The sequence below is a fragment of the Hymenobacter glacieicola genome (genome assembly GCF_014640315.1).
GTDB classification, from domain to species: Bacteria; Bacteroidota; Bacteroidia; order Cytophagales; family Hymenobacteraceae; genus Hymenobacter; species Hymenobacter glacieicola.
This window is the reverse complement of record NZ_BMGS01000001.1, coordinates 515,884-573,554: the sequence shown is the minus strand read 5'-3', so window position 1 is coordinate 573,554 and position 57,671 is coordinate 515,884. Positions and strand designations below refer to the sequence as shown.

The 57,671-nt window shown below is 60.1% G+C and carries 40 protein-coding genes and 1 tRNA gene (1 of these 41 running past the window's edge); 22 read left to right on the top strand and 19 right to left on the bottom strand.

Going from position 1 to position 57,671, the window contains the following annotated elements:
- The first annotated feature begins 92 nt into the window (after positions 1-92).
- The 3 genes from IEW18_RS02445 to IEW18_RS02435 all read left to right on the top strand — a co-directional run bounded on the left by IEW18_RS02445 (position 93) and on the right by IEW18_RS02435 (position 2,031).
- A complete protein-coding gene (locus tag IEW18_RS02445) occupies positions 93-1,028 on the top strand; it encodes a DUF2167 domain-containing protein (protein ID WP_229728566.1) in 936 nt (311 codons plus the stop codon).
- Between the two features lie 73 nt (positions 1,029-1,101).
- Positions 1,102-1,827 (top strand): TVP38/TMEM64 family protein, encoded by a 726-nt coding sequence (locus IEW18_RS02440; RefSeq protein ID WP_188556210.1) that lies wholly within the window; start codon positions 1,102-1,104, stop codon positions 1,825-1,827.
- Between the two features lie 130 nt (positions 1,828-1,957).
- Positions 1,958-2,031: transfer RNA gene (locus IEW18_RS02435), tRNA-Arg, on the top strand.
- A gap of 132 nt (positions 2,032-2,163) precedes the next feature.
- On the opposite strand, the gene IEW18_RS02430 is transcribed toward IEW18_RS02435, so the two are convergent.
- The 3 genes from IEW18_RS02430 to IEW18_RS02420 form a co-directional block, all read right to left on the bottom strand.
- Positions 2,164-3,195 carry a DUF1259 domain-containing protein gene (locus IEW18_RS02430; protein WP_188556209.1) on the bottom strand — a complete coding sequence of 344 codons (1,032 nt, stop codon included), beginning with the start codon at positions 3,193-3,195 and terminating at the stop codon, positions 2,164-2,166.
- 435 nt (positions 3,196-3,630) lie between these two features.
- Positions 3,631-5,151 (bottom strand): beta-helix domain-containing protein, encoded by a 1,521-nt coding sequence (locus IEW18_RS02425; RefSeq protein WP_188556208.1) that lies wholly within the window; start codon positions 5,149-5,151, stop codon positions 3,631-3,633.
- 48 nt (positions 5,152-5,199) lie between these two features.
- Entirely contained in the window at positions 5,200-8,055 is a 2,856-nt protein-coding gene (locus IEW18_RS02420; RefSeq protein WP_188556207.1) for a TonB-dependent receptor, read from the bottom strand.
- Between the two features lie 481 nt (positions 8,056-8,536).
- On the opposite strand from IEW18_RS02420, the gene IEW18_RS02415 reads away from it, so the two are divergent.
- The 3 genes from IEW18_RS02415 to IEW18_RS02405 all read left to right on the top strand — a co-directional run bounded on the left by IEW18_RS02415 (position 8,537) and on the right by IEW18_RS02405 (position 10,531).
- Complete coding sequence (locus IEW18_RS02415; protein ID WP_188556206.1) at positions 8,537-8,956, top strand: hypothetical protein; 420 nt, start codon at positions 8,537-8,539, stop codon at positions 8,954-8,956.
- Positions 8,957-9,090: 134 nt separating this feature from the next.
- Positions 9,091-10,104: an NAD(P)/FAD-dependent oxidoreductase gene (locus IEW18_RS02410; RefSeq protein WP_188556205.1), complete on the top strand. Its 1,014-nt coding sequence runs from the start codon at positions 9,091-9,093 to the stop codon at positions 10,102-10,104.
- A 100-nt stretch (positions 10,105-10,204) separates the two neighbouring features.
- Positions 10,205-10,531 carry a 2Fe-2S iron-sulfur cluster-binding protein gene (locus IEW18_RS02405; protein WP_188556204.1) on the top strand — a complete coding sequence of 109 codons (327 nt, stop codon included), beginning with the start codon at positions 10,205-10,207 and terminating at the stop codon, positions 10,529-10,531.
- A gap of 113 nt (positions 10,532-10,644) precedes the next feature.
- On the opposite strand, the gene IEW18_RS02400 is transcribed toward IEW18_RS02405, so the two are convergent.
- The 3 genes from IEW18_RS02400 to IEW18_RS02390 all read right to left on the bottom strand — a co-directional run bounded on the left by IEW18_RS02400 (position 10,645) and on the right by IEW18_RS02390 (position 18,343).
- Positions 10,645-11,109 (bottom strand): hypothetical protein, encoded by a 465-nt coding sequence (locus IEW18_RS02400; RefSeq protein ID WP_229728565.1) that lies wholly within the window; start codon positions 11,107-11,109, stop codon positions 10,645-10,647.
- Between the two features lie 105 nt (positions 11,110-11,214).
- Positions 11,215-17,550, bottom strand: a complete 6,336-nt coding sequence (locus IEW18_RS02395) for an alpha-2-macroglobulin family protein (protein ID WP_188556202.1) — start codon at positions 17,548-17,550, stop codon at positions 11,215-11,217.
- 211 nt (positions 17,551-17,761) lie between these two features.
- Positions 17,762-18,343, bottom strand: coding sequence for a DinB family protein (locus IEW18_RS02390; RefSeq protein ID WP_188556201.1), 582 nt, complete (start codon positions 18,341-18,343; stop codon positions 17,762-17,764).
- Between the two features lie 125 nt (positions 18,344-18,468).
- On the opposite strand from IEW18_RS02390, the gene IEW18_RS02385 reads away from it, so the two are divergent.
- The 3 genes from IEW18_RS02385 (at position 18,469) to IEW18_RS02375 (ending at position 21,833) form a co-directional block, all read left to right on the top strand.
- On the top strand, positions 18,469-19,443 hold the full coding sequence (locus IEW18_RS02385; protein WP_188556200.1) for a hypothetical protein: 975 nt from the start codon (positions 18,469-18,471) through the stop codon (positions 19,441-19,443).
- Between the two features lie 233 nt (positions 19,444-19,676).
- A complete protein-coding gene (locus IEW18_RS02380) occupies positions 19,677-20,582 on the top strand; it encodes a ComEA family DNA-binding protein (RefSeq protein WP_188556199.1) in 906 nt (301 codons plus the stop codon).
- Between the two features lie 384 nt (positions 20,583-20,966).
- Complete coding sequence (locus IEW18_RS02375; protein ID WP_188556198.1) at positions 20,967-21,833, top strand: hypothetical protein; 867 nt, start codon at positions 20,967-20,969, stop codon at positions 21,831-21,833.
- Between the two features lie 61 nt (positions 21,834-21,894).
- On the opposite strand, the gene IEW18_RS02370 is transcribed toward IEW18_RS02375, so the two are convergent.
- A complete protein-coding gene (locus IEW18_RS02370) occupies positions 21,895-22,842 on the bottom strand; it encodes a hypothetical protein (RefSeq protein ID WP_188556197.1) in 948 nt (315 codons plus the stop codon).
- A gap of 141 nt (positions 22,843-22,983) precedes the next feature.
- Between IEW18_RS02370 and IEW18_RS02365 the strand changes: the two genes are divergently transcribed.
- A complete protein-coding gene (locus IEW18_RS02365; protein WP_044003100.1) occupies positions 22,984-23,175 on the top strand; it encodes a cold-shock protein in 192 nt (63 codons plus the stop codon).
- Between the two features lie 95 nt (positions 23,176-23,270).
- Here the strand turns inward: IEW18_RS02365 and IEW18_RS02360 are convergent, their stop codons facing one another.
- Complete coding sequence (locus IEW18_RS02360) at positions 23,271-23,774, bottom strand: gliding motility lipoprotein GldH (protein WP_188556196.1); 504 nt, start codon at positions 23,772-23,774, stop codon at positions 23,271-23,273.
- Between the two features lie 11 nt (positions 23,775-23,785).
- Positions 23,786-25,267, bottom strand: coding sequence for a PSP1 domain-containing protein (locus IEW18_RS02355; RefSeq protein WP_188556195.1), 1,482 nt, complete (start codon positions 25,265-25,267; stop codon positions 23,786-23,788).
- Positions 25,268-25,794: 527 nt separating this feature from the next.
- Here IEW18_RS02355 and IEW18_RS02350 point away from each other — a divergent pair.
- Positions 25,795-26,598 (top strand): M57 family metalloprotease, encoded by an 804-nt coding sequence (locus IEW18_RS02350; protein ID WP_188556194.1) that lies wholly within the window; start codon positions 25,795-25,797, stop codon positions 26,596-26,598.
- A 370-nt stretch (positions 26,599-26,968) separates the two neighbouring features.
- Here IEW18_RS02350 and IEW18_RS02345 read toward each other — a convergent pair whose 3' ends face one another.
- From IEW18_RS02345 to rsfS, 7 genes are all read right to left on the bottom strand, one after another.
- Positions 26,969-29,596 carry a S8 family serine peptidase gene (locus tag IEW18_RS02345; RefSeq protein ID WP_188556193.1) on the bottom strand — a complete coding sequence of 876 codons (2,628 nt, stop codon included), beginning with the start codon at positions 29,594-29,596 and terminating at the stop codon, positions 26,969-26,971.
- 174 nt (positions 29,597-29,770) lie between these two features.
- Complete coding sequence (locus IEW18_RS02340) at positions 29,771-30,934, bottom strand: zinc-dependent alcohol dehydrogenase (protein WP_188556192.1); 1,164 nt, start codon at positions 30,932-30,934, stop codon at positions 29,771-29,773.
- Between the two features lie 193 nt (positions 30,935-31,127).
- Positions 31,128-31,982, bottom strand: coding sequence for a hypothetical protein (locus tag IEW18_RS02335; protein ID WP_188556191.1), 855 nt, complete (start codon positions 31,980-31,982; stop codon positions 31,128-31,130).
- A 64-nt stretch (positions 31,983-32,046) separates the two neighbouring features.
- Positions 32,047-32,832 (bottom strand): UDP-2,3-diacylglucosamine diphosphatase, encoded by a 786-nt coding sequence (locus tag IEW18_RS02330; RefSeq protein ID WP_188556190.1) that lies wholly within the window; start codon positions 32,830-32,832, stop codon positions 32,047-32,049.
- On the bottom strand, positions 32,807-33,469 hold the full coding sequence (locus IEW18_RS02325; RefSeq protein ID WP_188556189.1) for a LutC/YkgG family protein: 663 nt from the start codon (positions 33,467-33,469) through the stop codon (positions 32,807-32,809). Before IEW18_RS02325 ends, IEW18_RS02330 begins: the two co-directional genes overlap by 26 nt.
- A gap of 562 nt (positions 33,470-34,031) precedes the next feature.
- On the bottom strand, positions 34,032-36,149 hold the full coding sequence (gene ftsH / locus IEW18_RS02320) for an ATP-dependent zinc metalloprotease FtsH (protein ID WP_188556188.1): 2,118 nt from the start codon (positions 36,147-36,149) through the stop codon (positions 34,032-34,034).
- A gap of 99 nt (positions 36,150-36,248) precedes the next feature.
- On the bottom strand, positions 36,249-36,644 hold the full coding sequence (rsfS, locus tag IEW18_RS02315) for a ribosome silencing factor (protein ID WP_188556187.1): 396 nt from the start codon (positions 36,642-36,644) through the stop codon (positions 36,249-36,251).
- 42 nt (positions 36,645-36,686) lie between these two features.
- Between rsfS and IEW18_RS02310 the strand changes: the two genes are divergently transcribed.
- From IEW18_RS02310 to rlmB, 5 genes are all read left to right on the top strand, one after another.
- Complete coding sequence (locus IEW18_RS02310; protein ID WP_229728564.1) at positions 36,687-37,448, top strand: biotin--[acetyl-CoA-carboxylase] ligase; 762 nt, start codon at positions 36,687-36,689, stop codon at positions 37,446-37,448.
- A gap of 352 nt (positions 37,449-37,800) precedes the next feature.
- A complete protein-coding gene (locus IEW18_RS02305) occupies positions 37,801-38,241 on the top strand; it encodes a T9SS type A sorting domain-containing protein (protein WP_188556185.1) in 441 nt (146 codons plus the stop codon).
- 219 nt (positions 38,242-38,460) lie between these two features.
- Positions 38,461-41,451 (top strand): glycosyltransferase family 117 protein, encoded by a 2,991-nt coding sequence (locus IEW18_RS02300; RefSeq protein ID WP_188556184.1) that lies wholly within the window; start codon positions 38,461-38,463, stop codon positions 41,449-41,451.
- Between the two features lie 103 nt (positions 41,452-41,554).
- A complete protein-coding gene (locus IEW18_RS02295; protein WP_188556183.1) occupies positions 41,555-42,769 on the top strand; it encodes a GWxTD domain-containing protein in 1,215 nt (404 codons plus the stop codon).
- The gene (gene rlmB / locus IEW18_RS02290) at positions 42,733-43,731 is read left to right on the top strand and encodes a 23S rRNA (guanosine(2251)-2'-O)-methyltransferase RlmB (protein ID WP_308428036.1); all 999 of its coding nucleotides are present in this window, start codon (positions 42,733-42,735) and stop codon (positions 43,729-43,731) included. The genes IEW18_RS02295 and rlmB overlap by 37 nt, the downstream gene beginning before the upstream one ends.
- A gap of 160 nt (positions 43,732-43,891) precedes the next feature.
- Here rlmB and IEW18_RS02285 read toward each other — a convergent pair whose 3' ends face one another.
- Together IEW18_RS02285 and IEW18_RS02280 are read right to left on the bottom strand one after the other, a co-directional pair.
- The gene (locus IEW18_RS02285; protein ID WP_188556182.1) at positions 43,892-45,019 is read right to left on the bottom strand and encodes a mannose-1-phosphate guanylyltransferase; all 1,128 of its coding nucleotides are present in this window, start codon (positions 45,017-45,019) and stop codon (positions 43,892-43,894) included.
- 257 nt (positions 45,020-45,276) lie between these two features.
- Entirely contained in the window at positions 45,277-46,254 is a 978-nt protein-coding gene (locus IEW18_RS02280; RefSeq protein WP_373285688.1) for a KpsF/GutQ family sugar-phosphate isomerase, read from the bottom strand.
- Positions 46,255-46,428: 174 nt separating this feature from the next.
- Here IEW18_RS02280 and recQ point away from each other — a divergent pair, with 174 nt between their 5' ends.
- Together recQ and IEW18_RS02270 are read left to right on the top strand one after the other, a co-directional pair.
- Entirely contained in the window at positions 46,429-48,627 is a 2,199-nt protein-coding gene (gene recQ / locus IEW18_RS02275) for a DNA helicase RecQ (RefSeq protein ID WP_188556180.1), read from the top strand.
- Positions 48,628-48,816: 189 nt separating this feature from the next.
- Positions 48,817-50,526 (top strand): carbamoyltransferase family protein, encoded by a 1,710-nt coding sequence (locus IEW18_RS02270; protein ID WP_188556179.1) that lies wholly within the window; start codon positions 48,817-48,819, stop codon positions 50,524-50,526.
- A 110-nt stretch (positions 50,527-50,636) separates the two neighbouring features.
- Here the strand turns inward: IEW18_RS02270 and IEW18_RS02265 are convergent, their stop codons facing one another.
- Positions 50,637-51,059: a BrxA/BrxB family bacilliredoxin gene (locus IEW18_RS02265; protein WP_188556178.1), complete on the bottom strand. Its 423-nt coding sequence runs from the start codon at positions 51,057-51,059 to the stop codon at positions 50,637-50,639.
- 191 nt (positions 51,060-51,250) lie between these two features.
- Here IEW18_RS02265 and IEW18_RS02260 point away from each other — a divergent pair, with 191 nt between their 5' ends.
- From IEW18_RS02260 to IEW18_RS02245, 4 genes are all read left to right on the top strand, one after another.
- Positions 51,251-51,544 (top strand): hypothetical protein, encoded by a 294-nt coding sequence (locus IEW18_RS02260; RefSeq protein ID WP_188556177.1) that lies wholly within the window; start codon positions 51,251-51,253, stop codon positions 51,542-51,544.
- Between the two features lie 149 nt (positions 51,545-51,693).
- Complete coding sequence (locus IEW18_RS02255) at positions 51,694-52,758, top strand: tetratricopeptide repeat protein (RefSeq protein WP_188556176.1); 1,065 nt, start codon at positions 51,694-51,696, stop codon at positions 52,756-52,758.
- A 152-nt stretch (positions 52,759-52,910) separates the two neighbouring features.
- Complete coding sequence (locus IEW18_RS02250; protein WP_188556175.1) at positions 52,911-54,956, top strand: OmpA family protein; 2,046 nt, start codon at positions 52,911-52,913, stop codon at positions 54,954-54,956.
- Between the two features lie 206 nt (positions 54,957-55,162).
- Positions 55,163-57,671, top strand: partial view of a hybrid sensor histidine kinase/response regulator gene (locus IEW18_RS02245; RefSeq protein ID WP_188556174.1) — the 5' portion only. 1,124 nt of this gene lie beyond the right edge of the window; only the first 2,509 of its 3,633 coding nucleotides appear in the window; it begins with the start codon at positions 55,163-55,165; the stop codon falls past the right edge of the window.

Genomic DNA, 57,671 nt, shown 5'->3' with positions numbered 1-57,671 from the left:
ATTTTCATTTAGGTAGCCAGAAGCGTACCGCTTGGCTAGGTATATTCCTATCTTGTTGGCAAAATATAGTTCACCTTTTTCTATTTATCAGCTTGAAAAAACTTCTACTTCTTCTGGCCCTGGCCGCAGTACCGGCCGCTAGTTTTGCCGCTACCCCCACTCCTGCCCCCACCGACTCCGCCGCCCGCTTCCAGGCCAAGGTCGACTCTATGCAGGCTACGCTCCATTACCAGACGGGGCGCATCACGCTACCCGAAAGCGTGGGCGAAATCACGCTGCCGGCCGGCTTCCGCTACCTCGACGCCGCGCAAAGCAGCCAGGTGCTCACCAAATTCTGGGGCAACCCGAACGGCGAGTCCTTGGGCATGATCTTCCCTGACAGCAAAGGCCCGCTGGATGCCGGCAGCTGGGCGTTTGTGGTCGAATACGAGAAGATGGGCTACGTCAAAGACGATGACGCCCAGGACATTGACTACGACGACCTGCTCAAGGACATGCAGGCTGACACCGAAGAAGCCAACCAGGAGCGCGCCGATGCTGGCTACGAGCCGGTTACGCTGGTAGGCTGGGCCGCCAAGCCCTACTACGATAAAAGCCTGAACGTGCTGCACTGGGCCAAGGAACTCAAGTTTGGGGAAGCCACGGAAAACACCCTGAACTACAACGTGCGCCTGCTAGGCCGCAAGGGTGTCCTGAACCTGAACGCCGTGGGCTCGGTCAGCCAGCTAGCCGACGTGCGCAAAACCATTCCGGCCGTCATTACCAGCATTTCCTTTAGCAAAGGCCTGCAGTACGCCGACTTCAACCCCGAGCTGGACGAGGTAGCGGCCTACGGTATTGGCGGCCTGGTAGCGGGCAAGGTGCTGGCCAAAGTGGGCTTTTTCGCCCTGCTTCTTAAGTTCTGGAAAATAGGCCTGGCCCTGCTGGCCGGCGCCTGGACGGCCATCCGCCGCTTCTTCGGGGCTAAAGGCACGGAGGAGCCGGCCCTGGCCGGGGGCCCTAACCCCGACTCCGAACCAGAAGCGTAGCCTTCCGGGCCATTCTTACGTTCTTACCTTCGGGCCGGCCACGTGTGCGCCGGCCCGTTTGTTTTTGCTGCCTATGGCTTTCCTGAAAGAGCTTTTTCATCAGAATACGTCCACCCTGGTTTCCCTTTTCCTGCTGGCGGTGCTGCCGCTGGTCGGCGACAGTGTCCTGGCCTGGGGCCTGCACGAAAATGCCGAGTGGTTACGCAACCCCTCTACGCTGCAAATGCTGCTGTACTTTGTGGTGGTAGCTTTTACTATGACGTTCGCCCTCACGCATACCACGGTGGTTGTGCTGGTCACGGCCTTTTACTTTGGCTGGGCGGGCTTTGTGGGCATGTTGCTGACCTACGTGCTGGCGGCCATGTTCGGGCACATGCTGGCTACCTCCCTCGATAAGGGTAAGCTCATCGGACTGCTGGAGAAATTTCCCAAAGCCCACGCCATCATGCACGAGCTGCGGGCCGACAGCTGGCGGCTGGTGCTGCTCACCCGCCTTTCCCCGGTCCTACCCTTTGCCCTCATCACCTTTATTCTGGCCGTGATGGGGGTGCCGCTGCGCCAGTTTCTGACGGCTTCGGTGGTAGGAATGCTGCCGCGCACCTTGTTTTTCTACTGGCTCGGGACCAAAGCCCAGGATGTGCTCCTGCTTATTCAGGACCCCGACACCGGCACGGCCGGCAAGGTGCTCGTAGTAGTATTGGTCGCGGTGTCGTTGTTTGGGCTGTACTTCCTGTTTACCCGCGCCCTGAAACGCAGCCTGGAGCGCGGAGTGAAACACGAGGAAAAAAATTTCAACTGAAATTCAGCGCCTTGCAGCCGACCGCCGCGTTTTTCAGGACAAATTTTACTTCCCCGCTTGCACCGCCCGCTTTTTCCCCGCTATCTTTGCACAACCAAAACGGAGGAACGCTCCGCTAAATGGTAAGAATGGTTGCGTAGCTCAATTGGATAGAGCATCTGACTACGAATCAGAAGGTTTAAGGTTCGACTCCTTACGTGACCACAACCAACAGCAAAACACCCTGTAAACCAAGCGTTTACAGGGTGTTTTCGTTTGTGGCTAAACTAGGTGCGGTAACACCTTTTTGGATGTGTAGTTAACGCAACTTGGCTTCAAGGATTAGAGGCTACGTTGTTAGTGCTCCATGTGCATTCCTTTGGTGTTGCCCTTGCCAAGTTGGTTAAGCGCCGCCCGAAAACCGGCCGCTAGCTGCGCAGCAGGGCCACGGCCATAGTAGTGCAGAAACATCATGCGTGGCTGATCGAAGAGCATATGATTGTGGACGGCCACCACCTCCAAGTTATTTGCCCGCAGGGCCTTGATAACAGGATTCACCTCGTGCTCCAGCATGGCAATGTCGCCGGCAATGTGAGCGTTTTCCTGCCTACCCGCAAACGCGGCCCAGGAGTTCAGGCCGATGGCGGCCGTCATCTCGGTGCCCATCATTACGGACTGTACATCTGCCCGCCCCACCGTGTACTTGTAGGTAGGACCGTTTACTACGCCCTGGTAGCCAACCAGCTGGTCGAGGGCCGGAATATCAAACAGGTCCTTGCCCGTGGGTGGCCCAGCACTGGGCGTGGCGTTGTTGCCGGGTTGCGCTCCGGTGGCCGCCAGTTTGGGCTGGTTGGCCGGCAGCAGCTTGGAGTTTTTCAGGGCCGCAGCAAACTTTTTGGCTAGCTCACCCGGGCTACCCATGCCATGAATGTGCATGTAGAAGATGCGGGGCTCCTCGTAGAAAAAGTGGTTGTGCACGGCCCCTATTTCCAACCCCTGCGCCAGGGCTGCCGACATCAGCGGATTCACTTCCTCCTGTAGCAACACCGTATCGCTCATGAGCATGGCCGATTTACCATCCAGGGTGTGCTTAATTGCTACCCAGCCACCGAAGCCAAACGAAATTGGTACTGCTTCTCCCTTAATGGTAACTTTCAAGTCGTTGCGGGGCAGCGGTGTGGTGTGGGTAGCCTGCGCTTCCACGTAGGTGCCTTTCTTGCCCAGCGCGGCCTCAATGGCGGCAATGTCGGCCGCCGTGAGGGCCGGCGTTTTGCCGAGAACCGGGGCGGCCAGCGTGGGCCGGACCGGTAGCGTACCGAGCAGCACCGGGGCCGTAGCCAGCGCGGTGGTCTTGAGCCAGTTACGGCGGGAAAAGTGAGTGGATTTCATCGGACGGAGAACCTAGTGGTGCGTGGGAAAACAACGAGTTAGCACAAGGAAGGCCACCAGATAATGACTGGCCCTGCTCGGGCACTTACTCCAATCCCGAGAATCATGTTCACTTTGAAGCAGCAAAGCACGACCCTTGACACGAGCAACTACCAGTATCTGAGGTGGTGCGGTTGCCCGATAGAAAGCTACCCGGCCGGAAACAGCACAACCCGACCCCGCTACCCAGCCAGGTTAAGTCGGGTCTGTACGCCGGCAGACAATTACCCGCTTTCGGCCCCGCTGCGCGGCCGATTAGTCCTCTACGATGTCCACGCAAGCCCCTCCGGCTACCGTTTCTTACGCGCTGGAGGAGGCGTACGTACCACAACAAGGAAAGCCGGAACTGGGGTCAGTTCCGGCTTTCCTTGTTGTGGTACGTGCCAAGTAGCGGCGTTAGTAATCGGTATTCTGGGGGTCGAAGTTCGTCCAGCCCGTCAGCCAGTTGTCGCTGGAAGCGCCCGTGCCAGCGAAGGCACCCACGTAGCTTACTTTGGTAAAGAAGCTGTCCGATACTTTGCTGTCCGTGAAGTTGGCTGCTACGCCCGTTGTTGCCACAATGGGCGAGGCACTGCGCGGCAGGAAGCTCGGGGCCGTCAGGTTGAAGGGGTTCAGCAGCTGCACGTTATCAGCGGTAGCGTAGCGGCGGTTCCCGTTGGTTTTCAGCCAGGTCAGCGGCCCTACGGCACTGCCCCAGGCGGAGGAATCAGAAGCCATAACGTTGTTGGTGGTCAGGCTGCCGCCGCCGCCGGTACCACCAATGTAAATGAGGCTGCGCTGCCCGCCAATGGAGTTGGAGCCCGTGAGGCTGCCGGCCACAATGTTGTTCTTGAAGCGCAGGTCGCCGGCCGCGGCGTTGGCAGCCGTCATAGCGTTGTCAATCAGCACGTTGGTGGGGTAGCCCATTATCACCGAGTTCAGGATGCTGATGCTCGAGTTACGCCGGATGTGGGCGCCTGCCGTGTACTGGGGGCTGTAGCTGCCGCCGGTGGTGTTAATGATGGGCCCTACGGCCGTCACGTTGCTAAACACGGCGGAAGTTTGGGGCTTCGTTGGGTTCGAGCGGCTGTCGTTGTCCGACTCAAAAGCCTTGGAGCCCGATTGGTCAGCTTGCAAAGGGTCGCGCAGGGAAACGGCAAACTGTACCTTGCCGGCGAAGCCGTTGTCCGTGTCGAAGTCGTCGTCGAAGGTACGGTGCGACACCAGGTACTTCGCGTTTACGGCGCCCCCAAACCACTCGTAAGCGTCGTCGCCGCTGTAGGAAACCTGGATGTGGTCGATGGTCGTACCGCTGCCTACCCCGGCCAGGGTCAGGCCATTTACTTCGTTGTCGGGCGAGAAGGCCACGCCTCCGAATTCAATCCGCACGTACTGCAGCGTACCGGAGTTGTCGGCCTCGTTGGTTCCGCCGTATTTGGTGTCAATGCCCCCTTCAACCACGGGCTGCGAGGTGCCCGTCAGGGTGTTTACCGGCGCGTTGCCAGCAATGATAACGCCACCCCAGTCGCCGTAGTTGCGGGCGCCTTTGGGCTGGTTCGAGGTGAAAATAATGGGTTTCTCGGCCGTGCCCACAGCTATCAGCTTGGCGCCGGGCTCCACGATTAGGGCGCCCTTGGTGTCTTTATCCCCCTTAATAATAGTGCCTGCCTCAATGGTCAGGGTAGCGCCGGAGCGCACGTACACGAAACCCTTCAGTAGGTACTTGTTGCTGGCCGACCACGTAGTGTTCGTGGTGATGGACGTGATGCCCGTGCCGCCGACGGTTACTACCTGCCCGGTGGGGGTAGTAGTGGGCGGGGTGGGCGTGGTGCCGCTGCCGGTTACGTTGGGAGCCGGCGTTGTGTCCTCCTTGCTGCAGGCCGCCAGGCCTACTAGTAACGTGGCAGCCAAAGCCAGAGATACCGTGTTCTTTTTCATGCGTAGGGTGAAATGAAACTCGTTGCGGAAGGGCGTATAAAGGAAGCGTTAAGGAAGCGGCGTGAGGGCGCGGGCGCGAGGCTCTAGGTTGAAGCGCAGCCCCAGGGTGTAGTAAGTGCCCCGGCGGTAGCCGGCCAGCGAAGGATCATTCTTGGCCTCGTATTTTTTGTCGCGGTTAAAGTCTTGTACCAGGTTTACTTTCTGGTTGAGCACGTCCTGCACCCCGGCATTCAGGGTCAGGCGGCTGGTTACTGTTTTGGTCAAGGACAGGTCCACGGTGTGGCGGGGCAGCTCTACCACGTCGGGGTAGTCGTTGCTGCCGGCAAACAGGATGCGGGGGCCAAACACGTTGTAGAGGGCCGTTACCTGCCAGCTGTTGGTGGGCGTCTGGTAGTACAAGCCGCCGTTAAACACGTAGGGCGACTGGCCCTGCAAAGCGCGCTTCTGGTCCCAGGCTACGAAGTTCTCACCCAAGGATACCTGGCTCTTGATCAGCGAGGCATTGAACACGGCCGAGAGGTTGCGCAGGCCGGTGGTCCCGAAGGCGTCATCCAGGAAGTTGAGGCTTTTCTTCAGGTCCAGCTCCAGTCCGTAGGCGTAGGCGCTCGGGGCGTTGGCAAAGGTGTAGGCCAGGTTAGTGGTCAGCACCACCGTGTTTTCAATGGGGTTATGAAACTTCTTGTAGAAGGCGCCCACGTGAATCAGCTCCCCGCTGGAAGGGTACAGCTCGTAGCGGAAGTCCAGGTTGTCGATGGTAGCTACCTTGAGCGGCGTCAGCGGGTTCAGGTACAGCGAGCCGTAATTCAGCACGTTGAAGTCGAAGTCGTAGTAGAAGAACGGCGCGGCTTCGCGGAACTCGGGGCGGTTGAGGCTGCGGCCGTAGGAAGCCCGCACCAGGTTTTTCTCGTTGATGCTGTAGCTGAAGTTGGCCGAGGGCAGCACGAAGTTGGTAGTTACCTCCTGCTCCACGGGCTGGCCGTTGATGCCGGTGGCAATGGACTGCACGTTCCGCTCGTAGCGGGCACCGGTTACCAGCTTGAGCTTTTCGGTAATCGGAATGTTCAGCGAGAGGTAGGCGGCTTCCAACTCGTTAGAGGCGCCGTAGCGGTAGGTCGAGTTCAGGTCTTCCGTCAGACGGAAACCGTCGGCGCCAATGTTCTGGGGGGCAAAGATGTTGCCCACGGCCTCGCTACGCAGCCCTTGCAGCCCCGCCGCGTTTAGCGAGTAGCCAAAGGCCCGGGCCTGAAAATGGCGCTTCCGGTACTCCAGGTACGTGCCGGCCCCAATCTCCACGGTCCGCTCCGCTACCTGCACCTGGTGCTTGAGGTTGGCGTTCAGGGTGTAGCTGTGCTCGGAAAGTTTCTGGTACAGGCGGCCGGCGTTGTTCACGTCCACTTGGCCGGCGCCCGGGGTCAGCACGGTTTCGGTGGGGGTGCCGCCTTCGGTCGTTGAAGGAATCGACTGGTAGGAAACGCGGCGCAAATCCGGCTCGTTGCGGTTGGAGTAGCCGTAGCCACCTACCCAGTCCAGGGTGGTTTTCTCTTTATTGAAGGTGTGCTGGCCCGCCAGCTGGCCGGTGTAGGTAGTGCGGCCCTGGTAGCCCAACTGGTAGCTGTTGCGCACCAGGCGGCCGTCGTTGTCGTAGCCTTGGCGGGTGGTTACTTGGTTGCGGCCCTGCTGGTTGAACAGGTTGCGCAGCTCCAGCCGGTCGCCGTTGTCCAGCACCAGGTTAAAGTTCTGGATAGCCCCGAGGCGCACGTTATTCGAGGACTGGTCGTCCTTGAACTGATCAGTGCGCTGGCCGGCCCCGTCAAACTGGTTGCGGTCAATCTGGAAGTGGGTGAAGGTGTTGGTGTAGTTCACCGACGTAATGCTGCCGATGGTCAGGTTCTTCAGGTTGATCTGGTCCAGATAGGCCGCATTAAAGCGCATATCCGGCATGGCTTTCATCTTGTAGATCGGGAACGTATTCTCCAGCTGCTTGGCGTAGAAGTCCCGCTCGTACTGTTGGTAGGCGGTGCCCAGGGTAGGAAAACCACCGGGCAGCCCGCGCTTCACGGCCCCAAACCCGAAGGCGTCGCCGGCCTGCGTTTTGTCGGTGAAGAATGTGCTGCCCGTCGTCCCGTTCCGGTACCCCGAGGAGTAGTTGACCGTGAGCAGGCGCTCGTTCTGGGCTGGCTTGCGCAGGTATACCTTCACCAGGCCACCGGCAAAATCGCCGGGCAGCTCCGGCGAGGGGTCTTTGAACACCAGCACCCGGTCGAGCAGGGAGCTAGGCACGATGTCGAAGGAAAAAGATTTGCGGTCGGTTTCCGAGCTGGGCGCCGTTACATCGTTGAGCCACACGGCGTTGTACCGGTCGCTGAGGCCGCGCACCTGAATAAAGCGGTTATCCACGATGGTAACGCCCGGAATACGCCGTACTACCTCGGCCGCGTCCCGGTCCTGGGTTTTCACGATTTGCTCCGACGACACCCCGCTCACGACCACGTTGGCCTGCTTGATTTCGGAGATAACCGAAACCTCGGTGTTGGTGCGGCGCACGCCCGTAACAACCACCTCGCTGAGTTGCTGCTGGTCGGTTTCCAGCTGGGTGTTTACAACCGTCGTCTTGCCCGCTACTACGGTTACTTTCTGGACGGTCGTGGTTTTGTAGGAGACGGACGACACCACCAGGGCATACTCCCCAACGGGCACTTTCTCCAGCCGGAAGTTGCCGTCCACGTCGGTGGGGCCGCCGATGCTGGTTTTATCGAGGTGAACCGTGCCACCCACTATTCCTTCGCGGGTGGCGGCATCCTTCACCACACCCTGAATAGTACCGGTGCTCTGCGCCAAGGCCGTAAAAAAGGTACCGCAGCAGAGGAGAAAAACGAGGGTAATCCGGGTAACTGTGTTCTGCATAGTGGCAGCAAAAGTAGACGCACCCTGTTACCCTAATATGCCCTCTACTTTATTGAATTGTTACCTAGCGTAGCTTGCCGCAACAGAAGACCCTAGTGCCTTTTTTCAGCATATATTTTTGTTTATCAATAGGTTATAAAATTATTTTTTTCATGCTGGCAGTAGTCCATGCGGGACTGGACGGCTCAGCTTGTAATGCCAGGACCCGGCCACAGCAGGCCCGCCGGCAACCCCGTAGCCGTACCCAAGCTTTGTTCGATGGTGGTTATGGGTAGGGCGCGCCGCCTACGTTCTTTCGTGCGGGCGAGGAAAGCACGCGTAAGCGGCTCTAGTTCTGAGCTACTCATCCGCACGCGCTGTAATCATATAATTCTTGATGCCAGCCTACCCTTGCCCATGAATGTGAATTTTCTTTTTACAAAAGGGACTTTTTTACGAGCTGAACCGTTTGTCGGTACGCCCCTGCTACCTATTACTACCGATGCAACTAGTCGCCTACCGGCCCGAATACCGGATTTACCTGGACCTACTTCACAATCACGTAGTATATGAGCGCCGCGCCGAGCAAACACTTGCGCAGGCCATGCCGTATTTCTTAGCCGACTGGCAGCGCGTGCTGCTGCAACTCCGCCCGGGCTTTACCATGCTCTGCGACGTGTCGCATACGCTGGGCCCCAATGTGCGCCTGCTGCCTTTATATGTGACGCTACGGGAGATGCTGAAGGCGGCTGGCATCGCCGTTATGGCCGAGGTTCACCCCTGCTCCCTTACCATGCAGCCCCTGAGCCGGGCTTTGGGGCAGCGGCTGGCCCTGCCCGTATTCCAGTTTACGGATCGGGCCGAAGCCGAGCGTTTTTTGCAGGAACACAACGCACCGGTGACTTCTTGTTTCGTCGCCTAGGGCTGATGGTGGGCTGGCTGCCGTAGCCTGCCTATCTTTGCGGCCGCGACCAAGGCTGGTCCCAACGTTTTGGGCAGTTGAGCGGTTATACTGCTAAGTTCTGGTCGCCATCTGTTTAATTTCACCTTCTGCTAATGAATTCTGTTTCCACCGATATCTGCATTATCGGAGCTGGCCCGGTGGGGCTATTTGCCGTATTCGAAGCGGGCCTGCTGAAGCTGCGCTGTCACGTAGTCGATGCCCTACCGCAGGTGGGGGGGCAGCTGTCGGAGATTTATCCCAAGAAGCCCATCTATGATATTCCCGGCTTTCCGGAAGTGCTGGCCGGCGACCTGGTGCAGAACCTGATGCGCCAGATTGAGCCCTTCCACCCCACCTTTACCTTGGGTGAGCGGGTCGAAGGCTACGAAAAGCTGGAAGACGGCTCCTTCCGGGTGACGACCATTGATGGCACCGAAATCTTGTGCAAGGCCATTGCCATTGCCGGCGGCCTGGGTTCCTTTGAGCCCCGCAAACCGGCCATCGACAGCCTCGCTGATTTTGAGGGCGGCAAGGGCGTGTACTACATGGTGCGCGACCCGGAAACCTTCCGCAACCAGCGCCTGGTTATTGCCGGCGGCGGCGACTCGGCCCTGGACTGGACCATCTTCCTGGCTGAGGTAGCCAAGGAAGTAACCCTGGTGCACCGCGGCACTACCTTCCGCGGGGCCGCCGACTCGGCTGAGAAAGTAAAGAACCTGCACGAGGCCGGCAAAGTAAAGCTGGTGCTGAGCAGCAACGTTACGCACGTACACGGCAACGGCCAGCTGCACGGCGTCACGATTACGGCCAACGACGGCACGGCCGCGCAAGTAGAGGCCGACTCGTTTATTCCTTTGTTCGGCCTCACGCCCAAGCTGGGGCCCATTGGCGAGTGGGGCCTGGAGCTGGAGGACGACGCCGTGAAAGTAAACACCGTGGATTACTCCACTTCCGAGCCCGGAATTTTCGCTATCGGCGACATTAACACGTATCCGGGCAAGCTCAAGCTCATTCTCTGCGGCTTCCACGAGGCCGCCCTGATGTGCCAGGGAGCGTTCAAGTACATCAACCCCGATAAGAAATACGTACTCAAGTACACCACCGTAAACGGGGTACCCACCTTGTAAGGTCAGGAGGGTAAGAGGGTGTGAGAGCAGGAGTTGGCAGCAGCACCTTCTCACTTTTCCCCTCACACCCTCCTACCCTCTTACCCCCACACCCTATAATATGACCGACGAAGTACGCGTGTATGTGGAGGAAGCCCCCGGCCAGCGCCGGGAGGTAGTTGCCCCCACCGATATGGGCCTGAGCCTGATGGAAATCATGAAGGCCGACGGCTACGACATTCAGGCTACCTGCGGGGGCATGGCCCTGTGCGGCACCTGCCACGTGGAGGTGCTGGCCGGCCCCGAGCTGCCGGAGCCCAGCGACGACGAGTTGGCCATGCTCGAAAGCCTGCCCGTTATGACCCAAGGTAGCCGCCTCTCCTGCCAAATCCGCATTACCCCCCGCCTCGACGGGCTAGTGGTGCGCCTGATGCCCCAGGACGCGTAGCTACTCTGGCAACAATTGCCTTTTTGAGTAAACCAGAGAAAAAGCCGGCCCGAAACTATCGGGCCGGCTTTTTCTCTGGCATTGCCTGGCGTAGCTAGAGTAGCGCCCTTGCGTTAGCGCCGACGGCGGCTGGTGGTTTTCTTTTTGGTGGTTGATTTCTTGCTAGTGGTCTTTTTGCGCCCCGCTGATGAGGACCGGTGGGTGCTGGTGCTCCGGCGGCGCGAAGAGGAGGAACTGCGCCGGTGGGCGGTGCTGCGGTGGTGCACGGTAGCGGGAGCATCCTTGGCCTCGGTGGTTTCGGCGGGCTTGTTGTCCTCGGAGGCCTCTAGGTTGCGGGCCGTTACTTCCACAGCGGGCTGGTGGGTACCCGTTTCTTCAGCGGCGGCCCGCAACGTAGCGGCTTGCTTGCGCCGCACTGGCATCAGAAAATCCCGCTCGGCCCGTTCCCGCGCCGAGAGCTTTTCCTCGCCGGGTAGCTGGGTAGGGGTAGCCGGTGGTGTCTTTTTGTCTCCCTGCGCCCACGCCGCGCCGCTGCTCAAGAGCAGTACCGCGGCAACCATGCTTAGTTTATGCATCAACTTCATCCTTCCTGAAAAACAAACGAGCGGCAAATGTACTATTCACCGGAGCTTGGCTCAAAGTGCTTGGTTAAAGTTCAGATGATCTGCAGGTATAGTACAGCTCTATCTGCTCATACTACCACCTGGTGGCCTTGCCTGCTGGGCCGCAATCTGGAGCCGAAGGCCGGCGGAGTGCGTGGTGAATTCTGGGGCGTAGAGGCACTGTAGCTGGGAAAGCCCGCCGGAAAAATTGCCGCTTTGGGCCGCCCGCAGCCGGTACTCGAACGTGTGCGTGCCCTGGGGGAAGTAGCTGATGAAAAAGTTGGTGGCCGCGTCGCGGGGGCTTTCGTAGTAGCCCAGGCCGCTCTGGTAGCGGTAGCCGGAGGTCTGGCCGATGAGTTCCAGGCCGGCGGCGCGCTGGTCCTTCAGGTGCACGTACTCCAGGGCCCGGTCGGAGCGCAGCACCAGGCGCACTACCAGCACATCCCCCACGCGCAGGGGCGTGGCAGCAGTAAGAGGCTCCAGCACGGGCCCCGCGGCGGTGCGCTGCTCCCGGTAGAGGCGGCGCTCCAGTTGCAGGGACGTGGTGGCGGGCGTAATCTTGTCCAGCTGCTCAAAATACTGCCAATACAGGCCCCCCCAGGCTACTCCAGCGTCGGGCTTCTGCACCGTTACGCGACCCTGGGCGGGCTTAATTTCGGCCGCGGGCCAGCTAACTTTGTAGTAGCCGGTGCCCGCCTGCTGAGTGGTGGGCGGCACATCCTTCCCTCCTACCGTTACCTGGAGCGGCTGGGTGGGCTGCAGCCAGTTGGAGCCCCGCAGCAGCAAGGCGTAGCAGGCATCGGCAGTGGCGCGGGTACTTGCCCAGTTCTGCACGCGCTTCTGACTGAGCAGCCACAGCTTCATCTCGTCCACGGCTTTTTGGTCATTGAGCACCTCATCGAACGCCTCAATGAGCGTGGCCTGGGTTTCCGTGGGTGCATCGCGCCAGTAGTAGCCGCCGCGAACTTCCTTCCAGTACATGCCCAGCACGGGTGAGTGCAGGGCGTTTTCCTGCAATGCCGTAAGGATGTTCTTGACGGCGGTGGGCTGGGTTTTGGTGCGGTGCATGGCCAGCGCCGCCAGGGCCTGCACGTAGTGGGTGCGACCCAGCCAGTAGGTGGCGGCCTGCTGCTGATAGTACGCTTGGGCGGACTGCGCTTCTTTGGGCACGGGCAGCGTGGGCCAGAAGCTGCGCGCGTACAAGGCCTGCACCTGCACATCATCCAGGTGGTTTAGCTTCAGGTCCACTTTGGCCTGCTTGCGCAGTTGGGTGTAGTCACGCTGCATTTCTCCGTCGAGGTAAGCCACAGCGTTTTGCAGAATTTGCCGGGCTTGCTGGTCCTGCTGGGCATTGAAAGCCCTCAGTTTCTGGAGCTTGCCAAAACCGGCTACGATAAGCTGGGTGATATACCGGTCGGCGGGCATGCGCTCAAACCAGGGAAAGGAGCCGTCGGGCAGCTGCATCTGGCGAAGCTTGGTGAGGGCGCGGGCAGTCTCCGTTTTGAGGCGGGCGTCATCAAACAGCTCGGCGAGGCGGCGCATCCGCTCGGTTTCGTTCTGGGCGTCGCGCACCCAGGGTGTTTCCTGCAGCAGCAGATTTTTCAGCTCCTGGTTTTGCTCCAGCTTGCTGGTAAGAACGGCTTTGTCGCCGGCCTGGGCGGCGCGCTGCCACTCGGTTAGCATAGTGCGCAGTTGAGGGTTACTCTGCAGAATTTTGGCGGCCAGCAGGTTGGCGTAGAGCCGGCTGAACACCTGCTCGGAGCACTCGTAGGGGTACTCCATAAGGTAAGGCAGGGCCTGCACGGCGTACCAGGCCGGGTTGGGCGTCATTTCCAGCGTGAGTGAGTAGTTGCGGCGGGTACTGGAGGTAGTGCTGGTAAGCTTTTTCAACTCAAACTCCCGGGTGGCCGCCCCTACCACCGCCAGCGGCAGACTCTCGGTGATCAGCAGTCGGTTCGGCAGGACCGGCAGGGTGTTTTCCTCGCCGTCCTCAACCGTCAGCTGATTGTTGGCTTCTGCTTGCTTGCCTTTGGCTTCCCGGCGAGCCTTGCGGTCCGCTTTTCCTTTCTGTGCTTTGCCCTCCGCCCGCGCTACTACCCGGTAAGTTATGGCTTCAATGGGTGGTTGTCCCTCGGCAGTTTCGGGTAAGGTGAGGCTCCAGCTAACAGCCTGACTCTGGTTGCCGTTGAGGCTGAACTTTACGTGGGCAGGGCCGTGTAGCACTCGGCTTTCCAGAGGCTGCTGGGTACGGGCGTCGAACAGAAACAGATGAGCCGTGCCGCTGAGGGCTTGGGCCGTAAGGTTGCTGAGCTTGGTCGAAAGGGTCAGCTGGTCGCCCTCCCGGAAGAAGCGGGGGGCGTTGGGCGTCACTTGCAGGCTCTTTTGCGTTACTAGCTCCCGGCGCAGCAGGCCGGTACGCAGTTGCTGGTCGTGGGCCAGGGCCAGCAGCTGCCAGCGCGTTACGGCTTCGGGCAGCTGAAATTCCAGCACGGTTTCGCCCTGGGCATTGGTGCGCACGGCGGGCACCCACAGGGCCGTTTCGCGGAAATCCTTGCGGGCCTGCACGCCGCTGAGGTCAGGTTGGGAGGCAGTAGGCTGGGAACCACTATCGGTTGCCTCCCGGAACTTGGGCGACCGTGCTACCCCGCGCAATTGGACTCTAGGAGCAGATACAGCGGCGGCCCTGGGAGCCACTTCCTGGTCGGCTACAACCATGGTCCCTTGCCCTGATTCTAAGCCGGCTAAGTCAGCGGGATTATCTGTGTTGCCCTTCACTGTCTTGGAAGCTACCACTTTGTCTTTCAATTCCTCCTGATCCGGAATTGCATCGTTGCCCCATAATCCCCACATATTCAAATGCGGATAGGCTACAGGCCCGGGATATATTAGTGCAAGCTGCCGGTCAAATAGCTCCACCCCATCCTCCGTGGCGAAGCGTCCCTGCCAGGCCAGCGTGGGTGGGAAGTAGGGCCGGTAGAATTCCAGGGCCGCGAAATCGTGGGGGCGGAATACGTCCAGCGACTTATCGTAGAGGGTGGCCAGCAGCTCCGCGTCGGCGGGTTTTCCGTCGGTCTGGTGGATGGTAACGCGCCAGGTTTCCTGCTGACCGGGCTGCAGCTTGTCGCGGAAGGTAACAATGCTGAGTTTCAACGGCGCGGGTGGCGTGGCTACCTGCACCGGGGCCGTGTGGGTATAGAGGCGGTTGTCGCGCACCTGAGTAAGGTGCACGTAGAGCTGGGTTTCGCCGAGGGCAGCAGGCACGGGCGCTTCCACCACGCGCTGCTCCCCGGCCCGCAGCGTTAGCCACTCGTGGCGCAGGGTTTGGCCCTTGGCCTCGGCTTCCAGCAGCACGCGGGCCCCTTCCTCGGAGCTTCCCACCAGAAAGCGGGCGGGCTGGCCGGGCGCTATGCTGTCCTGCAACGGCACAAACCAGTCGGCCGTGGGCACGGGCAACGTGTTGGCGGCGGGGTCGAACAGGGTGAACCGCTGCTCGGTATGGGCTGCGGACTGGCCAGGCGCAGCCGCCCGGGCGGCCGTGGCTTCCAGCAGGTAGCGGCCGGGCTGCTGGGTAGCCAGAGCCGTTTGCAGGGCGGGCAGCAGCGGGGTTTTGTCGGTATCGAACTCCTGGGTAAGCACCAGAGTGCGGGCCCAGGTGCTGTCGTTGTCTTCGTTGCCGTAAGCATCCAGCGGGAAGCGGCGTTTAAACTCTTCCCGACTCAGGACTTCGCGCTCCGGCCGTTCCCAGAGGCGGGGCCGCCAGGCGCGGGCGGGCGGCGTGAGACGGTACAGGCGCAGCTGCCCTGTGGCGGGCTGCGCCTCGCCGGCGGCGTTGGTGCTGATGAGGCGCAGGGCGGGCACGGCGGCGCGGTTAAGCGGCTGGGGTAGCTCCAACCGAAGCGTCAGGGCCTCGGTGCCCAAGCTCACGCGCTGCTGGCCGGTGCGGGTTTCGCCGGCGGCATCCGTCACGTCGGCTGTCACCTCGAATACGTAGCCAGGCGCCCAGCCGCCGCGCTTGCCTTGGTGCAGGTCTTCACCTTTGGCAATGAACGTAACGGCAAAGCCACCAGCCGAATCAGTGCGGGCCGTACCGCTGAGAATTTCCTGCTCGGGCTGGCTATTGCCGTAGATGCTGCGGGCGTACAGCGGCCAGAACGTGCGCCGCACCACCCGGTAGCGCACCGTGGCGCCGTCAATAGGCTGGCTGGCGTAGGCCGTGGCTTTGCCGCGCACCGTTACGGACTGCCCCAGCACGGGCGTGCCTGTCACCGGCTCAAACGTCACCTGGAAGGTAGGCCGCTTGTAGTCCTCCACCGCGAAGCTTTGGCTGCCGTACTCCGTCTGCAGCGACATTTCGCCGTTTAGCAGGCCCGTCGGCAACACAAAGGAACCGTGAAAGGAGCCGAACTCGGAGGTCACGAAATCGAGCGACTTAACCAGCTGCCCGTTCACATCCATCAACCGTAGGCTCACGGCCCGCTTCGTTAGCAGTTTCGCCTTACCTGCCCGTGTTTCCGTCAGAATGCCTTTGAAGTACAGCGTCTGGCCGGGCCGGTAGATGGCGCGGTCGGTGTACAGGAAAGTGCGGGGTTCAGCTTGTTCCTGGCGCTCCAGCTGACTGCGGCGGGGCATAAAGTAACCCAGGCCTTCGAGCATGAGCAGCGAGTCGGAACCGCGGGTAAACAGCGCGGCCTGAATCTGGGTGTTTTCACCGGTGAGCTGGCCCGCCGGGAGCTGGGTCTGGCCCTCGGCGTTGGTGGTCAGCTGCCTCCCGCGCTGCTGCCGGTATTCGCGGCGACTTGGGTTGTAGTACTGGAAGAAGGGCAAAACCCGCACGCCGGGCTGGGGGGCGCCGCTCTGGCGGTGCAGCACCAGCAACTCGGGCCCCTCGGTACGGTCGGCGCTGCGGCGCACGTAGCTTAGTTCGCTTACCTGCACCTGCCCGTAGGCGGTAACCGTGCCGGGCTGCTCTTTCGTGGGGGTAGTAGCTGCGGTGCTCAGCACAATAAGGTACTGGCCTACGGGTAGGGCCGGGCCTGCGTGCTGAACCGAGTGGCTGCGAAAATCCCGGGGGGCAGGAACATCCAGCGTCCAGGCGGCTACGGGCGTAGTAGCCAGGGCGCGGGCGTAGCGCTGCCGCCAGGTTTTATTCTGATACAACTCCGGCCGCTCCAGCTGCCGAAGCAGTTGGGCGCTGCTGACGCGGTAGGCCGTAGCATACAGGCGCGGGGCATTGCGCACCATCAGGCGCAGGAGCCAGGGCTGGTTGGGTAGCAGCACCTCCTCGCTGGTGAAACCCAGTTCCAACCGTTCCAGCCGCTGGCGCAGGGCCGCCGCCTGCCGGCCTCCCCGCGACTTTGGAAACTGGGTTGAGGCTGCTACGGCTAGCTCGTGGGCTTTAGTGGGGTTATTTTCCTCCCAGGTGCCGGCCTCCAACACTCGCAACTCCGCGCTGATAGGCAAGGCCTTGTACGTTTCCGCCGCGCGGACCAGAGCAGTGCGGTACAGCTCAGTGTTGCTGGGTAGCGCCATGTGTTGGTGCACGAACTCAAGCCGCAGCCGGTCAGCATCGGCCAGGGCGGCGGGGTTAGTGGCATCCTGCTGCCGGAACGCCAGCAGCTGTTGCAGCACCTGCAGGGCATGAAACTGCCCGTTAAGTGAGTCGGCCGGGGGAGTTTGCAGCTTAAGCCGGATAAACGCTGGCACCGGGCCAAACAGCGCCGCATCCGTCAGGGCAAACTGCTGGGCGGGCTTGGTGATATACAGCTCCTCATTGCCAAGGCCTTCCACCGCCCGGTGGGCCAGCAGGTCGTAGAGCGTGGGGCGCAGGGCGCGGCCCTCGGCGCTGCCGCCGCGACTGAGGTAGCCCAGCGCAGCTAGTTTCAGTTGCTGCTGGCGGCGCGGCTCGTCCTGCACCGAGGCGCGGTAGTGCCGGACGATGGCCGCGCCCAGGCGGGTGGCGTCCCAGGTGCGCACGTCGTCACGGCTCGGGTCGGCGGTGTCAGGTCGGGTGCGGGTTCGGTCGTAGAGTTGGTAGCGGTGTCCCTGGTAGTACCGCTCGTAGAGTTGAGCCAGCAGACTATGCAGCACCGGCCGGGCCGGAAAGTGCGCCGTTTTCACGTCCGCCTCCACCAGCGCAATGGCCTGCACGTCCGCTTCCTCCTCCCGCGCTTCCAGCAGCCGCAGCTTATAAAGCAGGGCCCGCAAATGCTCGGGCGCGTTCTGCTGGCGGCGGGCCCGCTGGTAGAGGGGCTCCAGCAGCTTCGCGGCCGAGGCCGTCTGGTCCTTGGCCAGCAGCTGGTCGATCTTTTTCCAGGTAGCCGGGGTGCCGCTGTGTGCGCTGCCGGGTGGGGTAGTTTGGGAGGAGCCCGCGGAAAACAACAGCAGCACGGCCAGTAAGCTTAACAGGAAAGGACGCATAGGGGTAGAACGGATCAGGCGGGCAAATTGGTAAACAGGAGATGCCGAGGCGGCCCGGATTCCATAACGCCCCGTAAAAAGCCTCCTGAGTTTCCGCCGCGCCGGCCCGTAGCAGCATGAATCCCCGGCTACTCCAGGTGGAGCGGCCGGGGATTCGGGCGCTATTCAGCGGGCATTCTTGCGGCCGGCAAAGCGGGAGCTACCAGGGAAACTACGCGTTGATGCGCTGGCCGTCCAGCACGCGCTCCGCCTGCAGGATGTGGCGTTTCATGTGCTCTACCAGCAACTCCAGGGCATCGGTCAGGCGCGGGAGCAGCAGCGGAATAATGGGGTTGGGAATGCGCACCGTGTTGGCGTTGATTTCCCGGGCCTGCACAATCAGGTTATCCAGTTCGTCGAGCTGGCGGCTGAACACTTCCAGCACCGTGCGGGGTAGGCGCGAGCCGCTGGGGGCGTACTGCTGGGGCGTTTTCATGGCTTTTTCGGTAGCGGGCACCCGCATGGCCTCAGTCATTTTCTGTCCGAAAAATCCGTGTACTACCAACTCCGCGGGCTTGGAGCCGCGCTCCTTGGCGGCCTTGATTTTGCGGCTCATTACGGGCAAGTATAGCCCTCCCACAATGTTAAGGTGCTCCAAGCACTGGCCCACGCTCCACTTGCCCGGCCCCGGCCCCCGGTTTAGCTGGTCATCGGTAAGCGGACGAAAACGGCGGTTGGTAATTTCTCGCACCCGCTGCAGTTCAGTAGCCAGGGAGTCCAGAAATTCAGTTGTGCGACGGGCGGTGGCGCTCATAATGGTACGGGGCGGTAAAGCGGAATAGACTGTAATGATACACCCCGCAAACGGTTTCGTCAATGCCCGTAGTGCGCGCCCAAACAGATTAGAGTAAAATTCGGTGGGTAGCGTACCTTCGGGGCATGTCTCGTTTCCTACGACTATTGCTGAGCTTGCTGGGGGCGTTTGCAGCGCTGTTGCCTACGCAAGCAGTTGCCCAGGCCGTGCCCAACCCGGGCGAAAATGTAGCCTTTCTGGTCACGTTCGGGGCCCAAGCCGATAAAAGCTGGGGCGACGATGACTTCACGCAAACGTTCTTTTTCCTGGTTCCAAAGGAAAACCGCCAGCCCGTCTACATCCGCCTGTTTGACCCCGACTGCGGCGGCCAGCACGACGAAGCTAAGTTTGGCTGGAACACTACCACTGAGTTTAGCCTCTACGGTGGGGAAGGTGCCCACTCCGGCCCCGATGCCCGGCGCACCGAGCCCCAGGGTACCTTCCGCTCGGGCACTTTGCTAAAGCAAGCCGCCTTCGGAGCCGAAAAAACCTACGACAACCGCTGGTACACCTTCGGCCCGCTCAACCCCCTGGAAGGCGAGTTTGTCAAGGAGTTCGACGGCTACGTGTTTAAGCTGGTGGCCCAGGGTAAAAAGGGCGACGACGGCAACTTATACCGGTATTTTCTGAGCACCTCGCCTACCCAGAACGTGGCGGTGGAAGGGGGCAATGCCTTCACCTACGAGTACAGCTTCCGCCTCTCGCCCCAGCGCAAGGCCAAAACCCACCTCTACCCCTTCGTGAACGACCGGGTAGTGAGCATCAAGCAAAGCAACTTCGATGTGGATGGCGATGTGACCCTGAAGATTTTCAGCGTGGCTAAAAACGGCCATTCCGCCACCGTAAGCGGCGACAACCGCTGGGCCAACAGCGTGCATCCCATCACGGCCAAGGAGCACGGCCTGTCGTTGGATCTGCAGATTACCTCGCTTTCCAAGGCTTCCAACGACCTGGTATTCTACGTCACGGATCAGTACGACACGGCCCTGCCTTTCTTTGCGGTGCCGCTCGGGGGCCCGCCCCGCTACCGCTACGAGGTGGACGTGAAGATTCGCCGGTAAGGGCTACGGGTAGCACCAGCGGGATGAAATAAAGTTGAGGGTTGAGCTGATTTCGCTTATTATTGAAATCAGTAATACTTTAGCTAAACTCTATTTATTCCACTATGCCTGCTTCGAGCCCTGCTCCCTCTCGGCCTGCCGCTCCCGCTTCTGGCCGAAGGCGCGGCTACTTGCCGGTTTTGCGCGTGGTACGGCGCTATTTCGGCTTTTCCCGGCGAGAAACTTCAGGCTTTGTGGTCTTGCTGGCGTTAGTGGGGCTGTGGCTGGTGTTGCCTAGCTTGCTGCGCCCGGCCCTGCCGGCCTATAACCCCGCCGCCGATCAGCAGCAACTGAACACCTGGGCCGCAGAACTGGCGGCCCGGCGCACCACCCGGCCAGCCTTTGCCAGCCGCTACCCGCGGCGCGTGCCCATACCCCAAGTAGCACTAGCGCCCTTTGACCCCAATTACCTATCGGCTACCGACTGGGAGGCTCGGGGCCTGCCGGGCTACGTAGCCCGCCGTATGGTACACTACCGGGAGGTTATCGGGGGCTTTCGGGCCAAGGAGCAGATTCGCCGAACCTATGGCCTGGAGCCTGCCTTATATGCCCGCCTGGCTCCCTATATTCAGCTGCCTGACCAACTGCCCGCGCGCGAGGCCCGCGCCTACCCCAACGGCGGCCCGTACCCAGACCGGAAACCGTTCGAGCCGAGGTCGGGAAACCGGTTTCCGCGCAAACCTACCCGGCTGGCGGCTTTTGATCTGAACGCGGCCGACACAACCCAGCTCATGCAAATCCGGGGCATTGGGCGGGGCTACGCGCGGCGCATTGTGGAGTACCGGCAGCGACTGGGAGGTTTCCAGAGCAAGGACCAAACCGCTGAAATCTACGTCCTGCGCGACGCGCCCGACCTAGTGGACAGCCTGCGCAAGTATACCTTCGTGGCTCCAGGCTTCGCGCCAGCCTTGCTGGATGTCAACAATGCCTCGTTTGAGCTTTTGCAGGCCCACCCCTACGTTGGCAAGCGCCTGGCCCGCGTGCTGGTTGCCTTCCGGCAGCAGCACGGCCCGTTTCGGCAGCTCGCTGATCTGCGCCAGATTCGCATTCTGGACCAGGCTACTTTTGACAAGCTAGCCCCTTACGTGGAGCTGAAATAGAGGGAAGCCCAGGGCCTGTTCTTACTCTACCGCCGTTAAGCCAACGGCTTCCTCACGCTTCAAGAAAAAGGTTCTTATTCAAAGGTAAAACCAGGGTAGGAAGCAAAATTCACGGCGACGCTAGGGTATATGGACCGTAAACGAAAACGCTGCTTTCCGCCTCAAAACCCGTTGTGCTTATTTGCAGCGACTGTGGTTACTAGTTACGCAGCCTAGCTTAGGGGAAGAGGTAGTAGCAACCGGCTGGGCGTCACCTTTCCGGCGGGTGTTGTGGCGGCTTCCGGCTGGAAATGGTAATTTTCGGCCGTGGGGCCTTCTTACCTAGCGTATAGGCCCATAACCCCGGTTGTTGTTGGCCTGGGTTGTTGTTTTTGTGTGTCCCCTATGCCTTTCTCAGCGCCCCAGAAGCTAGTTTTTAGCTTTTTCCTTTCGGCTGCAGCTTTCTGTGGTTGCAGCTCCGACCAAGGCCGGGGCGATTTTGGCAGCGCCGGGGAGCAGTATGAGGTCAAGGAAATTGGGCGGCTCGACCGGCAGCGGGTAGCCGAAAGCTCCGGCCTGGAAATAGCCAGCCCCGAGGGCGACCTGTGGACCCACGCCGACGGGGGCAACACGGCCCGCCTCTACAAAGTCACCCGCCAAGGCGACTTGCTGCAAACCCTGGACCTGGCGCCCCTGCAAAACATCGATTGGGAAGACTTAGCCCAGGACGATGAGCAACGCCTCTACCTCGGCGACTTTGGCAACAACCAAAACAAGCGGCGCAACCTGTGCATCTACCGGCTCAGCGGCCCGGGCCTGAAACAGGTGGATACCATCGAGTTCAGCTACCCCGATCAGCGCGCTTTTCCGCCCCGCAAGCCCAAGCGCAACTTCGACTGCGAGGCCTTTTACTACTACCAGGACAGCCTCTACCTGTTCACCAAAAACCGGAGTGAAGGCCGCTGGCTTAAGCAGTACGTGCTACCGGCGCAGCCAGGGCGCTACCTGGCCCGCCTGGCCGACAGCCTGCAGCTGCCCACCTGGGTTACCAGCGCCGACATCAGCCCCGACGGCAAACGCGTAGTGCTGCTGGGCTACGAACAGGCCTATCTATTTGAGCGCCTGCCCGGCCGCCGCCTCTTCGACGGCCTGAAAAGCAACTTGGACCTGCCTGGGTCGGGCCAGGCCGAGGCGCTGGTGTTCGTAAACGAGCACGACTTTATCTTCAGCAACGAAAAGGGTAAGCTGTTTTCCGTTACGCGCAAGCACTAAAAAGCCCTGCCCAAACCGCTACGCAGAATTGGGCAGGGCTACTACTGTAGCACAGGGCTCGTTAGTCGGCCCCGCCGCTTCGGGTTGGCATGGGACCGTAATCGGTACCGTCGCCGGAGCCGGTCCGGTCGTCGGAAGCGCCGCCGTAGTTAGGTGCCGCGTCCTGGCTGTCATAGTCGCCGCGGGTGGGGGCGCCCTGCTGCTGGTCGTTGGGAGCAGCCGCGGCGTACTCATCATTGTAAGAGCCGCCCTTGGAGCCAAACCCGCTTTGCTGGCCGCCCTGCGCATCCGGGGAGCCGGCTGCCTGGTAGCCGCTACGCGAGCCGCGGGTGGGCGTGGCATCGGCCTCGTTGCTCCCCTGGCTGGTGTTGGTGGGGGCTACTCCCGTGCGCAAGCCCTCGGGGCCGCCCTCCGGATGGTTGGGGGTGTAGTCTTCCTGCTGGTTGCGGCGGGTGGGGTCGGGCTGGCCGCTGCCGGCGCGGGCTCCGCCGAGCGAGGACGTGCCGTAGTTTTCCGCGTAGCCGGAGTCAGCCCCTTTAGGTGCGGCGTTATCGTTGGCGAAATCTGTGCCGACGGCCGAGCCGCTGGGCGCCGTAGCCCCAACGGGCTGGGTGCCGAAGCTGCCGTTTTCGTGGCTGACAAAATCATCTGGCCGCTGCTCCCGCTCCCCAATGTAGCCGGTAGTAGGCGCGGGAGTATCCAGGGAGCCAGCGTAGGTAGCGCTGCCCCGACTCAGCTCGGCCCCGTAGCCGCCCTGGGTAATGCCCTGGTCTGACTGCCGGCCAAACTCGCCGCGGCTGGCGCCGGCTACTTCGTTCTGGTCGTGGTTGGGGTCGTGGGCAAACGGCTGCTGCCCAGTGGTATTGGCGGGCGTCTGCAATTCCGTGGGCACGGGCTCGGTGCTTGACTGCTCTGCGCCTGGAGCCGCCGCCTGGGGCTCGTGGCTGGTGGTGGAGGCCGGGGTAGGCTGCTGCGGAGCGGAAGGAGCGGGAGTGGAAGAATCAGTCATGGCGAGAGTATATAGAGGAGCTGGAATAAGCTTTCATACGTAGCCCTTTCCCCCGCGTTCGGCCCGGCAGGCTTTTGCTAAGTTGGAAAAGCATGTAGATTTACCGCCATTCTTTCACCCCACAACCGCTTACACTCCGCTATGAAAACCGGTAAAGTGAAGTTTTTTAATGAGTCGAAAGGCTATGGGTTCATTGTCCAAGATGAAAATGGCCAGGAGATTTTCGTGCACCAGACGGGCCTCGTGCACGAAATTCGCGAAAACGACCGGGTATCATTTGATATCATCGACGGCAAAAAGGGCCAGAACGCCGTGAAAGTAGAGCGCATCTAAGCGGCCTTTGCTTTTGAGCCCAACAAAAATCCCCGTCCGGCATGCCGGACGGGGATTTTTGTTGAGGTACTACGGGCGTTCCGTCCAGTGCTGCTCTACTGGCCGCTGGCTGAATGTCGGGCCACGCGCACGCCCACGGCCATGATGCCCCGGAGCTGGTCCTGGCGCATGTACTGCTCCAGCATGAGCTTGTAGCGCCCCGGTTGGTGGAACTGCTGGTTGGGCAGGGCCAGAATCTGGTGGTCGTAAATGTCGCCGGTCCCGCTACCGCGCGGCTCGCCGGTTTGCGGGTCCAGCAGCAGCATCTGGTGCAGCCGCCGCGACACGGGCTTGCCATCCGGCGCCGTGAGAGTTTGCTTCACGTACAGGTTGTAGTACTCGTAATCGGCGGCGTTGCGGATGTTGAAATACACATCGTAGCGCTGAGTAGTGTCGGTAATCTCGAACTCAAACGTTGGCTTGTCCTGCACGGCCCACACGTAGGGGTCGCCGGCTGGCGACTTCAGGTCGATGTTCTTCTCGAACACTTGGTTTTGGTCGCAAGCCGTTAGCAGTAGCCCCGCCGCCAGGGCCCGTACTACCCGAGAAAGGAAATGCATACGCAACAGCATTAGGAGGCAGCAGGAGAAGAAGGAGTAGACCCTCCGGCATCAGGGCCATTACCACCACGGCCCGGGCGGCCACCACCACCCCGCCGTCCCGAGCGGTTCCGGCGGCCCTCGCCGTTTTCGCCCCGGCTGGCCGCGCCGTCGGGTGCTTCGCCGGAGGCCGCAGCCCGCGGCGGACGACCTTCGCGCGGGGGGCGGGCCGTATCAGCGGGGCCCGTGGGGGTAGGAGTTCCTTCCCCGGCCCGGCTTGCGTCGGTGCGTTTCCCTTCACCCCGGCCCCGGCCCCGACGGTTCAGAGGGCGGGCGGCCGCCCCGCGGGGGCGGCTGCGCTCCTCTCCGGCCGGCGCTGCTTCTGCTTCCGGCGCAGCAGCGACCGTCGTGGCGGGTACGTCGCGGGGTTCGGGGGTAGCACCGGAGCGGGGGGCACCTGAACGGCCGGCCCGGGGGGCAGCAGCAGTTACCGGAGCCACGTCGTCGGCACCCTTTTTCTTTTTACCGCGCTTGCTGCGTTTGGAGGCCTTAATTTTATCGTCGAGGCGCTCTAAGGAGCCTTCCACAATGGCCGTAACCTCGGGTGCTTTTTCTTCCTCGCGCACGGGCACCAGCAGGCTTTCGGGCTTTTCGCCGCGCTTGTTCAGGTCCAGTACTTCGCGCACGCGCTCCGTGGGTACTACCACCCAGTTGTTGTCGCCGCGCACGGCAAACCACATTTTCTTCTTGAAGATGTCGGTTTTCTGGAGGGTGTACTCGCCCTTCTCCGTGAGCAAGGGGCGCTGCACCTGCGGAATATCCTTCAGGGCATCGAGGTAGGTATCCAGCTCGTAGTTCAGGCAGCACTTGAGGCGCCCGCACTGGCCCGAAAGCTTGGCCGGGTTCAAACTCAGGTTCTGATAACGGGCAGCAGTGGTGCTGACGCTCTTAAAGTCAGTGAGCCAAGTGGAGCAGCACAGCTCCCGCCCGCAGGAGCCGATACCCCCGAGGCGGCCGGCTTCATGGCGCAGGGAAATCTGGCGCATTTCCACCCGCACCCGAAACTCATCGGCCAGGCGCTTGATCAGGTCCCGAAAGTCAACCCGGTCGTCGGCGGAGTAGAAGAAGGTAGCGCGGGTGCGGTCGGCCTGATACTCCACGTCGGAGAGCTTCATTTTCAGGCGCAGCTCATCTACCACGGCGCGGGCCTTGAACATGGTGCCGGTTTCCAGGTCGCGCACGGCCTGCCAGCGTTCCTCGTCCTGCTCGGTGGCTACCCGCAAAATCGTGCGGATATCCTTGGAGTCCTGAGGCACTTTCTTCTTCTTCATCTGCAGGCGCACCAGCTCGCCCTTCAGCGAAACGTGGCCCAGATGCCAGCCGCTGCCCGCTGATTCTACGACCACGGCATCACCCGTGACGAGCGGCAGGCGGCTCTTATTGCGGTAAAAGTCTTTGCGTCCGCCCTTAAAGCGGACTTCTACAAGGTCAAATTCTTTAAAGTCGCTGGGCATATCCAGGTCCTGGAGCCAGTCGAATACATTAAGGCGGGTACAGCCGCTACTGCAGCTACCTTTAGAGCCGCAGCCCTTGGCAGATGAAGTGGAGCAGCCCCCGCCGGAGGAGGAGCAGGATGAGCAAGCCACGGCTTGAAAGATCTATATGGTAAAGCGAAAGGTAGCCTTGCGCCTGAAATCGGTTCTAGACAAAGATACAGATTTAGAGGCGGCGGGCAGTGCTGCTCCTAACGCTCCAAAATAAGTCATCAGTTCACTTGTGCTCCTGCTGGTTCAGGGTAGTGCTATTTAGGCTTTCGATTGATACGAGCAAATATTCGCTTTATACTATAAAAAATCAATTTTCACCAAATAGTCATAAATAAGTTTAGTCCTATTCCATGCTCAACTATAAGCCGTTATGAATCTGCTAACGCGCACTTTGTTCGTATATAATTTTGACAATTACATGACCATAGTTTTGAAATATCAATAACGAAAGCCTATGTTTACAGCGTTCTTTTACCTAACCACAACCAAAACACATGAAAACATTAAAAGTACTCGCCCCCCTCGCCCTGTTGGCTGCCACCAGCTTGTCGCTTTCCTCCTGTCAGGAAAAAGCCAATGTTGAGGTAAAAAACCAGGTGTCGGAGACGACTGTTAGCCAAATCAAAACGCTTGGTTTCTCGGCAGCAGGTGCTCAGAAAGTAGCCGGCGGCGTAATCGTGGAAGGCGACATTATGCTGACGGACGAAATGCTGGCCAGCACTCCTGACTACAAGATGCTACGTGTAGGCCAGGATGAGCAGTACCGCACTACCAACCTGGTAGGTGGCCTGCCCCGCACCATCACTATCAGCGTTTCCAGCAGCCTGCCTTCGGCTTATATCACCGCTACCGACGAGCTGATTCGTCGGTACAATGCGCAGAACCTGCGTATTCGCTTCTCCCGCGTTAGCTCGGGTGGCAACATTGTAATGAGTGCTGCTCCTTCGGGCTCTAGCTACCTGGCCTCGGCCGGCTTCCCTTCGGGCGGCAATCCTTACGGCTCGGTTTCGGTTAACGTAGGTGCCATTGGTACGGCCAACGCTTCCACTTACATTGCTACCATTCTGGCCCACGAAGTAGGTCACTGCATTGGCTTCCGTCACACTGACTACATGAGCCGTCAGTACAGCTGCGGTGGCTCGGCCGTGAACGAAGGTGCCAGCACCGTTGGCGCTATCCACATCCCCGGCACTCCTACCAGCCCAGATCCTAACTCCTGGATGCTGGCTTGCATCGGCAGCGGCGCTAACCGCCCCTTCAATGCCAACGACGTAACGGCTCTGAACTACGTTTACTAACCCTTAGGGTAGTACTGACAACAAAAAGCCCTGGCTCATCTGAGCCAGGGCTTTTTGTTGTTCTGTAGCTTACTTATGACGTTCGGCCAACACGCCCTAGCGCCGGCCTTGCGCATGATTAAGCCACGTTTTATAGATAGGTCACCTACTACTCCAGGCCTGACAGATCATTCGACAAATCCTTTGCAAAGCTGGCCACAAGAAGCCCTGTCAGCTTAGGGCAGGAGGCCTCTTGCCATTGATTTATCAGGGCAGGTATTACGTGGCCAACATGGCCGCGCTTTGCTGCTTGGGCAGCAAAGCACATGAACATAGCGGGCCGCGCAGGCAAACGCCGCTTCACACATGAATACTACATACGCTGAGCTTCTTACAGCACTACAATTCGGCGGGTTACCTCGCGGCCGCCGGTTACGCTGATGCGAAGTAGGTAGGTGCCGTTCTTCAGCGTATGGGTATCCTGCGACTGAATAGCGCCTCCGTCCGTAGTGCGCTCCAGCAGCAAACGGCCCGTCAGGTCGAATATGCGGATGTGCAAGGCTTGGTCCCGGGGCCCGACTAGGTTGAGCGGCTCGCCTGCTACCACCGGCACCGGATACACCAGTACATCAGCGGCCGAGGGCACAAAAAACACTTCCTCAACGGCACTATACAGCACGCGCCCGGTAGTGAGCACCAGCCGGACCCGGTACTGGGCCCGGCCGGCTACGGCACTCGGGTCCGTCAGGACTAGGCTGGTACTGCGCACCGGGGAAATCGTCTGGACGGCCTGAAAGGAGCCATCGGCCAAGCGGCGCTCCAGCACTACGGACTGGAGCCGGTAGGTAGTACCTAAAGTTAAGTCGAGGCGCACGGTATCCGTAACCAGTTGCCGCGGTAAAAAGGAGCGCACGTAGCAGCCGTAGGCTGCCTGCGTTACATCCAAGGTGCTGCCCCGCTCCCCTACCCGCCCCTGAACGACGGGAGCCACGGCAAAATGACGGGTAGCCGCTTCGGCTGCGGTAAGTAACAAGGCAGTATCGGCTAGCAAGCGGAAGGGCTGCAAGTGAGTAGCCCCCAACTGGTACACTTGGTAGCGGGTAGCGCCGGGCACGCGCGCCCAGGTTAGCAGGGTTTCATCGGGGCAGTTATAGCCAACCTGCAAGGCCAGCGGCCGGGCCACGAAAAACGTATCGGACTCCACGGTGCCCGTGCCCGTTAAGAGGCGCAACTGGGCTGGCTGGGTTACCTCGGGCGCTGTCCAGCGAAACGTTTGCTGGGCCAGATTTACCGAGGGCGCTAAAATGGTCCAGGCAGTTTGCCCTACCGGACGGTACTCCAGGCGGGCCGCAGTGGCCGGCCCCGCCCACTGCCAGCGGAGCAGCGCCGATTCGGCCGCCCGTAAGTTGCGGGCCCGGGTGGGGTGCACCCAGGTCAGCCCCGACTCAAACTCGTAGGCCACGCTGAACGCCTGCGGCCCCTGTGCTACGCTGAAGCCGCGCACGCGCAGCTCGTAGGTGCCGGCCGCCGGTAGGTCCAGGGTAATCTGCTCGGCATTGTCGCGGTGGTTGGCCCGGCGCCGCGCGGGTAGGGCCAACGAGTCCAGGTGGGCAAAGGAGCTGAGCGTCCAGGGTAGCCAGCTCTGCCCGGTGGTAGGCCGGGTCAGAGTCAGGTCGAGGTCATTAATCAGCGTGGCGGGGGCATTGGCGGCGGCTTCGGGGTCGTTCCATACCAGCGTGGCCTTCAGTCGGTGCGTTCCGGCCGGAACGGTAATCGTGAATACCTGCTCCTGGCTTTGCGTGGCCGAGCCTTCCGCAAAGCGGCGCTCCAGAATGGTTTGCACCGCCCCCAAGGCATCGGCTTGCCCGTAGCCCGCCACAAAATCCACGTGGGGCCGGCCGGTATCATCAGCGGTGTTCAGCAGGGCCGCTTTCACGAGGTTAGCGGCTGGCAGCTTCCCTTGTTGGTCGCGGTAGGCTTGTTGCACCAGCAGGCTGATACCCGACACCAAAGCTGCCGCGTCGGAGGTGCCGCCGTCGCCGTAGGCCACCAACTCGGGCTTAATGCGGCCGTCGGCGGCGGGGCCGCGGGAACTGAGCGGCACTACCTGCCCCAGCGCATCGGTGGCGCCTACGCTCAGGGTATTTTTAGAATTTTTGAACTGCCCGGTCAGGTTGGCTACCCCCGCCAGGCCGGCGTAAGATCCGGCGGCAGCGGGCTGGTTACCGGAATTGCCGGCCGAGAAAACGTGCAGCAGCTCGGGCCGCTGGCGCACCTGCTGATCGTAGGCGCGGGCTTCGAGGCCGTAGAAGTTCTCAACAGAAACCCCGTAGGAGTGATTCTGGACCGATACGCCCTGGCTAGCCAGCGTGGCGTTGTCGTCGGGCAGGAGGTTGTCGTAGCTGGACTGCGCAATGCGGGCCTGCCAGGCGGCGCCCTTGCCGGTTACGGCGGAGTTGCCGCCGCCCGCAATCAGCGTGGCCATGGTGGTGGCGTGCGAATTGAGCAGCTGGGCCAGCGGATCGGGGTTAACCAGGCGGCCTTTGAAGTCAATGTCATTGATATCGAGCGGGCTTTCCTTGACCGAAACCGTTAGGCCTTGGCCGGCTAGGGCGGGGTAGCGCGCGTGCACCGTGGTAACTTTGTTGGCGGCGAAGTCGGCGCCGTTGAGCTGGCGCTCGGGCTGGGCGCGGCGGTCGGCTACTTCCACAAAGCTTACCCAAGGGCACTTCGCCAGCTCGGCGGGCGTGACGCCGCGCACCTGCCAGAGCCCGGCGTGGCGGAGCTCCGCCGTGGCCGTGGCCCGCGGCTGTTGCCGGGCCAGCCACTGCTGAAAAGCCGCGCCATCGGTAACGCTTACGCGCAAGGCCCGCCCAGCGCGGTTGGCCTCCAGGCCCGGGGCTACCCGGTTGCTGGTTTGCGTTGGCAGCGTCTGGGCCTTACCCGCTATGCTGCTTGCTATACTGCTGGCCACCAACACAAAACGGAGACAGGCACGGCAGAAGAAAGCAGCAGACATAGAAAAAGTTGGTTGTGGCGAGGCAGAGCGGTATCAGCAACGACCAGGGTCGTCTCTTTCAAATGTAAGTAGAAAATAGCCCGCATTATAAAGAGCGGCCGGCCCAGCCGAACCCACACCAAAAAGGGCCGGCAAGCAGCCGGCCCCTCTCTATAAAGTAGGTCAGAATTCAGCCTAGGGCTTGAGCACTACCTTCACGCAGTTGTCTTTTTTGTTGCGGAAGATGTCGTAGCCGTGGGCGGCCTCGGCCAGCGGCAGGCGGTGCGTGATGATGTCATCCAGCACAACTTTGCCCTCAATTACATACTGCAGCAATTTATCGATGTGCTTTTGGGCCGGGGCCTGCCCGCCCCGCAGGGTAATGCCCTTGTCGAAGAACTGGTGAATCGGGAAGTTGTCGAAGGGGGAGCTGTACACGCCCAGCACCGACACGATGCCGCCCCGGCGGACGGCGCTCATGCAGGCCAGCAGCACTTTATCGGAGCCTTTCTCCAGGTTGATAACTGCCTTGGCCCGATCCAGCAAGTCCCGGTCGGGCTCGAAACCCACGCACTCCACGCACACGTCGGCGCCGCGCCCACCGCTCAGCTCCCGGATCTGCTCCACCACCGACTTGGCATCTTCCCAGCGAATGACCTCGCAGTTTGTGGCGTGCTGGGCTTTGTCGAGGCGGTATTGCAGGGTGTCGACTACGACTACGCGGGCTGCCCCGCGCAGCCACGCCGATTTGGCCGCCATAATACCCACCGGACCGGCCCCAAAAATGGCCACGATTTCGCCGCCCTTCACCTCGCCCCAGTCAATGCCGGAGTACCCCGTGGGGAAAATATCAGTCAGGAACAGGGCCTGCTCATCGGTGAGGCTGTCCGGAATTACCCGGGGCCCGAAGTCGGCGTAGGGCACGCGCACGTACTCAGCTTGGCCGCCGTTGTAGCCGCCATACAAATCGGTGTAGCCAAACAGGGCCCCGCCTTTCTCGGTCAGCAGCCCGCCCTCGGGGCCGTAGTGGTCGGGGTTGGAGTTTTCGCAGTGGCCCGGCAGCTGGTGGTTGCAGAAGTAGCAGGTACCGCAGGCAATGGGAAACGGCACTACTACCCGGTCGCCGACCTTGAGCTTGCCTTTCACGCCCTTGCCTACCTCCTCCACAATGCCCATGAACTCGTGGCCGAGCACCATGGGCCGGGGCTGCGGAATGCTCCCATTATAAATGTGCAGGTCGGAGCCGCAGATAGCCGTGCTGGTTACCCGAATAATAGCGTCGCGGGCGTCTTCAATCTCAGGATCGTCGACGGTATCGACGCGCACATCCCTCATTCCGTGATACACGAGTGCCTTCATAACAGAATAGTGTGGTGGAGTGAAACAGAACAGACACTGGCTCAGTGCCAGCCTGTTAGCATAACGCCACACACGCAAAACGAGTTACGACAGCCCAACTGTACCAGCTTCCCGAGCCCACCTACTGCTCAGCTATTGCCTGATTCACAAGCCGTAAGCTGGTGTGAAGGGGCTTACGGCCGCCGGAAAGCGCCTATATTTTATACACCTGAATACCGGTCGCACTTACCACGTAGGCGTATTGGGCGCTGACCAGCACTTGCTGGGCGCCGGCCACGGGTAGCGGCAGCGTCCGCTCCGTGAGGGCGTACAAGTGGAAAAGCCGCAGCCCTTCGGGAGCCAAGTAGTACAGCTCGTCGCCCCGGAAACCAACGTAATTCAGGCCCGGCAGGGGTAGCTTTTTGCGGTAGTTGCCCAGGTTATCGAACACATAGATGCCGCTGGTGCGGTCCACGAGGTAGAGGTTGTTCTGGTACTCGCGCAAAAACCGAAAATCAGGCCGGGTGCGGCCGATGAGCAGGTCGAGGGGAGTGGTAATAGTGAACCGCTTCTGGGCCGCATCAAACTGGCGCAGCGTCAGGTCCGACTCGTTGAGCAGCCAGTACCGGTCGTCGGGGGCCAGGGTAGCGGCCCGGATCTGCCCGTCGAGGTAGTCCTGCCAGCGTACTTCCCCAATCGGCGTCAAAAACCGGTCGAGCAGTACGGCCTGTTGGCGGTCATCGTAAAACACGAGCACCTTGGCCGTATTCCAGGCTTCTACCTGGGCCGTATGCCCCGGCAGCGGCGGCGAGTACGTGTTCAAAGCCTGCCCATCGGGCCCGTACTGGTGCAGGTTATTTTGGGAATCCGTTACGTACAGGTTGCCGCGGCGGTCCAGGGATGCGGGTCCGGGTTGGACCAGCGCAACGGTGCGTACCAGCTGCCAGCTACCACCGGCAGCTCTCGTGTCGGCGGGCACCGTTACGACGGGGGCGGCTTGCGCGGCCGGGGCCACGGAGCCCGCTGCGGGCGCGGTGGTTTGGGCCTGGGCAGCGGACAATAGCAGCATACTGAGGCCTAAGGCCAGCCGCCACCCTACCCCTTTGGGGAGTTGGGAGTTTGGGGCCGAAGCTTTATTCCTGCTCAAAGTGCCGCAAAGCCAGCTGAGTGCCATCATAAACGCCGTAGGAGCAATAATTGACCCATTCCCCCAGGTTCACGTAGCGGCTGCCGGGGGCTACTTCCACGTCAAGGGGCAGGTGGCGGTGCCCGAACACGTAGTACTCGTGGGGAAACTGCTGCTGCACCTGGCGGCAGTAGGTTAGCAGCCACTCCTCCTCCCCAAAATACTGCTCGTCGGCAGCGCCGTTTTGCAGGCGGCTGTGCCGGCTCCAGCGGTTGGCAATGCCAATGCCCAGGTTAGGATGCAGGCGGGCAAACAGCCACTGGGCCACTGGCGAAGCAAATACGCGCTTCAACACCTTATAGGTATGGTCGCCGGGACCCAGCCCGTCGCCGTGGCCAATGTGGAACATGTGCCCACCAATGCGCTGGCTCACTGGGTTGCGCAAAACGGGAATGTTCAGCTCCTTGGTAAAGTAATCGAACATCCACATGTCGTGGTTGCCGGTAAAGAACGTCACGGGTAGGCCGGCATCGGTCAGCTCGGCCAGCTTGCCCTGCAGCCGGATAAAGCCGCGCGGAATGGCATGGCGGTACTCAAACCAGAAGTCAAAAATGTCACCCAGCAAGTAGATAGCGGCAGCATCTTGAGCGGCCAGGTCCAGCCAGCGCACAATCCGCCGTTCCCGCTCCAGGGAGCGGGCGGCATCGGGGGCACCCAAGTGAAAATCAGAGGCAAAGTACACGCGGCGGCCCGGGGGCAGTGCGAGGTCAGGCAGTTGCGGCGGGCGCGTCATCCAGTAAAAACAAGACGATGCTGCGCGGGCCGTGGGCACCGAGCACCAGCGTTTTTTCAATATCGGCCGTGCGGCTTGGCCCGGTGGTCAGGGAAATCATGGAGGGCAGCTTGTCGGGCCCGTACTTCTGCTGCATCAGTTTTAGGGCGTCCCCAATGTCGGCTACCACCTGGGAGGTGCGCGCTACCACCAGGTGCTGATCGGGATAGATGCTCAGGCGGCGGCCACTGGCCGTACCGGCGGCTACCAGTACACTGCCCGTGCGGGCTATCAAGGCCTCGCAGCTCGTGAGGCCAGCGTCCGCATTAGTCCGAAAATCCGTTTCATCGCCCTGAAAAACGATGTTGCCTTCGTGCAGCAGCTTCTTCAGCTCGGGCTCCCACACGTAGAGGTGTTCCAGGTTTTTCTCCCGCTTATAGGCGAAGAGCGCATCGTAGAATTGCTCTACCGATTCGCAGTAGTAAAATACGCCGCCTACCCGCACAAAACTTTGCGCAAAGGCCACTGCCAGGTCATCATCCGACCCAGGCCGGGGGTGCAGGGGCGCTGTGAAGTCGGGCCGCGCGGGCTGCTCTGCCGGCTGCTGCAACGACTCCCGAATGCGCCGCAGGATCATGTCACGAGAAGTATCCGCCATGAAAGTAAAGGTACAAGGATTCGGTTTGGGTTATACGACAGCCCAATTTTAACAACCCTCTATCCTACCCCTTGTTGAACTGAGCTAATGATACTATAGCAATTGCACTCCGGCGCAAGATTTTGGGCTCCCATTGATAGTAAAACCGACATTTAAATACTAGAAACAGACTTTATCAGTTTTCCTTGACTCTGAACTGCAACAGCTTTATTGCACAAATTTCAGGTACTGATTAGCTGGCACCCTTTTGGCAAACACAGCTGTAAAACGAGCTGTAAATGAACGATATGCCCTCTTCTCTTGCCGCGCCTACCTCTAGTTTGGAAAGCTACCAAGCCACCGCAGCCGATTTTGAGGCGTGGCTAGCTGAGCTTTTACCTGCCGTGCGGACAGCCATTGCCCAGCACGGCTTCGAGAAGGCAAGAGCTTTACCGGCTTTTCAAGCGTATCTGCAAGAACGCCAGCCCAGATTTAGCTAGCAGGCAAAGCTGAGTACACTACACGAAAAAGCCCCCTCACCAGTACGGCAAGGGGGCTTTTTCGTAGAGTGTTAACGGCGGCGTTACAGCGGTGTTACTGCGCTACCGCTAGGCTCAGTGGCGGCGCCGGTAGCGCCATTCTGGTCCTTGTCCATACCGGGTAGGTTCAGATCGGGCAGGTCGTTGCCGAGTGGGACACCCGGGTGCTCCTGCTTCCGCTCGCTTAGCGTCTCGCTCCGGTCGGTGCCGGCCATGTGTGCCTGGTAGGTCGTCTGGCTGTCGAAGGGACGAGGACCCACGAGGCGTACCAAGTCATCTTGCAGCAAAATCTCCTTTTCCAGCAGCTCCTTGGCAATTACCTCCAGTTCGTGCCGGCGTTCCGTCAGCAGTTCCTTGGTCCGGATGTAGGCCTGCTCGATAATGGTGCGTACTTCCTCGTCAATCATCTGCGAGGTAGCCTCCGAGTAAGGCTTCGTGAAGCCATACTCGTTTTGGCCTTTGGAGTCGTAGAACGACACGTTGCCGAGCTTGGCGTTCATGCCATACATGGTCACGATGCTGTAAGCCGTTTTCGTGATGCGCTCCAGGTCAGAGAGGGCACCGGTCGAAATTTTACCAAACACCAATTCTTCCGCGGCGCGGCCGCCCAGCGTCATGCACATTTCGTCCATGAGTTGCTCGGTGTTGTAGAGGAACTGCTCACGCGGCAGATACTGCGCGTAACCCAGCGCCGCTACCCCGCGGGGCACGATGCTTACTTTCACCAGCGGATCGGCGTGCTCCAGAAACCAGCCCGCAATGGCGTGACCAGCTTCGTGGTAGGCAACTACCTTTTTCTCGCCGGGGCTGATGATTTTGTTTTTCTTCTCCAGACCGCCAATTACCCGGTCCACGGCATCGGTGAAGTCCTGCATGGTCACCATCTTCTTGTCGCGGCGGGCGGCAATCAGGGCGGCTTCATTGCAGACGTTGGCAATTTCGGCGCCGGCAAAGCCGGGCGTTTGGGCGGCCAGCTTCTTGGCTTCTACATCGGGGCCCAGGGTCAGCGGCTTCAGGTGCACATTGAAGATCTGGGTGCGGCCGTTGATGTCTGGCTTGTCGATGCTGATCTGGCGGTCAAAGCGGCCGGGACGCAGCAGGGCCGAGTCCAGGGTATCGGGGCGGTTGGTAGCGGCCAGGATAATTACCCCGGAATCGGTACCGAAACCGTCCATTTCTACCAGTAGGGAGTTCAGGGTGTTTTCCCGCTCATCGTTGCCGCCAGGCACGTTGCCGCGGGAGCGGGAGCGACCAATGGCGTCAATTTCATCGATAAAGATGATGCACGGCGCTTTGGCTTTGGCCTGCTTGAACAGGTCCCGCACCCGGGCAGCACCTACCCCCACGAACATTTCCACAAAGTCGGAACCCGACAGGGAGAAGAACGGCACGTCGGCTTCACCGGCTACGGCCTTGGCCAGCAGGGTTTTACCCGTACCGGGAGGTCCTACCAGCAGGGCGCCCTTCGGGATTTTACCGCCGAGGATGGTGAATTTCGAGGGGTTTTTAAGGAACTCCACGATTTCCTGCACTTCCTCTTTGGCTTCTTCCAGGCCGGCTACGTCCTTAAAGGTAATCTTCACCTTGTCGCCACCTTCAAACAACGCCGCGCGCGACTTACCAATGTTGAAGATCTGACCACCCGGCCCACCTGCCCCACTCATGCGGCGCATCAGGAACCAGAAGCCCACGAACAGGATAATCATGAAGCCCCAGGTAGTGATGTACTCGCTGTAACCAGTCCGGTCTACAACCTTAAGTCCTACCTGACGTTCAGCCGGCAAAGTTGCCTGCACTTTATCTAAGTCTTCCTTAAAGAGCTTGCCATCTACTACCCGAAAGCCATACTGAGCACCCTGGTCCATGGAAAGCGGACCGCGGCGCTTCAGCTCGGCATCATAAGGAGCTTTTTTAGTAGCCTCCGAGGTCAGCGTCACCTCTACCTGCTTGTCGTTCACGAGCGTGACGTCGCGCACGTCGCCGGCCGAAAGCATTTGCTCGAAGCGCTTTTGCGTAATTTCAATGACGGGGTTGCTGCGCGAGAGGTACACCATCCCGAGGATGAGCACCACCAAGCCTGTCAGCACCCACAGCTGCATCCCAGGCCGTGGCGCGGGATTAGGCAGCATAGGTTTTTTCTTTTTTGGCGTCGTATCAGACATGAATTGAGGTTGCTAAGACAAGAAACAAAGGCGCAACACGCCACTTGAATGATTGTTGGCGCATCCGCCAGTATTTTGCAAGACGCCGTGGGGTGAGTTTTACCTTACCACCGCCGGAGTTTCCTCTTCCTCCACGTACGTGATCTGCGCGTCGCCCCACAACTCTTCCAAGCCGTAGAACTGACGCCGGTCACGCAGGAAGACGTGCACTACTACATCCACGTAGTCAAGCAGAACCCACTCGCGGTTCATGCGCCCTTCGGTTTGCCAAGGGTTCTGACCAGTGAGCTTTTCTACCTCCTCCTCTACCGAGCGGGCAATAGCGTCAATTTGCGTATCTGAAGAAGCCGAGCAGATTATAAAATAATCGGCGACGGCGTTTTTGAGGTCTTTGAGGTTGAGTACCACGATATCGGCTGCTTTCTTCTCTTGCATGCCGCGCACTACTACATCTGCCAACTTGTCCGAATCCTGCCGAACCAGGGTACTTTTCATGGGGTATTGTTAGGTTTGAACGTCACAAAGTACGAAAAACACGTGGAGGCTATATCCCCCCAAACGCTCTTCACGGGCCAACAGCTTGTCTGGTTGCCCGAATGCCCCTCGACGAACACCGAGGCACACCAGCTAGCTGTCCAAAACCGGGCCACGGACGGCTGTTGCGTCATTACCGACAAACAGACTGCCGGCCGGGGCCAACGGGGCAACCAATGGGAGGCCGCACCGGGAGAAAACCTGACGCTTTCGGTAGTGTGGCACCCTGGTTTTCTGCCGGCCGCCGATCAGTTTTTGCTGAGCCAAGCCGTGGCCCTGGCAGTGCATGATTGGCTGACGGTCCTGCTTGGCCCTGATCCGGCCTTGCGGGTGAAATGGCCGAACGATATTTTCTTCGGCCCGCATAAGCTAGGGGGCATTCTGATTGAGAACACACTTAGCGGCCCGAAGATTCAGCATAGTATCGTAGGAATTGGATTAAATATTAATCAGCGGGAGTTTGGCGTGCCGACTGCTACCTCTCTGACCCGCTTAACCGGGCGAGCCTATGAGCTGCCGACACTAGCAGCCCGGCTGCTGGAAAGCTTGGAGCGCCGGTATCTGCAGCTCCGGGCGGGGCGGGTAGGGGCGCTGCGCACGGAGTATCTGCGGGTACTTTACCGGTTTCAGGAGGAGCACGAGTATGAGACAGGCGGCCGCCTGATAAAAGGCCAGATTATGGGCGTCGACGAGGCGGGCCGCTTAGCTCTTGCTGTCAACGACCAACTGCATTATTTTGATTTAAAAGAAATTCGCTATATATAAGCTCACAATAGCATTACTCGGGTTGACACCGCCGAAATCTGCCTATTTTACTCGGAGCCGGCCATCAGCCCAAGGCATTGAGCCGTTGGTATTTCAACCCGATCTGTTTAAATTTTATTACATTCACCCTCAACTATTTACTTCAGCATATCGTAAGTTTACTTAAACCTATATGCAACCTTATCCTCTAACCGGACATCTGGCTGGCAAACCTACCCTGGCAACAAGGCACGGTAGTTGTCATTCCAAGTGGCAGCAGCCTGTTCTGCCGCTTTGTCCCTTCGAGGATATTCCCTCCTATTTGATTCCACCGCACTCTTTGTTTGTGCGCCCCAGACGCCGCCTGAATGCCATGAAACTTACTACGCGTTTTTTCCCTGTTCTGCTGCTGCTGTTGTGGCAATTGCCTTTGCTGGCAGCCACCGTTCGGCTGAAAGCGGCGACGGCTCGCCACGCTTCGTCCCGCGCGGTTACTACTTGGCAGCAGGTGAGCCCCAGTGCGGCCCTTACCTCGGCAGCGGCCAGAACGCTTGCTCCAGCGCTTTCTGTTTATCCTAACCCGTCGCGGGGCCTGATTACCATATCCGTGGGCCAGAAGCTTCCCTGGGCTGATTACAAGCTACGGCTCAGCAACGTTATTGGGCGGGAAGTCCGTAGCGTAGGGCTGCGGCCCGAAGCGGCCGATGGCGGCATGAATTTGAACCTTTCGGACCTGCCCCCGGGTATGTATTTTTACAGCTTGGTGCAGAATGATAAGGTGGTTTCAACCAAACGCCTTATGCTACAGAACTAAGACTTCCCGTAAGTCTACATAGAAAAGCAGCCTGCTCCCAGGCTGCTTTTTTTTGTGGCCGAGTGCTTCCCGCAGTAGAAACTAGCCGGGATACGCAACCTGCCTGCCGCCTCTCGCTACTTATTCTCTACTTTTGATCTTTCACTGATTTCCTTTCCGGACCTTAAAAACCCGTCGTTCAGCAGCGGGCTGGCCGTGGTCAGCCTCACTTTATTTCGTATGCGGAGTTACAAAAGCCTGAATAACCTAGTTGGGTGGCTGGTATTTGCCATTGCTACCCTTACCTACCTGCTCACGCTGGAGCCCACGGCTTCTTTTTGGGACTGCGGCGAGTTTATTGCCTGCTCCTACAAGCTGCTGGTGCCCCACCCACCCGGCGCCCCTACCTTCCTCCTGCTAGGTCGCTTGTTTTCCCTGCTTTCCTTTGGCGATGTGACCAAGGTGTCGGTGCTGGTCAATGCCTTGTCAGCGCTTAGCTCGTCGTTCACGGTGCTTTTCCTGTTCTGGATTATCACTATGCTGGCCAAGAAGCTGGTGCTGCACCGCCCCGGCATGCACGACGACCGGAATCTGGAGCCTACCTTCGGTCAGACTCTCCTGATTTTAGGGGCTGGCGCCGTGGGAGCCCTGGCCTACGCCTTCTCCGATTCGTTCTGGTTTAATGCCGTGGAGGCCGAGGTGTACGCCATGTCGTCGTTGTGCACGGCGGCCGTGGTGTGGCTGATGCTAAAGTGGGAAAACCGCGCCGACGAAGCCGATTCCGACCGGTGGCTGGTGCTCATTGCCTACGTGATTGGCCTGAGCATCGGGGTGCACTTGCTGAACCTGCTGGCTATTCCGGCCCTGGGTTTCATTTACTACTACCGGCGCACCCAAAACCCAACCACCAAGGGCGGCATCATTACGCTGGTTCTCAGCAGCGTAATTGTGGGGCTGATTCTGGCCGGCATTATCCCTGGCCTGCCTACCCTGGCGGGCGCTTTTGAGGTGTTCTTTATTAATTCCTTCGGCCTGCCCTTTAACTCCGGGCTGGTGATTTTCCTGCTGCTGTTCGTGGGGCTGATCTGGTTTGGTTTCCGGCAGTCGTTTAAGCGTCGCAGCCGCTTGCTGAACACCGTGATGCTGAGCTTCGTGTTCATCCTGATTGGCTACTCTAGCTACCTGATTGTGCCGATCCGCAGCTCTTACCACCCTACCATCAACGAAAATGCCCCGGAGGATGTCCTGTCCTTCGTGAGCTACTTGAAGCGCGAACAATACGGCGACCGGCCCCTGCTTTACGGCCCGCAGTTCAACGCCCAGCCCATTGCTCAGGAAGACGGTGCGCCGCGCTATGTGCGCCAGGGCGACCAGTACGTGGTGGCCGAATACCGGCCGGTGTTGCAGTACCAGCCCGGCGACAAGATGCTGCTTCCGCGCCTGTACAGCAATGATCCGCTCCACCTGTACAACTATAAAAAGTGGGTGGATATTCAGGACGGCGTGAAGCCTACGATGGGTCAGAACCTGTCGTTCCTGTTCAAGTACCAGATGGGCCACATGTTCTGGCGCTACTTCATGTGGAACTACGTGGGCCGCGAGGGCGACATTCAGCAGTCGGGTATTTTGTGGGGTAGCCGGGCCGGTGCGGGTTTGCCGGAGCGTATTGCCGACAGCCCCGCCCGCAACGCCTTCTTCGCCCTGCCCCTAATTCTGGGTTTGCTGGGCCTGTTCTTCCAGGTGCGCCGCGACGGGCGCAACGCCCTGGTGGTAGGGTTGCTGTTTCTGCTTACGGGCTTGGCCATTGTGGTGTACCTGAACCAGCCCCCCATTGAGCCCCGCGAGCGGGACTACACCTTTGCCGGCGCCACCTTCGCCTTCGCCATCTGGATTGGGCTGGGCGTGCTGGCCCTGGCCGAGCTGCTGGAAAAAGCGGTGAAGTCGGAAACGGCGCGGGCCGGCGTGGTCACGCTGCTAGGCCTGGTGGTGCCGGGCATCATGGTAGCCCAGGGCTGGGACGACCACGACCGTTCGGACCGTTACAACTCCGTAGATTCGGCCAAGAACCTGCTGAACTCTCTGGCGCCCAATGCCATTGTATTCACGAACGGCGACAACGACACCTTCCCGCTCTGGTACGCCCAAGAGGTGGAAGGCGTGCGTACCGACGTGCGCGTGGCCGTACTCAGCTACCTGAACACCGATTGGTACATCGACCAGATGAAGCGCCGCTCGTACCAGTCGCAGCCCCTGCCCATTTCAATGGAGAATGCCAACTACAAGCAGGGCACCAATGACTACCTCCCTTACGCCGAAAACCCATCGGTAAAGGACATCGACGTGCGCCAGTTTATGCAGTTGGTAAACCAGAACAGCCAGCTCTTACAGGTAAGCTACGGCGACGGCTCGAAGTCCCTACTGTCCTTCCCTTCCCGCAAGTTTTACCTGCCCATTGACACGGCGGCCGTGGCGAAGATGGGCATTATTCCGGCTGACCGCCGCGACCAACTGGTGCCACGCATGGAGTGGGAAGTAGGCAAGAGCGCCATTGAGAAGAAAAGCTTGGTGATTCTGGACATTCTGGCGACCAACAACTGGCAGCGCCCGGTGTACTTCTCCAGCACCGTCGACTCGCGCGACTTCATGGGCCTGCAGCCCTACTTCCAGCTGGATGGCATGGCCTACCGCATCCTGCCGGCCAAAGACCCGAACTACGACCCCAAGGGTGGCGGCGACGAAGGCTACGTGGCCACGGAGCTGATGTACGACAACCTGATGAAGAAATTTGCCTTCCGGGGCCTGAACAACCCGAACATCTTCTACGACGAAAACAACCTGCGCTTCCCGGCCAACTACCGCGACAAATTCTCGCGTCTGGCCAATAGCCTGCTCGCTCAGGGCGACAAAGCCCGCGCCAAGCAGGTACTGGACAAGGCCTTCGAGGTGATGCCCGACAAAGCCATTCCGTATGATTACTACGTGCCGCAGTTTATTCCGGCCCTGGTAGCGGTAGGCGAAAAAGACCGCGCCAACGAAATCATGGACACCATGACGGGCCGCGCCGAGCGGGCTCTGGCTTACTACAGCACCCACAACAGTGCCCTGTTCGACCAGGAGTTTCAGACGTACCTGATGTCCTTGAACAGCATCGGCCGCGCCGCTGAGCAGATCGGTGACCAGCAGCGCGCCACTAAGGCTATTAACCTGCTTAAGCAGTACTACCAACGTTAAACTGCATAGTTTTTGCCGCGCAGAAGCCGGCTCCAGCAATGGGGCCGGCTTCTTTCGTTAGAAAGCCTACCTTGCCCTCCTACCTCCTTTCCTGCTCCCGCTCGTGAAACCGTTCTACTACCTAGTACTCATGCTCCTGGGCTTGGGGAGCAGCCTGCCGCTGGCAGCTGCGCCGCGCCGGGACTTTGCCGCCCAGTACCGGCCCGACCGGCGCATTGTAGTGGACACCCGGCGGGAGGGCGACAGTGTGCGGCTCTACCTGCGCTTTCCTAGCGCTCGTCTGCTCCGGCGGGGTTTCCCGTTGCACGTTGCTTTATGGAACGATTACGACGCCAAGCGGGTGCTGTGGCAGGATACCGTACGTCATGCTGCGCGCCGTCTGCGCCGCGAGGGCGAAGCGGCCACCCTTGATTTCTGCCTGCCCCTAACCCGGCTCCGAGTAGGGCAAGTACTTAGCCTGGCTACGGGCCCGGCCGATGAAGCCGCTTCGGGCGAGGCCGCCTGGGTGCGCCTGACGCCGGAGCATTTGTCCCGGTCTTTTATCTTAACCGATTCGGTGGGCCAGCCACTGCTGCGCCACTACGTGCGAGCCGGCGAGCCTTTTATGATTGACTCCTACGGCGCCGACCTGAGCGTGCAGGCTTACCGTTATCCGCTCAGCTCCTTGGCGGCCGCCCCGCCCATGGCCGGGCCCGGCGCCCTACCCGCCCAGCCGCGCAAGCTCAGCGCCCAGGACTCGGTGCGCTACCGGGCCGGCAGCTTGCTACGGTTTCAAGCAGGGTTATACTTGCTGCGGGTTAGGGAGCAGGAGCCGCGCAGTGGGCTGCTGGTGGAGGACAACACCTTCCCGGCCCTGACTTCGGCCGATGAGCTGATTGCGCCCCTGATCTACCTGACGACTTCAGCGGAGCGTAAGAAACTGTTTGATGCTCCCGACCCGAAGAAAGCCGTGGACCAGTTCTGGCTTACCGTGGCGGGCAACAACCAACCCATTGCTCGCCAGCTGATTCGCACCTACTATGGCCGCGTGCAGGAGGCCAACCAGCTTTTTTCCGCTCATAAAGCCGGCTGGCTTTCCGACCGGGGGATGCTGTATCTGGTGCTGGGGCCACCGGAAACCGTGTACCGGGAGGCCGGCGAAGAGCGGTGGCTTTACCGGGCCGATCAGGGAATGGGCGGAACCTTCGTGTTCCGCGCTAAACCCAGTACCTTTGCCCCCGACAACTATGAACTGGTGCGCCGCCCCGAGTACGAACAACTCTGGTATGCCGCCGTGGAGCAATGGAGAAAAGGACGAACCGCCCGCCCCGGCCGCTAACTGAGCGCCGCCAATTTTTTGATTCTGAAAACCGCCCCGTTCCTAACCGGCGGCCGGCTCCGCGTGAGCGGGAGCAAGAGGGCCGCGCCGACGAAGGCCGGTTTGAGGGCAGCCGTTCCGAAGAAGGGCGTTACGAGGGCAGCCGCGCCGAGGCAGGCCGCTACGAAGGCAGCCGCTCAGACAAGCCGCGCTACCCCCACCGTCCCGCCCAGGACCGCAGCATCGATATGATTTTCGGGCTCCGGCCTATTCTGGAAGCCCTGAACGCGGGCCGTACGCTGGATAAGATCTTCCTGCTGCGCGGCACGAAGAATTCCATGACCCAGGACATTACGGCGCTGGCCAAAACGGCCAACATTCCGGTGTCGATGGTGCCGGTAGAAAAGCTCGACGGCATTACCCGCAAAAACCACCAGGGCGCTGTTGCCTACGTGTCGCCGATTGAGTACATGCCCCTGGACAGCATTCTGGCCGGTTTGTACGAGGAAGGCAAAACCCCGCTCCTGCTGGTGCTGGACCGCATCACGGACGTGCGCAACTTCGGCTCCATTGCCCGCAACGCCGAGTGTATGGGCGTACACGCCATTGTAGTGCCCAGCCGCGGGGCCGCCCAGGTCAACGGCGACGCGCTGAAAACCTCGGCCGGCGCCCTGAACCTGATTCCGGTGTGCCGGGAGCCTAACCTGAAGGATACCCTAACGTTCCTGCGCGAGTCGGGGGTGCAGGTAGTGGCCTGCACGGAGAAATCCGACGCCAGCCTGGAAGCCGGAACCGTGGACCTGACGGGTCCTCTGGCCATTCTGATGGGTAGCGAAGAGGACGGTATCAGCCCCGAGTACCTGCGCCTCGCCGACCACAAGCTGCGCATCCCCATGGCTGGCCAGATCAGCTCCCTCAACGTGTCGGTAGCCAGCGGCATCATGCTCTACGAAGTGCTACGCCAACGCCTCGTGAAGCAGTAGAAAGACATAGTTAAAATAAAAGAGTAAACCGGCTGTCATCCTGAGCGGGAGCCAAGGACCTTATCACATTAGCACGAGTCGTGTCCCGATTATCGTTCTAAGTTGATAAGGTCCTTGCTGCGTCAGGATGGCAGCCGGTTTGATTTCTAGCTCTAGACTCCTAATTATAGCCTACGCCCTTTTTGGACTTCACATCGGCTACGAATTCTTTGACGCGCTGTTCTTCGGTGCGCTTGCAGATCAGCAGCACGTTGTCGTACTCGGCCACGATGTAGCCTTCCAGGCCTTGCACTACTACCAGGCGCTCGGGTGGGGTTTTAATGACGCACTCACTTGTGTCGTAGAGCAGGGCATTGCCGTCTACTACGTTTTCGTCGGCGTCGTGGTGGCCCATGCGGTGCAGGGAATCCCAGGTGCCCAGGTCGCTCCAGCCAAAGTCGGCGGGCAGCACGTACACGTTGTCGGCCTTTTCCATCACCCCGTAGTCGATGCTGATGTTACGGCAGCGCGTGTAGGCCCGGGAAATAAAGTTCTCCTCCTGAGGAGTTCCCAACTCGTTCCAGCCTTCATCAAATACTTCTGCAATGTCGCTTAGGTAGTGATGAAAGGCTTGGATAATGGCATCGGCGCGCCACACGAACAAGCCCGAGTTCCACAGGAAGTCGCCGCTGGTCACGAACATCTTGGCCAGCTCCAGATTGGGCTTCTCGGTGAAGGTTTTCACCTTCCGCAGTTCCTGGGGGAAAACGCCGTCCTCGTGCCCGGGAGCGGTTTGCACGTGCTGGGGCTGCACTGGCTCGTCAATAAACTGAATGTAGCCGTAGCCGGTATCGGGGCGGGAAGGCTGGATGCCGAGGGTGATGAGCACGTTGTGGGTGCGGGCCCCGTCGAGCGCCGTGCGAATGGCGGCCCGAAAGTTTTCCTCGTGCATGACGGCGTGGTCGGCAGGCGTTACCACAATAATGGCCTCCGGGTCGCGCTGGGCAATGCGGTAGCTGGCGTAAGCAATGCAGGGTGCGGTGTTCCGCCCAATCGGCTCGCCCAAAATCTGATCCGCCGGCAGCTCCGGTAGGTGCTGCTGGACCAGTTCGGTATAGTCGCGGTTTGTGACCACGAAGACGTTGCTGGGCGGACAAATGCCCCGGAACCGGTCTACGGTAAGTTGGAGCATGGAGCGCCCCAGTCCTAGGACGTCATGAAACTGTTTGGGATGATGCGTGCGGCTAAAGGGCCAGAAGCGGCTGCCAATGCCGCCAGCCATCACAACGAGATACGTATGCTGTTCCATCGAAGCCGGACGTGAAGCCCGCGTTTAGCAAGAAGATGTAAGCTCTATAAAAGCCCAAACAGAGAAGCCTAAGCTGGTCACGAGAAGCGTAAAATGTACCAATAAGCAGCTTATTCTCTACCATGTCTTTGGACAATGATAGCGGAATATTTGGTATATATAATAATTCTTGTAAATTATTTAATTATACTCATTAACCCTCAGCCACATCTGTTTGCGGCAACCAAGGCTACTGAGCAGCTCCGTTGACCCAGCTGTTACACTAATCCTTCACGCAGCAAATCATGCAAATGGATAAAGCCCGCGAAGCGCCCCTGCTCCGTTACTACCAGTTGGGTGATGTTGCGGTCTTGCATGCGGGTAAGGGCTTCCGCGGCAAAGTCGTCCACATCAATGGTAACGGGGGCGGGCGTCAGGATGTCGCGGGCCCGCACTGCTTCCAAACGGCCCTCAAACGTAGTCAGCATTCGGCGCAGGTCGCCGTCGGTGATAATGCCGATAAGGGCATTGCTGCCGTCCAGCACGGCCGTAGCGCCCAGGCGCTTACCCGAAATTTCCAGAATAATTTCTTTGAGCGGAGCCGTGTCCACTACGTGCGGCTGCTGGTTTTGCCGGCTCAGGTCGCCCACTTTCAGGTAGAGCTGCTTGCCGAGCGTGCCGCCGGGGTGCAGGCGGGCAAAATCCTGGCGGCTGAAGTCGCGGCACTCCAGCAGGCACACGGCCAGCGCGTCGCCCAGGGCCAGGGCCGCGGTAGTGCTGGTAGTGGGAGCTAGGTTGTGCGGGCAGGCTTCGCGCTCCACGGGAGCGTGTAGAATGTAGTTGGCTTGCACCGCCAGGTAAGACTCGGCGTTGCTGACCAGGGCCGCCAGCGGTACTTCTTTGCGCTTGAGCAAGGGCACTAACACCTTGATTTCGGGCGTGTCACCGCTCTTGCTGATGGCAATAACAAAGTCCTCGGCCTGAATCATGCCCAGGTCGCCGTGGATAGCATCGGCGGCGTGCATGAACAGGGCCGGCGTACCCGTGGAGTTGAAGGTAGCCACCATTTTAGCCGCAATATGGGCGCTCTTCCCAATGCCGGTCACAACCACCCTACCCCGTAAAGAGAGAATGGCTTCTACGCATTGTGCAAAATCAGGAGTGCGAGCCAAGGCGTCGGCAACTCCCTGAATTGCTTCAGCTTCTTGCTGAAGCACTTTTTTTGCAAGTAAGTTGAGTTCGTTCTGCGGTTTCAATCTAAATTTGATATTGCGTATCGGAAGCTGAACAGTGTCGGTGATTCTGGGGTTGGCCCCAATTCTTTACCTCTTTCGCTTAGCGCCGAATACCATAAAATCCTTAGATTGAGTAAGCAACACGTTATGTTGTCTATCCAATCTACCACCCCAATTGAGTAAGTGAGGATGTCCATGCCAGCCGTGAAACAACAAGTGCAGCAAGAGGCTGATTTGAAAGGCAAGTTAAAGGAAGTTTTCGGGTACGGTCAGTTCCGGGGCGTACAGGAAGACATCATTCAGAACGTTATTGCGGGCAATAACACGTTCGTTATCATGCCTACGGGCGCCGGCAAAAGCCTGTGCTATCAGCTCCCCGCACTGGTGTTGCCGGGCACGGCCATCGTCATTTCGCCCCTTATTGCCCTGATGAAAAATCAGGTAGATCAGTTGAACGCCTTCGGGGTGAACGCGCAGTTTCTGAACTCGACCTTGTCGAAATCAGAGATGAACAAGGTAAAAAAGGACGTGATTAGCGGCGAGGTGAAGCTGCTCTACGTGGCGCCCGAAAGCCTGACCAAAGACGAAACCATCGAATTCCTCAACAAGGCCACCATCAGCTTCGTGGCCATTGACGAGGCGCACTGCATTTCGGAGTGGGGCCACGACTTCCGGCCTGAATACCGCAAGATTCGCAGCATCATTGATGGGCTGGGCGTGCAGGTGCCCATCATTGCCCTCACGGCCACGGCTACCCCTAAGGTGCAGCAGGACATTCAGAAGAACCTGCAGATGGATGATGCGTCGGTATTCAAGACCTCCTTCAACCGTACCAACCTCTACTACGAGGTCCGACCCAAGCACAACACCAAAAAGCAGCTGATTCAGTACGTGAAGCTGCGCAAGGGCCAGGCCGGCATTGTATACTGCCTCAGCCGCAAGAAGGTAGAGGAAATTGCCGAGCTGCTGAAGGTCAACGACGTGCGGGCCCTCCCCTACCACGCCGGCCTCGACCCGCACGTGCGCATGGCCAACCAGGACGCCTTCCTGAATGAAGATTGCGACGTGATTGTGGCCACCATTGCTTTCGGCATGGGCATCGATAAGCCCGACGTGCGCTTCGTGATTCACTACGACACGCCCAAGAGTATTGAGGGCTACTACCAGGAAACCGGCCGCGGCGGCCGCGACGGGCTGGAAGGTGACTGCCTGATGTTCTACAGCTACGACGACATTGTAAAGCTGGAGAAGTTCAACAAGGACAAGCCCGTAACGGAGCGCGACAACTCCAAGCTGCTGCTCCAGGAAATGGCTAACTACGCCGACTCGGCGGTGTGCCGGCGCAAGCAGCTGCTGCACTACTTCGGCGAGCATTTCGAGAAGGACTGTGGCTTTTGCGACAACTGCAAGCACCCTAAGGAGCGTTTCGAAGCCAAGCACGAAGTATGCATGGCCCTGAAAGCGGTAGTGCAGACCGACGAGCGGTTTGGCCTCGACCACATTGGCACCGTGCTGATGGGCATGAACAACCCGCACGTAGAAAGCTACGGCCACGACAAGCTACCCGTATACGGTCAGGGCAAAGACCACGACGCCCAGTTCTGGCACTCTCTCTTGCGCCAGACGCTCCTCAGTGGTTACTTGGAAAAGGACATCGAAAACTTTGGCGTGGTGAAGATTACGGCCAAGGGCATTGACTTCATTGAAAATCCGCATTCAATCAAGCTCACCAAGGACCATAACTACGAGGAAGAGGTGAAAGAGGAACAGGAACAAGAGGAAGTTCAGCAGGCCGCCGGTCATGATGAGGCCCTGTTTGAGATGCTGAAGGCCCTGCGCAAGAAGGTAGCCCAGCAGAAAAATCTGCCCCCCTACGTGCTATTTCAGGACCCGAGCCTGAAGGAAATGGCGACGACCTTCCCCACCAAAATGGACGACCTGGCCCACGTGTCGGGGGTAGGCCAGGGCAAGGCCCAGAAGTTTGGCGCTCCCTTCCTGGCCCTGATCCAGAAGTACGTGGACGAGAATGACATTGTCACGGCCGCCGACGTGGTGGTGAAATCGGCCGTAAACAAGTCAAAAATCAAGATTTACATCATCCAGCAGATCGACAAGAAGATGGACCTGGAGGAAATTGCTTCCTCCAAGGGCATTGACATGCGGGAGCTGATGGAGGAAATCGAGCACATCTGCTACGCCGGCACCAAGCTCAACCTTGACTACTATATCAACGGGGTGCTCGACGAGGAGCGGCAGGAGGAGATTTACGACTACTTCATGACGGCCCAGACGGACAACATTGCCGCCGCCCTCAAGGAACTCGGCACCGACGACTACACCGAGGAAGACTTGCGTCTGATGCGCATCAAATTCCTGAGTGAGGTAGCCAACTAAATCACGGATTTAGACGGATTTTTCGGATTACACGGATTTTGGGCACAAGGTGCTGTAGCAAAAAGCCCCGCCGGTTGGCGGGGCTTTTTGGTGCGCGGTGGGGTAGCGGTGCTGCGTAGTGGCCGGGCCGAAACGGCCGTTTTCAGAATGTGTACTTTTGGTGGGCAGGTAGCTTTTCCCGATTTTCTGATGGTACAGTACATTCTTGGTATCAATTGCAGCGGCTTTCATTCCTCGGCGTGTTTGCTGGGGCCCGATGGGCGGGTGCGGGTAGCCATTGCCGAGGAACGGCTAAGCCGGGTGAAACAGGATAAGTCGTTTCCGCGCCTGGCCATCCGGTATTGCTGCGAGGCGGCCGGGATTGAGCTGACGGACGTTGCCGACGTATTCATCGGCTGGAATCCGGCTCCTTACCTGCTTCAGCCCCAGCAAACCCTGGCCGATGCCTTCCAGAACCGTGGCAAGCTGGCCCAGCTCACCCTCAATGAGTTGGCCGCCCTGCAAGGTGGCGTCAGCAGCATCGGCCAAACGCTGACGGGCGCAGCAGGCACCCCCATGCGCCTGCATTACGTGGACCACCACCGCGCCCACCTGGCCAATGCCTTGCTGCAATCGGGCTTCGCGGAGGCCGACTTTTTTGTGGCCGACGGCTTTGGCGAAACCACCACGGGACTGATGGGAACGGTTACGGCGGCGGGCTTGCAGGAACTGGCCGCTAACCGCACACCTCATTCGCTGGGGCTGTTTTACGGCGCTTTCACCGAATTTCTGGGTTTCCGCCCCAACGGCGACGAGTGGAAGATTATGGCCCTGGCCGCGCGCGGCAACCCGCAGACGTACTACGAGGCGTTGCGGCCCCTGATTCAGGTAAACGGCCTGCACTTTGAGCTAGACCTGCGCTACTTTGAGTTCTTCCTGTTTTTCACGCCCCACTATTACTCGCCCAAGCTGGTGGAGCTGCTTGGCCCGGCCCTACCTGCCGGGGCCGGGCCCACCCAGCGCGAGTTTGATATTGTGGCCGCCGTGCAGCGTATCACCGAAGAGGTAGTGTTTGAGCTGCTCGGCAACCTGCACGCCCGCACCGGTCAGCGCCGGCTGGTGCTGGGGGGCGGGCTGCTGATGAACTCCGTGCTCAACGGCAAGCTCACCAGGCACACTCCCTACCAGGAAATTTTCATTGGCGCTACCCCCGACGATACGGGCATCAGCGTGGGCAGTGCTCTGTACGGTCGGCAGTATGTGCTCAACCTGCCGGCTGAGTTACGCCCGGCCAGCACCCATAACTTCTTTGGCCGCGAATACGCAGTGGTCGAAATTGAAGCGGAGCTGCGGCGCCGCAAGCTGACCTATGACTGCCCGCCTGACCTTATCGAAGCTACGGCGGCTTTGCTTCATGAAGGACGGGTAGTGGGCTGGTTTCAGGGAGCTTCGGAGCTGGGCCAGCGTGCCCTGGGGCACCGGAGCATTTTGGCAAACCCTACCCTGCCCGACATGAAAGCCCGGGTAAATGCCAGCATCAAATACCGCGAAGCCTTCCGGCCCTTTGCCCCCGCCGTGCCCCAGGAGCGGCAAGCCGAGTTCTTCGAGGTGCCAGCGGGCGAAACTGCCTTCTTTATGGAGAAAGTGTTTCCGCTGCTCCCGCCGGCCCGGCAGCGCCTGCCGGCCGTCACGCACGACGACGGCACGGGCCGGCTCCAGAGCGTCCGGGCCGACGATAACGCGCTGTTTCACGAGTTGCTGCTGGCCTTTGAAAAGCGCAGTGGCGTGCCGGTATTGCTAAACACGTCCTTTAACCTTAACGGTATGCCCATGGTGGAGTCGCCCGCCGACGCCCTGGATTGCTACCTGCGCTCCGGCCTCGATGCCTTGGTGCTGGGGCCATATCTGCTGCGGAAATAAGCTGACACCCATCCTGTGTTCAACCGAAAAGCCCGTCACAACGAACGTTGTAACGGGCTTTTGCTGGCCTTAGGCCCTCTTGCTACTAAAGCAAAAGCAGCGCATGGAGTTTAGCAGTGCTCCTCGAAGGCGCCCTGCAGGTTGTTGACGATGCGCATCAAATCATTGCCTTCGATGTGGTAGCGCTCAATCATGTGCACCAGCTCGCCATCTTTGAAGAGGGCAATGCAGGGGCTGCTGGGTGGGTAGGGCAGCATATGCTCGCGCGCCTTGGCTACGGCTTCCGTTTCCATACCGGCAAATACCGTTACCAGTTTGGCCGGCTTCTTATCGGAGCTGGAAACGGCCATTTTCAGGGCAGGGCGGGCTTTGGCGGCGGCGCAACCACACACCGAGTTAACGGCCACCAGCACGGTACCGCTCTGCTCATTGAGCACCGTGTCAACTTCTTCGGGGGTCATCAGCTGCTCGAAACCGGCCTCAACGAGGTCCTGACGAATCGGCGCTACCATGTATTCGGGATACGTGGCCATAGGTGAAAGCTAGGCTTTAAGGTGAACTATTCCGACGACGGGAAGGCCGGCGGCAGCACGAAATTACGCAACTGCCGCCGCACTGCCACGGTCGGCGTATAGAACCACGAACTAAGCCCGGAAGTTTACTTTCCCCAAAAGCTTGGTCCGGCAATTGCGGGTAGTTTTTTCATTCTCTGTTGTTTACTGCTATGACCTACGCCACCTTCCTTGCCTCGCAGACTCAACCGCAGCCGCCCACGGGCCTCTCGCCCCTGCTGCTAGCCCTCTGGCACGCCGGCCGCGACGAATGGCACCAGGCCCACGACATTGCCCAGGACAATGAGCACGACCCGCTGCAGAACTGGCTGCACGCCTTTTTACACCGCCAGGAAGGCGACCAGGGCAACGCCGCGTACTGGTACCGTCGGGCCGGCCGACCCGCGTTTAGCGGTACCCTGCGCCGGGAATGGGAAGAGCTAGTGCGGACCCAGCTACCTGCTTAGCTAGACTCATAGGCTTTAGGCTGCATACAATAGCCGGGTACATTACATCTTGATAAATTTATACGTATACACATTCATTAGTCTGATTTGCTGCCTATTGCGCAATTAAAATTATATTTATCCCGCGCCGTTGAAACTGGCGGGATGCTATGAAAAAGACACTCTTCTTGTCCGCTACCTTACTGCTGGCAGCCGGGGCAGCCCGGGCCCAGGTAGACACGGTGCGGGCGACTACGCTGCCGCCGGCCCAGCTGGCCGAGAAGCTCTATAACAGCGGAGTAGCCAAGTATAACCAGAAAAGCTACCGGGCCGCTCTGCAGGATTTCGACCGGGCCCTGGCTGCCAAGCCTGACTTCGCCAAAGCCTACTACAACCGCGCCGCCGTGCGCTATGAGCTGAAGGACTACCAGCCCGCCGTGCAGGATTACGACCAGGCCATCAAGCTTGACCCCAGCACCTTTGGTTCTTATTTTGGGCGAGCCCAGGCCCGCGAGGCGCTCAAGCAGCCAGCGGAGGCGGAGCAGGACTACGGCAAAGCCACCGAGCTAAAGGCCGATTACGCCCCAGCCTGGTATTACCGCGGCGCCCTGCGCTTCGAAAAAGCCGACTACCAGGCCGCCAAAGCAGATTTCGATGCCGCTGTCAAGGCCGACCCGACGTACGCCTACGCCTGGCACGACCGGGGTAGTGCCCAGCGTCAGCTGAACAACCTGCCCGCCGCCATTCAGGACTACACCCAGGCCCTCAAGCTGCAACCCGAACTGCTGCCGGCCCTGCTGAACCGGGCCGCTACCCGCCGCCGCGCCGGCGACCTGAAGGGCGCCCTGCAGGATTATAATGACTACCTCGCCAAAAAGCAGGATAATGCCCTAGCCTACACCAACCGCGGCAGCACCCGCTTCGAGCAGGCCGACTACAAAGGCGCCGTGGAAGACTTTAGCAAGGCCGTAGCGCTGGACGCCAGCTATGCCTTCGCCTGGAACAACCGCGCCGCCGCCTACCTCAAACTAGAGGACTACCAGCGCGCCGAAGCCGACGCGACCAAAGCCATTGCCCTGAACGCGCAGTACGCCGAGGCCTACCTCAACCGCGGCCACGCCCGCGAAATGCTCCGCCAGCCCGACGCCGCTTGCCAGGATTGGCGCAAAGCCGCCGAACTGGGCCTGGAAATTGGCAATACCCACGCGGCTAATTCCGGCTGCGGAGCCGAGTAGGAGGAGTAGGAAAGATTGAATAACAACAGAACGTCATGCAGAGGCGGAGCCGAAGCATCTCGCCAGAAGGTAACTCCTTTACTACCACAACCTCAGCACGCGAGATGCTTCGGCTCCGCCTCTGCATGACGACCTATTACGAATTCCTTCTTATGCACAAATATGTACTCGCCCTCCTGCTGCTCTCCGCCCCGGCCACGGCGGCTACGGCCCAGAACGTGGAGTTCAGCAAAGACCAGTTCGGCAACGATAAGGAGGGGCTGAAAACTGCCCAAAAGGAAATAAAGCTGGGCGACGAGTTCTACGACCTGGACCCGCCCCGCTACGAGCAGGCCCTGCCCCACTACCTGGCGGCCCAGAAGTTCAACCCCAATAATGCCCAGCTCAACCTCAAAATCGGGGATAGTTACCTGCACTCCGGCTTTAAGCCCCGGGCCCTGGAGTACTTGCAGAAAGCCTACCAGCTCAACCCCGACGTAGACCCGCGCATCCACTACCTGCTGGGCCGGGGCTTGCACCTGAACGCGAAGTGGGACGAGGCCATTGCCGAGTACAAGCGCGCTACCCCGGCGGCCGGCGCCAAGAACACGGCTGGCTTCACCCAGGAGATTCAAAAGAAAATCCGGGAGTGCGAAAACGGCCGGAAGCTGGCCGCCAAGCCTAGCCGCGTGTTCATTGATAATGCCGGGCCCGGCGTGAACTCGCCCTACCCCGAATACGGCCCCGTAATTACCGCCGATGAATCGGTGATACTGTTTACCTCGCGCCGGCCGGGCTCCACGGGCGACCAGAAAGACCCGGAAACGGGTGGCTTTATGGAGGATATTTACACCAGCACCCGCACTACCCAGGGCAACTGGGTGGGGGCCCGCAACCTGAGCCAGCCGGTGAATACGGAGGGCCACGACGCCACCGTGGGCCTTTCGCCCGACGGGCAGCGGCTGCTGGTGTACCTGGAGGAAAACGGCGGCGACCTGAACGAGGCCAACCTGCGGGGTGCCGAGTGGCGCAAGCCCCAAAAGCTAGGCTCCCGCATCAACTCCAAAGCCCACGAATCGTCGGCGGCCTACACGCCGGACGGGCGCAGCCTGTACTTTGTCACCGACAAGGAAGGCGGCATCGGGGGGCGCGACATTTACCGGATTGAAATTGAGGGCCGGGGGCCGGCCGTGAACCTGGGTTCTACCATCAACACCCAGTACGGGGAGGAAGGCGTGTTTCTGCACCCCGATGGCAAGACCATGTACTTCTCCTCGGAGGGGCACAACTCCATGGGCGGCTACGACATCTTTAAATCGGTGTACCAGAACGGTAAGTGGAGCCCCCCGGAAAATCTGGGCTGGCCCATCAACACGCCCGATGATGACGTGTTTTTCGTGATTTCCGCCTCGGGCCGCCACGGCTACTACTCCTCGTTCCGGGATGACGGGCTGGGCTCCAAAGATATCTACCAGATTACCTTTCTGGGCCCCGAAAAGCCGCCCCTGCTCAGCCAGGAAGACCAGCTGCTGGCCTCGCGCGTGCAGCCGGTAAAGGAGACGCTGTTGGCGCCACCGGTAGCCATTGCCTCGGCCCAGGTAACTATTCTAAAAGGGGTAGTAACCGACGAGGCCAGCAAACAGCCCACGGAAGCTACCATCGACGTTATCGACAATTCCCTGAACCAGGTTATTGCCTCCTTCCAGTCGAATGCGCAGTCGGGCCGCTACCTGGTGTCGTTGCCTTCGGGTGTGAACTACGGCATTGTGGTGCGCAAAGACGGCTACCTGTTCCACTCCGAAAACTTCGATTTGCCGGCCGGAGCGGCGTATTCGGAAGTAGTTAAAGACATTGCCCTCAAGAAGCTGGACGTGGGCGTGAAGGTGGTGCTCAACAACATCTTCTTCGACTTCGACAAAGCCACGCTACGCAAGGAAAGCACCGGAGAGCTGGAGCGCCTGCAGAAGCTGCTCACCGAAACGCCCGCCCTGCGCCTGGAAATTTCGGGCCACACCGATAACGTAGGCAAAGCCGAATACAACAAGGACCTCTCGCAGCGCCGCGCCAAGGCCGTAGTGGATTACCTGGTGACCAAAGGCATCGACAAAGGCCGCCTGACCTTTGCCGGCTACGGCGACGCCCAGCCAGTGGCGCCCAACACCACCAAGGCCGGCCGCCAGCTCAACCGCCGCACCGAGTTCAAAGTAACGGGCAAGTAGTAGGGAAGAAAGGTTTGGGAAGGCTGCGTTGCTGCTCCTTGCCTGGTTTGGCAACCGGCAGCAGCGGCGCAGTCTTCTTCTGCTTGCTGGGTTACCCACCAAGCGGCCTGTTTGCGGGATTCAGCGAGGAAAATCCACTGCCCAGCCAAAGCCCCATAAGCGCCATAGTGCAAGGACGTAACTTGCTGATCATACCCGCTTCGTTCATGCGCTTTTGCCGTTGGTTTGTTCTGCTTTGCCTTTACGGGGCGCTGTTTAGCCCCGCGGCTACGGCCCAGCTACGGCCTGCCCAACGGTTTGTAAAGCAGTTTGGCGCCGCCGACGGCTTGCCTCAGCCCTTCATCTACGCCCTGGCTCAGGACCGCGCCGGTTACCTCTGGATTGGTACCGCCGAGGGCCTGGTGCGCTTCGATGGCGCGGAGTTCGTCACGTTTACTACCGCCGAGGGGCTGGCCGAAGATTTTGTCACCCGCCTGTACGTGCACCCGCGCACCGGCCAGTTGTGGATCGGCCACTACCAGGGCGCGGTGTCGCGCTGGCACGGGCAGCGGCTGCAGCGGGTGTCGGCCCGGGCGGCACGGGCGGCGGGGTTTTCGGCTTCGCGGGGCATTGCGCCGCCCGACACAGGGGTAGCCGCTGCCCCCGGCGCGGTTCCGCTGCAACGGGTGCTGCCGCCCGGCACGGTGCCGCAGTGCGTGCTGACGGACCGGGAGCATAACGTGTGGGTGGGCACGGCTGGGCAGGGCTTGTGGCGCTGGTCAGACCGACAGGTTACGTTTTACCCGTTTGCTGAAAGCCCGGCTACGGGCACCGTGCAGGCTCTGTTTAGCCAGCGCGAAGCCTTCGGGATGCTTAGCACGGGGCAGCTCTTCCGGCTAGAGCAAAGCCCAGAGCGTACTTCCCCGCTGCTTGTTTTCCCCGACCAGCTGCTGCCTTACCCGCCTAGCGTGGTACTACAGACGCCCGACCAACGAGTTCATCCGGTTTTCGGTGGCTCCTACCCCAGGCCCGCGCCTACCTACCTGTGGGCCGGCACTACGGGGCACGGCCTTTGGCAAACGCAACTACCCACTGACCAGCGCAAACCACTGATGAGGCGGGTGCGGCGCCTCCCGGCGGAATCAAGTATCACGGCCCTCGCTCAGCACCCCAGCGGCGACCTGTGGATAGGAACCGCCCTGGACGGCTTATACCGCTTGCCCGCCGACTCAGTACAGCCAGCTGAGCACTTCACCACCGCCAACGGCCTGCTGCACAACACTATTTACGCGCTTACTACCGATTCAGTGGGGCAGGTCTGGGTTGGCACGCACGATACGGGGCTGGCCGTGTGGCACCAAGGGCGCTTCCGGCACTACCGCCTCAACCACGGCGGCCTCGACGTCTCGGCCCTGCTAACCGACGACAAGGGCCGGGTGTGGATTGGCACCGAGGGGCACGGCGTATTCTGCTACGAAAAAGGCCAGTTTCGGCAGTATAAGGAGGCAGCTGGCTTGCTTTCCCCTTACTGTTACGCCCTGCTACCCGTGCGCCGGGGCAGCGGCTACCCCCCCAATTTGCGGGAGGGGCAGCTGCTGGTAGTGCACCGCAACGGCCTGAGCCTGGCCGACTCCGCGCGGCGTTTCACCCCGGCCGCGTTGCCGGGCAACCCCTTTGTGCGCGACCTGCTGCCCCAGGCGGCTGTAGCCTGGAGCGACTACAGCATCTGGGTTCTGACCCGCACCGGCCTGCTGTGCCTGCGCCCCGACAGCCCAAATCTGCTGCCCGGCACCAGCGCACCAACCCCTACCCTGTTGACGAGTGAGGTAGACGGAGCCGCCCGGCTGCCGTACCGGTTAGGCGAGCTTTCGGCAACCCAGCACCGGGTTAATTTTCGGTTTCGGGGCGTGAGCCTACTGCCGGGCCAAGCCGGCGTGCAGTACCAATACCGACTGCGCGGGTACCACGCGGAGTGGAGCCGCCCCACTACCGTGGGCGAGGCGCAGTTTCCACGCCTCGATGCCGGAGAGTACGCTTTCGAGGTGCGGGCCCGGTTAGGGGAGCAGGGGCGTTGGTCCAGGCCTACCGTCAGCTTCTTTCAAATTGCCACTCCCTTCTGGCAGACCTGGTGGTTTGCCGGCCTGAGCGTGCTGGTAGCGGGAGCGGCGGGCTGGGCGTTTGTGCGGGGGCGCGAAATCACGCTGCGGCGCCAGAAGCTGCAGCTGGAAACTACCGTGCGCGAGCGGACCGCCGAGCTGCGCCAGCAAAAAGCTCAAACCGAGCAAATCAACGCCGACTTGGTGGTAGCCCGGGATGCCGCTGAGGCCTCGCGGCGGGCCAAGGCGCAGTTTCTGGCCAACATGAGCCATGAAATTCGCACGCCCATGAATGCGGTTATCGGCCTGACTCATTTGCTGCGCAACACGCCCGTAGATGCCGAGCAGGGCGAGTACCTGGAAGCCATTCAGTCGTCGTCTCAGAACCTGCTGGTCATCATCAACGACATCCTGGACTCCTCGAAAATGGAGGCCGGTAAGCTCACCCTGGAGCAAGCACCCTTCCGTCTGCCGGAGCTGGTGGAGCGGGTAGCGCGCATGTTTCAGTTTGCTACCGAAGCCAAGGGCCTGTACCTGCGCACCGAGGTAGCGCCCAACGTGCCCGCCGCCATTCTCGGCGACTCCGTCCGCCTGAACCAAGTGCTGGTAAATCTGGTGGGCAATGCCATTAAGTTCACGA

Coding starts and splice junctions, on each gene's coding strand:
- IEW18_RS02425 (WP_188556208.1), bottom strand. CDS start 5,151: ATGAAAAAGAACACGGTATCTCTGGCTTTGGCTGCCACGTTACTAGTA.
- IEW18_RS02270 (WP_188556179.1), top strand. CDS start 48,817: ATGGTACAGTACATTCTTGGTATCAATTGCAGCGGCTTTCATTCCTCG.
- IEW18_RS02300 (WP_188556184.1), top strand. CDS start 38,461: ATGCGGAGTTACAAAAGCCTGAATAACCTAGTTGGGTGGCTGGTATTT.
- IEW18_RS02365 (WP_044003100.1), top strand. CDS start 22,984: ATGAAAACCGGTAAAGTGAAGTTTTTTAATGAGTCGAAAGGCTATGGG.
- IEW18_RS02255 (WP_188556176.1), top strand. CDS start 51,694: ATGAAAAAGACACTCTTCTTGTCCGCTACCTTACTGCTGGCAGCCGGG.
- IEW18_RS02390 (WP_188556201.1), bottom strand. CDS start 18,343: ATGAGCGCCACCGCCCGTCGCACAACTGAATTTCTGGACTCCCTGGCT.
- rsfS (WP_188556187.1), bottom strand. CDS start 36,644: ATGAAAAGTACCCTGGTTCGGCAGGATTCGGACAAGTTGGCAGATGTA.
- IEW18_RS02350 (WP_188556194.1), top strand. CDS start 25,795: ATGAAAACATTAAAAGTACTCGCCCCCCTCGCCCTGTTGGCTGCCACC.
- IEW18_RS02420 (WP_188556207.1), bottom strand. CDS start 8,055: ATGCAGAACACAGTTACCCGGATTACCCTCGTTTTTCTCCTCTGCTGC.
- IEW18_RS02360 (WP_188556196.1), bottom strand. CDS start 23,774: ATGCATTTCCTTTCTCGGGTAGTACGGGCCCTGGCGGCGGGGCTACTG.
- IEW18_RS02415 (WP_188556206.1), top strand. CDS start 8,537: ATGCAACTAGTCGCCTACCGGCCCGAATACCGGATTTACCTGGACCTA.
- IEW18_RS02405 (WP_188556204.1), top strand. CDS start 10,205: ATGACCGACGAAGTACGCGTGTATGTGGAGGAAGCCCCCGGCCAGCGC.
- IEW18_RS02410 (WP_188556205.1), top strand. CDS start 9,091: ATGAATTCTGTTTCCACCGATATCTGCATTATCGGAGCTGGCCCGGTG.
- rlmB (WP_308428036.1), top strand. CDS start 42,733: ATGGAGAAAAGGACGAACCGCCCGCCCCGGCCGCTAACTGAGCGCCGC.
- IEW18_RS02335 (WP_188556191.1), bottom strand. CDS start 31,982: ATGCTGCTATTGTCCGCTGCCCAGGCCCAAACCACCGCGCCCGCAGCG.
- IEW18_RS02355 (WP_188556195.1), bottom strand. CDS start 25,267: ATGCCCAGCGACTTTAAAGAATTTGACCTTGTAGAAGTCCGCTTTAAG.
- IEW18_RS02440 (WP_188556210.1), top strand. CDS start 1,102: ATGGCTTTCCTGAAAGAGCTTTTTCATCAGAATACGTCCACCCTGGTT.
- IEW18_RS02305 (WP_188556185.1), top strand. CDS start 37,801: ATGAAACTTACTACGCGTTTTTTCCCTGTTCTGCTGCTGCTGTTGTGG.
- IEW18_RS02395 (WP_188556202.1), bottom strand. CDS start 17,550: ATGCGTCCTTTCCTGTTAAGCTTACTGGCCGTGCTGCTGTTGTTTTCC.
- IEW18_RS02265 (WP_188556178.1), bottom strand. CDS start 51,059: ATGGCCACGTATCCCGAATACATGGTAGCGCCGATTCGTCAGGACCTC.
- IEW18_RS02375 (WP_188556198.1), top strand. CDS start 20,967: ATGCCTTTCTCAGCGCCCCAGAAGCTAGTTTTTAGCTTTTTCCTTTCG.
- ftsH (WP_188556188.1), bottom strand. CDS start 36,149: ATGTCTGATACGACGCCAAAAAAGAAAAAACCTATGCTGCCTAATCCC.
- IEW18_RS02430 (WP_188556209.1), bottom strand. CDS start 3,195: ATGAAATCCACTCACTTTTCCCGCCGTAACTGGCTCAAGACCACCGCG.
- IEW18_RS02250 (WP_188556175.1), top strand. CDS start 52,911: ATGCACAAATATGTACTCGCCCTCCTGCTGCTCTCCGCCCCGGCCACG.
- recQ (WP_188556180.1), top strand. CDS start 46,429: ATGCCAGCCGTGAAACAACAAGTGCAGCAAGAGGCTGATTTGAAAGGC.
- IEW18_RS02330 (WP_188556190.1), bottom strand. CDS start 32,832: ATGACGCGCCCGCCGCAACTGCCTGACCTCGCACTGCCCCCGGGCCGC.
- IEW18_RS02340 (WP_188556192.1), bottom strand. CDS start 30,934: ATGAAGGCACTCGTGTATCACGGAATGAGGGATGTGCGCGTCGATACC.
- IEW18_RS02370 (WP_188556197.1), bottom strand. CDS start 22,842: ATGACTGATTCTTCCACTCCCGCTCCTTCCGCTCCGCAGCAGCCTACC.
- IEW18_RS02285 (WP_188556182.1), bottom strand. CDS start 45,019: ATGGAACAGCATACGTATCTCGTTGTGATGGCTGGCGGCATTGGCAGC.
- IEW18_RS02325 (WP_188556189.1), bottom strand. CDS start 33,469: ATGGCGGATACTTCTCGTGACATGATCCTGCGGCGCATTCGGGAGTCG.
- IEW18_RS02260 (WP_188556177.1), top strand. CDS start 51,251: ATGACCTACGCCACCTTCCTTGCCTCGCAGACTCAACCGCAGCCGCCC.
- IEW18_RS02385 (WP_188556200.1), top strand. CDS start 18,469: ATGTCTCGTTTCCTACGACTATTGCTGAGCTTGCTGGGGGCGTTTGCA.
- IEW18_RS02345 (WP_188556193.1), bottom strand. CDS start 29,596: ATGTCTGCTGCTTTCTTCTGCCGTGCCTGTCTCCGTTTTGTGTTGGTG.